Source organism: Stenotrophomonas sp. STEN056 (genome assembly GCF_056759635.1).
This window is the reverse complement of sequence record NZ_JBRRDL010000013.1, coordinates 1-57671: the sequence shown is the minus strand read 5'-3', so window position 1 is coordinate 57671 and position 57671 is coordinate 1. Positions and strand designations below refer to the sequence as shown.

Sequence of the window (57671 nt, the reverse complement as noted above, 5' to 3'; positions counted from 1 at the left end):
TGGTGCTGTACGTGCGCAAGAAGCGCCGTTGAGTCTTGGTGGCGCGGCCTTTGAGCCGTGCACAACGGAGATGGAAAAACACCGGCCTTGGCCGGTGTTTTTTGTTTGTGGGCGTGTGATTTGGCTCCCTCCCTTTCGCTGATGACGAAGGGGAGGGTTTGGGAGGGGACTTTTAGGGCTGGGTTTGATGAGCCCCAAAGCTGCCCTCACCCCAACCCCTCTCCCGTGAACGGGAGAGGGGCTTTAAAGCAAAGCAAAGCCAAGCCACAGTCCGCAGCCCACGGCCACGGCCCGCAGCTGTCTGGCTTCAGGCTTCGGTGAGCAGCTTTCGGGCGGCGGCGCGGGCTTCCTTGCTGACTTCGGCGCCGCCGAGCATGCGGGCTAGCTCTTCTTCGCGGCCCTTGGCGTCGAGCAGTTCCACCGCGCTCTGGGTCATGCCTTCCACCGGCGCCTTGCTGACGCGGTAGTGCGCGTGGCCCTTGGAGGCCACCTGCGGCAGATGGGTGACGCACAGTACCTGTCGGCGGTCGCCCAGGGCGCGCAGTTTCTTGCCGACGATGTCGGCCACGGCGCCGCCGATGCCCGAATCCACTTCGTCGAAGACCATGGTCGGTACGGCGTCCAGCCCGAGGGCCGCCACTTCGATGGCCAGTGAGATGCGTGACAGTTCACCGCCCGAGGCCACCTTGCGCAGGGCGCGGGGGGGCTGGCCGGCGTTGGCCGCCACCAGGAATTCGACGCGTTCGGCGCCGTTGGGGTCCGGGCGCAGTTGCGGCTGGGGCTCCAGTGCAATCAGGAACTGCCCGCCGCCCATGCCCAGTTCACCGATCAGTGCCGTGGTGGTCTGGGAAAGTGCCTTGGCGGCAGTTTCCCGGCTTTGGCTCAACTGGGCGGCAGTGGTCTGCCAGTGGCCGGCGGCCTTGTCGATCTCGCCGGCCAGCTTGGCAAGGCGCTCGTCGGCACCGCGCAGTTGTTCCAGTTCGTTTGCGATGCGCTCGCGGGTAGTGCCGAGCTCTTCCATCGGCACGCGGTGTTTGCGGGCCAGGTCGTGCAGGCGGCTCAGGCGGCGCTCGATTTCCTCGAACGCATCCGGGTCGCTGTCCAGGTCGTCCTGGACGCGGTCCAGCTGCGCCAATGCTTCCTGCAGTTGGATGCCGGCGGCGTCGAGCATGCTGTCCACTTCGCCCAGGCGACTGTCGTGCTGGCTGACGCGGGCGAGCTCATTGCGCACTTGCTGCAGCAGCGACAACAGGGACGGGGATTCATCGTCGCCATTGAGCAGGCCGCCGGCACGTTGGCAGGCCTCGATCAGGGCGGTGGAGTGGGCCTGGCGCCGGTGGCTGCTGGTGAGGTTGGCGATGGCGGCCGGTTCCAGATCCTCACGCTGCAATTCGCCTTGCTGATGTTCCAGGAAGCCGATGCGGTCGGACACATCACCCTGTTGGGACAGCGCGTCGCGCTCGTCCAGCAGGGCCTGCCAGGCGGCGGTGGCGGCGCGCACGGCGGCGCGTTCGGCATCGTTGCGCGCATAGGCGTCCAGCAAGGACAGCTGGCTGGGGCGCGAGAGCAGGGCTTGCTGATCGTGCTGGCCGTGGATTTCGACCAGGAAGGCGGCCAGTTCGGTCAGCTGCGAGACCGGCACCGGGCGGCCGTTGATGAAGGCGCGTGAGCCACCGTCGGCACGAATCACCCGGCGCAGCTGGCATTGGCCGTCATCGACCCGCTCGTTGTCGCGCAGCCATTGGTGGGCCGGCATGTCGGCGTCGATGCTGAATTCGGCCGAGAGTTCGGCACGGCTGGCGCCGTGGCGGACCACGCCCGAGTCGGCACGCAGGCCGGACAGGAAGCCTAGTGCGTCGACCATCAGCGACTTGCCCGCGCCGGTTTCACCGGAAACCACGGTCATGCCCGGCCCAAACTCCAGCTCGGTGGCACGGACGACAGCAAAATCCTTGATCGAAAGATGTTTGAGCATGGCAGGCAGCTGATGGGGCCGGGCAAAGCTAGCATGTGCGCCGGACAGGTCAATGCTGGGGTGCTAGCCGGTGCAACTTAGCGACACACTGTCTCAAAGACTGAGCCGGAACCTTGAAACCCGTGGCAACGCCCACATACGGGGCGGGGTAGGCGGGCAGAACCTCCGCCAGGGAACCGGAAATGAACCAAGATCACCCCGAAACCAATCTTGAAGCCGGTGCGGATGGCGCACTGGCCGATCAGCACGAAGCGCAGCTGCAGGCCCTGCGTGACGAGTTGGAGCAGGTCAAGTCCGACGCGCTGCGTGAGCGCGCTGACCTGGAAAACCAGCGCCGCCGCGTGGCCCGTGACGTTGAACAGGCCCGCAAGTTCGCCAACGAAAAGCTGCTGGGCGAGCTGCTGCCGGTGTTCGACAGCCTGGATGCCGGCCTGGCCGCAGCCGGCGCCGAGGCCAATCCGCTGCGCGAAGGCCTGGAATTGACCTACAAGCAGTTGTTGAAGGTGGCTGCCGACAACGGCCTGGCCCTGCTGAACCCGGTGGGCGAAGCGTTCAACCCGGAGCATCACCAGGCCATCAGCCAGGTCGATCCGGCGGGCGCAGCCCCGGGCAGCGTGGTCCAGGTGTTCCAGAAGGGCTACCTGCTCAACGAGCGCCTGCTGCGGCCGGCGCTGGTGGTCGTGGCACGGGTTGACTGACCCCTTTCGGCTGGCCGCCGGTTAAACGGCGCCGGCCAACCGCAATTCAGCGTTCCGGGGGTGGCTTGAATGTCACCGCGCCATCCCCCACATCCCATTCATCCCCGGCGGCTGCCGGCAAACGAATCCTCAGGAGTCCCCCATGGGCAAGATCATTGGTATCGACCTCGGCACCACCAACTCGTGCGTGGCGATCATGGACGGCGGCAAGGCCCGCGTCATAGAAAACTCGGAAGGCGACCGCACCACGCCCTCCATCGTCGCCTACACCAAGGACGGCGAAGTGCTGGTGGGTGCCTCGGCCAAGCGCCAGGCCGTCACCAACCCGAAGAACACCTTCTATGCGGTGAAGCGCCTGATCGGCCGCAAGTTCACCGACGCCGAAGTGCAGAAGGACATCGCGCACGTTCCGTACAGCATCCTGGCCCATGACAATGGCGACGCCTGGGTGCAGACCAGCGATGCCAAGAAGATGGCGCCGCAGGAAATCTCCGCGCGCGTGCTGGAAAAGATGAAGAAGACCGCCGAAGACTTCCTCGGCGAGAAGGTCACCGAAGCGGTCATCACCGTGCCGGCCTACTTCAACGACAGCCAGCGCCAGGCGACCAAGGATGCCGGTCGCATTGCCGGCCTGGACGTCAAGCGCATCATCAACGAGCCGACCGCGGCAGCCCTGGCCTATGGCCTGGACAAGGGTGATAACAAGGATCGCAAGATCGTTGTGTACGACCTGGGCGGCGGCACCTTCGACGTGTCGATCATCGAGATCGCCAACGTCGACGGCGAGAAGCAGTTTGAAGTGCTGGCCACCAACGGCGACACCTTCCTGGGCGGCGAAGACTTCGACAACCGCGTCATCGAATACCTGGTTGAAGAGTTCCAGAAGGACCAGGGCATCGACCTGCGCAAGGATCCGTTGGCCCTGCAGCGCCTGAAGGACGCCGCCGAGCGCGCCAAGATCGAGCTGTCCTCCGCGCAGCAGACCGAAGTGAACCTGCCGTACGTCACTGCAGACGCTTCCGGCCCGAAGCACCTGAACATCAAGCTGACCCGCGCCAAGCTGGAAAGCCTGGTCGAAGAGCTGATCAAGAAGTCGATCGAGCCGTGCCGCGTGGCGTTGAATGACGCCGGCCTGCGTTCGAGCGACATCAGCGAAGTGATCCTGGTCGGCGGCCAGACCCGCATGCCGAAGGTGCAGCAGGCTGTCACCGAGTTCTTCGGCAAGGAACCGCGCAAGGACGTCAACCCGGACGAAGCCGTGGCACTGGGTGCTGCGATCCAGGGCGGCGTGCTGGGCGGCGACGTCAAGGACGTGCTGCTGCTGGACGTGACCCCGCTGTCGCTGGGCATCGAGACCATGGGCGGCGTGTTCACCAAGATCATCGAGAAGAACACCACCATCCCGACCAAGGCCTCGCAGACCTTCTCCACCGCCGAGGACAACCAGTCGGCCGTGACCGTGCACGTGCTGCAGGGTGAGCGCGAGCAGGCCCGCTACAATAAGTCGCTGGCCAAGTTCGACCTGTCCGGTATCGAGCCGGCGCCGCGTGGCATGCCGCAGGTCGAGGTGTCCTTCGACATCGACGCCAACGGCATCCTGCACGTGTCGGCCAAGGACAAGAAGACCAACAAGGAACAGAAGGTCGAGATCAAGGCCGGTTCGGGTCTGTCCGAGGAAGAGATCGCACGCATGGTTGCCGACGCGGAAGCCAACCGCGAGGAAGACAAGAAGTTCCAGGAACTGGTGCAGGCCCGCAACCAGGCTGACGGTCTGATCCACGCCACCCGCAGCGCCATCACCGAGCATGGCAGCAAGGTTGGCGGCGATGTGATCGGCAAGGTTGAAGCCGCACTGGCCGATCTGGAAACCGCGATGAAGGGCGACGACAAGGCGCAGATCGAAGCCAAGTCGAAGTCGCTGGAAGAAGCCGGCCAGGCCTTGTTTGCTGCTGCTTCGGCCGGTGACCAGGGTGGCGCGGCGCCGGACGCCGCTGCTGGCCAGGCCGCTGATGACGTGGTGGACGCCGAGTTCACCGAGGTCAAGGACGACAAGAAGTAAGGCCTGGAATCGTGAACGGGGATTCGGGGTTCGGAACTGCGGTTCCGTGTTCCGGATCCCCTTCCGGCATCTGCAAGTCAGCTGCTGTCCGTGACCCCCGACAACCCGATTCCGAAACCATGTGCCGATGAAACGCGATTATTACGAAGTACTGGGCGTAGCCCGCACCGCCACCGATGAAGAGCTGAAGAAGGCCTATCGCCGTTGCGCGATGAAGCACCACCCGGACCGCAACCCGGGCGATGCCGCCGCCGAAGCTGCCTTCAAGGAGTGCAAGGAGGCGTACGAAACCCTGTCCGACGGCAATAAGCGGCGCATGTATGACGCCCACGGCCACGCCGCGTTCGAGCACGGCATGGGCGGCGGCGGTGGTCCGGGTGGCCCGGACATGAACGATATCTTTGGCGATATCTTCGGCAATATTTTTGGCGGCGGGGGCGGTGGCCCGCGCCAGCCGCGTCGCGGTGCCGACATCGGCTACGTGATGGAGCTGGACCTGGAAGAAGCGGTGGCCGGCGTCGAGCGCCGCATCGAGATTCCAACCCTGGCCGAATGCGGCGATTGCGACGGCAGCGGTTCGGAAGACGGCAAGGTCGAGACCTGCAACGTCTGCGGTGGTCGCGGCCAGGTACGCGTGCAGCGCGGCATCTTTGCCATGCAGCAGGCCTGCCACAACTGCGACGGCCGTGGTCAGATCATCGCCAAGCCCTGCAAGACCTGCCACGGCAATGGCCGTGTCGAGGAAGACAAGGTGCTGTCGGTCAAGGTGCCGGCGGGCGTGGATACCGGCGACCGCATCCGCCTGCAGGGCGAGGGCGAAGCCGGCCCGGCCGGGACACCGCCGGGGGATCTGTATGTGGAAGTGCGGGTGCGCGACCATGCCATCTTTACCCGCGATGGCGACGACCTGCACTGCGAAGTGCCGATCCGCATCTCGCAGGCGGCGCTGGGTGACGCGATCCGCGTGGCCACGCTGGGCGGCGAGGCGGAAATCCGCATTCCGGCCGAGACCCAGACCGGCAAGCTGTTCCGCCTGCGTGGCAAGGGCGTCAAATCGGTGCGCAGCCGCACCGAAGGCGATCTGTATTGCCGCATCGTCGTGGAAACGCCGGTCAACCTCACCAGCGAGCAGCGCAAGCTGCTGGAGCAGTTCGAGGCGACCTTCAGTGGTGAGGAAGCGCGCAAGCATTCGCCCAAGTCGGCGACCTTCATTGATGGCGTCAAGGGTTTCTGGGAACGCATGAAGTCCTGAGGCATCACCTGCACTGCCGAGCCATGCACGGCAGTGGTTTTCCCGGTAATGCTCTGCCGAGCATGGCCCGGCACTAGCAGACTTCAAAAGCCGCAGCGTGCTGCGGCTTTTGTCGTTATGCCGTCGGCGATTGGTTGCGCACGCAAATGCATGCGGGTGCTGCGCTCCCGGCAGTCGTAGAATGGGGCGATGAACGAAGCTGACCATAGCCATCTTGTGCACGGTCGTCGGCAGCGCCCGGATGGGCCGTTGCCGGTGGACGTGATTTCCGTCCAATCGCAACTGGTATACGGCCATGCCGGCAACAGCGCGGCGGTGCCGCCGTTGCGCGCGCTGGGCCTGCGCGTGGCGGAAATTCCCACCACGCTGTTGAGCAATGCGCCGTTCTACGCGACCTTGCGCGGGCGTGTTCTGCCTGCGGACTGGTTTGCCGACCTGTTGCTTGGCACCCAGGAACGTGGCTTGCCACAGCGCGCGCAGATGCTGGTGTCCGGCTACTTTGGCAGCGTCGGCAATGGCACTGCCTTTGCCGACTGGCTGGACCATGTGTTGCCGCAATCGCCGGGCCTGCGTTACTGCCTGGATCCGGTGATGGGCGATACCCACACCGGCCCCTACGTGGAGCCGGGCCTGGAACGCGTGTTTGCCGAGCGTCTGCTGCCGCACGCCTGGCTGGTGACGCCCAATGCCTTTGAACTGGGCTGCCTCACCGGCATGCCCGCGCTGGAACAGGACGACGCCATCGCGGCATCGCGCAGCTTGCTGGAGCGCGGCCCGGAATGGGTGATCGCGCACTCCGTGTCAGGCGACCCGGGCGAACTGGTGACCTTGGCCATTGGCCGCAATGAAACATGGCGCTGGACCTCGCCACATCTTCCGGTGGACGTGGCCGGCACCGGCGATGTGCTGATGTCGCTGCTGGTGGCGTTCCTGATCAAGGGCCACACCTTCGAGGATGCAGTGGGGCGTGCCATTGCCGGCGTACATGCGGCGCTGGAAGCCACGCTCAGTCACGGCGTGGAGGAGTTCGACGTGCTGGCGGCAGTGCCGGCGGCGCTGGGGACACCGCACCGTTTCCGTGCCGAGCGTCTGGCGTGAGTCAAGACTCCGCGGTGGTAGCGCCGGTCATCGGCATCGTGGGCAGTGGCGGCGCATACGGGCGCTGGCTGCGTGGTTTTTTCCAGGCGCGCATGGGCCTGGAGGTCATCGGCCACGACCCGGTGGACCCAGGCTCGCAGACGCCCGAGCAGTTGCTGGAGCAGGCCGATGTGCTGTTGTTCTCGGCACCGATCCGTTGCACCCCGGCACTGATCCGCGACTATGTGCGGCAATCGGCGGGGCGCGAACGGGGCCGCCTGTGGCTGGATGTCACCTCGATCAAGGCCGAGCCGGTGGCTGCGATGCTGGAGTCACAGGCTTCCGTGGCGGGCCTGCACCCGATGACTGCACCGCCCAAGGCGCCCACGCTCAAAGGCCGGGTGATGGTGGTCTGCGAGGCGCGCCTGGATGCACGTTGGCAGGCCTGGCTGGACGCGTTGTGTGCTGCCCTGCAGGCCGAATGCGTGCGCGGCACGGCCGAGCATCACGACCGGGTGATGGCGCTCGTGCAGGCGATGGTGCATGCCACGCACATGGCGCAGGCCGGCGTATTGCGCGAGTACGCGCCGTTGCTGGGGTCGCTGCAGGAATTGATGCCGTATCGCTCGGCGGCGTTTGAGCTGGACGCGGCCATCATTTCGCGAATCCTGAGCCTGAACCCGGCCATCTACGAAGACATCCAGTTCGGCAATCCGCATGCGGGCGAGGTACTGGATCATCTGTTGGACCAGCTGACGCGTCTGCGCGCCTTGTTGGCCGATGGCGATGACACGGCCCGCGCTGCGTTCCGCCAGCAGTTTCTCGGCGACAACCGCCAGGCGCTGGGCGAACAGGCGCTGGATGACGGCAACTACAGCTTTGAGCGGGTGGGCTATCTGCTGGCCGACTTGACCGATTCACGCGCGATGAGTGTGCACCTGCCGGAAGATCGCGCCGGTTCGCTGCGTGAGCTGCTGCATGTGTTTGAGCGGCATGGCATCAGCCTGGCGTCGATTCATTCCTCACGTACGCCTGCGGGCGAAGTGCATTTCCGCATGGGCTTTGTGCAGGCCTACGCGCCGGACGTGTTGGCCGCCGCAGCGGCGGAAATTGACAGCAGCGGTATTGGTCGAGTGCTGGGCCGCTGAGCGGCTGCACCTGCTTCGGCCTGCAACATGAGCGGGTCGCGCGGGGATGAGGGTGGCGGCCTGGAAGTACCACGGCTCCATGCCGCCTGGTCTCATTCGCAGCCAGTCTCGATCGCTGAGACGGCGGTGTACTAATCCACAGCGGGTGTGGATGAGGTGTTCACAACCATGTGGATAATCGCCGGCAGCCCTTGTGGCGCAAGGCTGTCAAGACAGTTGCCTAAATATTGACCACTTCACGGCCATCTCGGCAAAGCCCATTCAGCATCAAGCGCGATACGGCTGGCTGAGCGACAAGGTCACCTCGCCATCGGAGGTGGAGAGCCGGGCGCCTTCACGAATCAGGGCGCGGCCATCGGCCAGTTCATAGCGCGTTGAATGCGCCGCGCCACCGTCCTCATCCTTGAACTCGATGACGATCCAGCTTTCGCCGTCGTCCGTGGTTGCGGGAAATTGTCGAAACGCCATGGCTGCTGTGCTCCTGTGCCAGAACGCGGTGCCAGGGATGCGGCACCGCCTGCCGAGCTTGCCGCCGGCGGTGTTATGCAGGCGTTACCTGTGCGTTCTCAATCGATGAACTGCAGCCGCGCCAGTTCGGCGTACAGGCCATCCTGTGCCAACAGTTCGGCATGCGTGCCCTGGGCGACGATGCGGCCGTGGTCCATGACCACGATGCGGTCGGCCTTGAGCACGGTGGCCAGGCGGTGCGCGATCACCAGCGTGGTACGGCCGGCCATCAAACGCTCCAGCGCCTGCTGCACCGCGCGTTCGCTCTGGGCATCCAATGCGCTGGTGGCTTCATCCAGCAGCAGCACAGGCGCGTCCTTGAGCAATGCGCGGGCGATGGCCACGCGCTGCTGCTGGCCGCCGGACAGGCGCGCGCCGCGTTCGCCCAGGTCGCTGGCGTAGCCTTCCGGCAACTGGCTGAGGAATTCATCGGCTTCGGCCGACCGTGCCGCAGTGCGTACTTCCTCGTCGCTCGCCTCCAGGCGGCCATAGCGGATGTTGTCTGCGGCGCTGGCGGCGAACAGCGCCGGCTGCTGCGGCACCAGCGCGATGTTCTGGCGCAGTTGCGAGGGGTCAAGTTGACGCAGGTCCACGCCGTCGATGCGGATGCTGCCTTCGTCCGGGTCGTGGAAGCGCAGCAGCAATGACAGCACGGTGCTCTTGCCTGCGCCGGAGGGGCCCACCAGTGCCACTGTTTCGCCCGGCGCGACGGTCAGGCTGAATTCGTGGAGCGCGGGCCGGTCGGGACGCTGCGGGTAGTGGAAGGAGACCTGCTCAAAGCGGATCTCGCCACGCAAAGGCCGTGGCAACGGCTGCGGCTTGGCGGGAGCGGTGATCTGCGGGATTTCGTTCAATAGTTCGGAGATGCGGCCCATGCCGCCCGCCGCCCTCTGCAGTTCGTTCCAGACCTCGGCAAGTGCGCCAACCGAACCGCCGCCGATCAGCGCGTACAGCAGGAACTGCCCCAGCGTACCGGCGCTCATGCGGCCGTCGACCACATCGTGGGCGCCGGACCACAGCACCGCGACGATCGCGCCGAATACCAGCACCATCGCGATTGCGGTGACCAGCGACTGGGTGCCGATGCGGCGGCGCGCGGTGGCGACGGTGACCCGCAGCGCGTCCTGGAAGCGGCCGCGCTCATAGGGCTCGCGCGCATGCGCCTGCACGGTGCGTACCGCGCCCAAGGTTTCGGCCGCCAGTGCGTTGGCGTCGGCGACGCGGTCCTGGCTGGCACGGGCAATCTTCTCCAGCCGACGTGCGCCCAGCACGATGGGCAGCACCGCCAGCGGAATGCCAACGAGCGAGTACAGCGCAAGTCGCGGGCTGGTCACGAACAGCATGGCCATGCTGCCGATCACGGTGACGGTGCTGCGCAGCGCCACGGACATGGTCGAGCCGATCACGCTGCGCAGCAACTCGCTGTCGGCGGACAGGCGCGAGACCAGTTCGCCGCTGCGGTTGCGGTCGTGGAAGCCGGCGTCCAGGCCGATCAGGTGCGCATACAGCTGGTCGCGCAGGTCAGCCACCACCTTCTCGCCGAGCAGCGACACGAAGAAGAACCGCACCGCCGTTGCCAGCGCCAGCACCAGCGCAACCACGAACATCAGCATGAAGGCCTGGTTGATCTGGCCACCGCCGCCGGAGAAACCGTTGTCGATCATCTGCTTGACCGCCACCGGCAGGCTCAGTGTGGCGGTCGAGGACACCGCCAGCGCCAGCAACCAGCCTACGAACAAGCCGGCATGGCGGCGCACGAACGGCCACAGTGTGCCAAGGCTGCCGATCTTTTTGAGGCGGCGAGGGGAGGCGGCTTCTTGCGGGGCGTCAGTCATTGCGGTCGGGCTCACTCAGGCGCAGGCGGTCACGGGTGGCATCACGCAGGCGGGTCGCCAATGCGTCGAGGCGGTCGGCCGGAAGGCGCACATGCAGGCGCAGGCCTTCGGGCAGGAATTGTTCGTCCAGTTTTTCGGCAGCGGCGTTGCCCAGCAGGGTATGCACGATGCCCATGTCTTCGAAGCCGCATTGCAGGATGCGCTCAGCCATCGGCACCAGCGGGCTGCGCGGTGCCAGCCGCAGGCATTCGGCAGCCGTGCCGCCATAGGCACGCACCAGACCACCGGCCCCGAGTTTGATGCCGCCATACCAGCGCGTCACCACCACGGCCACGCGGTCGTAACCCTGGCCGTCGATGGCCGCAAGGATCGGCCGGCCGGCGGTGCCGGAAGGCTCGCCGTCGTCACTGGAGCGGTACTCGTTGCCGTGCCGGTACGCCCAGCAATTGTGGGTGGCATCCGGCACGGACACCGCATCGACGAATGCCAGCGCATCGGCGGCGTTGCCGACCGGGGCGGCGTGCGCGATGAAGCGGCTGTGCTTGATTTCCAGCTCATGGCTGGCAGGTGCGGCAAGGGTGTCGAGCATTGCCGCCATTCTAGTGGCTGGCGGAGAGGCTGTCCGTTGTGTTGGCCGTACCGGGGTGGAACACCACCGGGCTTCGGGGCACGCTTGCCCGCATCACCGCTGAAAGGGGCTGCCCGGCCTGGCGGCTGGGCAAGCGACGCGTTGCCGGCGGTGCTTGCAACACCGCATCGCAACGGGCCCGGCGTCAGTCCTTGAGCAGCGGGCGCAGCTCGCGCGGGATGCGTGCTTCCGGATATTCCTGGACGAAGCGGCGCAGGCTGGCCCGGGCGCCTTCGATGTCGCCGCTGTCGTGGCGTTCGCGGATTCTTTGCAGCCATTTGCGACGGGGCAATGAAGCGTCGTCCGCAATGTCGTGCTGTGGCTGTGTGCGATCAAGCAGCGCGTCATCGTTCACCGCCGGCACCTCCGTGGCCGGCGCCGGCGGTGCGGGCGCACGGAACTGCATCGCGCGTTCGCGTGCTTCCGCCGAGGCGGCTGCCTGTTTGACGGTGGCGGCGCTGCGGCTTTTCTCCAGCAACGGTGCACTGGCCGCTTGTGGCGCGGCAGGTACATGGATGATCGGTGCAGGTTCGGGTGAATGAACCGCAGGCACCGCATTCTGCGACGCCGCTGGCTTGGCAATGGCGTCCATTGCAGGAGCAGGAGCAGGAGCAGGAGTGCTTGGCGCAGGCGCTTCGGTTTTCGCTGCCTGCCCGGCACGGGATGCGGGCGCCGCGGCAGGGGCCGGCGGCACTGCGTCGGGCGGCATGGGGGCTGACGCAGCGGCGGCCGGGGCGCTGGCCGGAGCGCTCATGGCCGCGCTGGAAGCCGCAGACTCAGCGGGGTGTGCATCGTGGGCAGGTGGCGGTGGCGGCGTTACCGGGCGCAACTGCCAGGCAAGGCCGACCACCAGCACCAGTGAGGCAGCAGCGGCCAGCGAGGAGAACACACGCCGGCGGCGCCCCCAGCCCTGCGCCCGTGGGCGTTGCGCAACAGGAGCATTGGTCGCCTGGGCCGGGGAGTGCGCGGCGCGTGCCATCGCCAGAATGTCGGCATCAACCCGTGCGCTGGGGCCGCTATCCGGGCGACCCAGCAGTCGCGCCAGTTCGCGCTCTTCGGGAGTCAGCATGTCGTCGGAGATGTTCATTCGCTCAACCTCGCGCGCAGCTTGTCCATCGCGTAGCGCAGCCGCGACTTGACGGTTTCCCGGCCCACGCCCGTGATCTGCCCGATCTCCTCCAGGCTCAGTTCCTGCTCCAGTCGCAACCGCACCACTTCCTGCTGCTCGGGCGGCAGCTCGGCCAGTGCCTGGTGCAGCTGCAGCCGCTGGGCCTGTTCATCGGCCAGCAGTTCCGGGGTGCAGCTGTCGGCCAAGCGCGCGGTTCTTTCCTCGGCATCCTCCGGGGCTGCCGGGCGATGACGCGCCGCGCGCCAATGGTCGTTCAGGCGGTTGTGGGCGATACGGAACAGCCAGGTCGCAAATGCAGCGTCGGGGGTCCAGCCGGAGCGGGCATGAATCATCTTCTGCCAGACGTCCTGGAACAATTCCTCGGCCAGCGGGCGATCCCGCAGCTGGCCAAGCAGGTAGTGGAAAAGCCGGGCACGGTGCCGGGCGTAAAGCTGGGTGAACGCCTCGGTGTCGCCGCCCGCATAGGCCAGCATCAGTGTTTCGTCGGTCGGGGCGTGCACGGCGGTATCCACGGGAGGGAAGCCTAAGTGCTTGGAGGGGATCTGCCTAGCATCCGTTTCGTGGGCGCGCGGCCTTATTCATCTAGATGAAATGGAAATTCCCTTTGGCAGCGGCCATCCGCCGATCATCCGGGGCGGTATGCTGCAGGGCAGGGGGAGCTCCAAGTGATTGGGGTCCAGAGAGAGTGGATATAGATGTCGTACAGCGAGCTGGATACGCGTTCGGAAACACCATCTGCCGATACACCGATGCCCATCACTGAAGCGGTGGAAACGCTGCAGGGGCTGCTGCCTGCCGGTGCCGCCGTGGCACTGGCATGGAGCGACATCACCTTGGGCGAGGGGAACTGCAGCTTCCCGCCGGGCGAGGAGGTGTTGTGCGCGCAGGCAAGGCATGCGCTGCGCGACGGTGCGGCCCCGGCTGCCACCGGCGTCGAGGCGATGGCCTGGAGTCATGCAAATGGTGCGCGCCTGGTGCTGTTGTCGCGTAGCGAAGACGCGCTTCCACCAGTGCGTCTGCAGGCATGGCAGAACGCTGCGCGGGTGCAGGCCGGTTTTGCACTGGAGTCGATGAGCCAGCGTCTTCAGATCGAGGAACTGCAACGCTCCAAGCAACTGCAAAAGGCTCTGTTCGAGATTGCCGACCTTGCCGGTGCGGACATGGCGATGCCGGAGATGCTGTCCTGCTTCCACGGCATCCTGCGCTCGTTGATGTATGCGGAGAACTGCTACATCGTGGAGTGCGACGAGCAGCAGGCCAGCCTGGAGTTTCTCTATTTCGTCGATACGCAGGACAGTTTCGTTCCCGAGCCCGGGCGTCGTTATCGCTACGAGGAAATGCTGGGCAGCCTGACCTTCGCAGTGTTGCGGCACGGGCGGGTGATCAGCGGGCCGGCGCGGGATCTGGTGCAGTTCCTGGAACACCCGGCCGAGCAGATGGAAGGGCTGGAAAGCGCTGATTGGCTGGGTGTGCCGATGTGGCGCGACAACCGGGTCTGCGGCGCCATCGTGGTGCAGAGTTATGTGGCCGAGGCCAGTTACGGCGCCGAAGAACGCGCGGTGCTGAACTTTGTGGCCAAGCACATCCTGACTGCGATGGACCGCCTGCAGGCGCACTTGCAGCTGGAAGAACGCGTATTGCAGCGCACGCAGGAACTGGAGCGCATCAACGGTCACCTGCAGGCTGAGATCGTCGAGCGCCGCCGTGCCGAACAGCTGCAGGCCGCGTTGTTCAACATTTCCGAACTGGCCATCACCGGGCACGGCCAAGGTGAATTCCACGCGCAGGTGCACGAGATCATTGGTGGCCTGCTGGATGCCAGCAACTTCTACGTGGCATTGGTGACTGCCGATGGGCAGGGAATTGAATTCGTTTATTCGGTGGACCGCTTCAACCGTGAACGCGCGCCACGCGCTTTCAGCAACGGGCTTACCGAGTACACGCTGAAGCGCGGCGAGCCGGTACTGGCGACGCGCGCGGACATCGACATCCTGATCGCAGAAGGTGCCCTGCAGGAGTTTGGCGCCAAGTCGCAGTGCTGGTTGGGCGTTCCGCTGTTCAATGACGACGAAGTGGTCGGTGTGATTGCCGTACAGAGCTACAGCCCCGAGGTTGTCTTCACCACGGACGACCAGCGCCTGCTTGTATTTGTCGCACATACCATCGGCAACGCACTGGCCCGTCAGCGCGACCGGCAGCGTCTGGTGCAGGCACATGCGGACCTGGAACAGCGGGTGAGCGAACGTACCCAGGAGCTGGGTGAGCTCAACCGCAAGTTGCGTGGGCAGATTGGCGAACGCATGCGCGCCGAGCAGCGCCTGACCCACCTTGCCATGCACGACGTGCTGACGGGCCTGCCCAATCGGCTGCACCTGCAGGACCGGCTGGAGCGTGCCATTGCGGATGCGGAGCAGGGTGTCTGCCCGCACTTTGCCTTGATGTTCCTCGACCTGGACCGCTTCAAGTGGGTCAATGACAGTATTGGCCATGCGGCCGGTGACCGGATGCTGGTGGAGGTTGCCCGTCGTCTGGTGGCGCTGGCGGGCACGAACGACGTGGTTGCACGCCTGGGCGGCGACGAATTCGCGTTGCTGGTCAATTGCGAGCGCGGCGCCGACACGGCCATGGAGCTGGGCCGACGACTGTTGAAGGCCCTGGAAGCGCCGATGTGGGTGGACGGCCGCGAGCTGTTTCCATCCGGGAGCATTGGCATCGCCTTGTGGAACCCGCGCTATACCTCCGGCGCCGACCTGCTGCGCGATGCGGATGCGGCGATGTACCGCGCCAAGCTCAAGGGCCAGGATCGTTGCGTGATGTTTGACGGCGCGATGCACGAAGAAGCGATGCGCAGTCTGGAGCTGGAAGCGGACCTTCGGCGGGCGATCAAGAAGCGCGATTTCGTGCCGTTCTACCAGCCCATCGTCTCGCTGCTGGACAACAAGGTGGTTGGGCATGAAGCATTGCTGCGCTGGAAGCACGAACAACGCGGCATGCTGTTGCCCGGTGACTTCCTGGAGCTGGGGGAAGAAAGCGGCCTGATCGAAGACGTCGACTGGCTGGTGTATGAGCAGGTGATGGCAGACCTTGCCACCTCGACGCACGGCTATATCTCGGTGAATGTGTCACCGCGCCATTTTCGATCTGCGGAATTCTCCTCCCGCTTGCTCGGGCTGATGGACGCCGTTGGCGCCGAGCCATCCCGCCTGCGCGTGGAGATCACCGAGATGGCGCTGCTGGATGATGCGCCAAGGACCCTGCGCATCCTGCATCAGCTGCGCGAACGCGGCATCGTTGTGCAGCTGGACGACTTTGGTACCGGGTACTCGGCCTTGTCGTATCTGCACCGCTTCCCGATCAGTGCCTTGAAAGTGGACCGCAGCTTCGTTGCCGGGTTGCATGCCGAAGATGGTAAAAACACCCTGGCGCTGGTGGACGGCGTGCTGTCATTGGCGCGTACCCTGGGTATCGAAACCATCGGCGAAGGTGTGGAGACCGAGCGCCAGCTGCAGACGCTGCTGGACCTGGGCTGCAGCTTCGGCCAGGGCTACCTGCTGGGTTATCCCTCCCCACGCGAAGAAACGTTGCCGCTGTAGGCGGCGCGCTGCGTTCCTTTCGTCGAACCGCGCCGCAGAAGCAACAAGGCGCCGTGTTGCCTGCCGCGTCGCCACGCGCCGCTGTCTTACCGCAGAGCGCTGCTTTTTTTTCGTCGAACCGCGCTGCAGGAGCAGCAAGGCGCCGGGTTGCTTGCCGCGTCGCCACGCGCCGCTGTCTTACCGCAACGCGCTGCGCTTCTTTTCGTCGAACCACTTATCCGCCTGCGCAGGCGAATAGTTCCGCATCCACTCCAGCATCTGCGTCTGGTCATCCCCGTACCACAGGTCATCGCGCTGCTCCGGGTGCAGGAAGCGCTCGCTGACCATGGTGTCGATCATGCTGATCAAGGGCTGGTAGAAGCCGTCGATATCCAGGAAAGCGCAGGGCTTCTTGCCGATGCCCAACTGGCGCCAGGTCAGCATCTCGAAGATCTCCTCGGCAGTGCCGAAGCCGCCGGGCAGGGCGACGAAGGCATCGGACAGGTCGAACATGCGCGACTTGCGCTCATGCATCGAACCGACGATCTCCAGCGTGGTCACGCCCTTGTGCGCCACTTCCATGTCCACCAGGTGCTGTGGGATCACGCCGGTGACTTCGCCGCCAGCGGCCAGCACACCATCGGCGACCGCGCCCATCAGGCCCGTGCGGCCGCCGCCATAGACCAACCGCAGTCCTTCCTCGGCGATGCGTGCGCCCAGCTCGGTGGCGCGTTCGACATAGACGGGTTTGGCGCCGGGATTGGAGCCGCAATAGACGCAGATGGATTTCATTTGGAGGCCAGGATTAGGGAATCGGGATTGGGGATTCGGCAAAGCAAGGGCAAAAGCAGGGCAGAGTTTGGGGCGTGGATTGGCAGCGCTCGCGACTCCCCAATCCCGAGTCTCCAATCCTTGATTCAAGAAAACAGAAACGCCAGCATCGCTGCCGGCGTCCCTTTGGTGGTGAATCGGTAGGCTTCTTGCGAATCCCTAATCCCGATTCTCCAATGCCAGCTGTCAGTTCGCCTTGTGAATGGCGCGCTTGCTGACCGCCATCGCTGCGTCGTGAATCACTTCCGACAGCGACGGATGGGCGTGGCAGATACGGGCCAGGTCGTCGGCCGAGCCGCTGAACTCCATGGTCAGCACACCTTCGTGCACCAGCTCGGAGACATTGGCGCCCACCAGGTGCATACCCAGCACGCGGTCGGTCTCGGCGTGTGCCAGCACCTTGACGAAGCCAGCCGGTTCGACCATTGCCACGGCACGGCCGTTGGCGGCGAACGGGAAGCTGCCAGCCTTGTACGGGATGCCCTCGGCCTTGAGCTGGGCTTCGGTCTTGCCGACCCATGCCAGTTCCGGCTCGGTGTAGATGACCCACGGAATGGTGTCGAAATTGACGTGGCCCGGCAGGCCAGCAATCAGTTCGGCAACGGCGATGCCTTCCTCGAAGCCCTTGTGTGCCAGCATCGGGCCGCGCACGCAGTCACCCACCGCCCAGACGCCATCGACGCCGGTGTGGCAGTGCTCGTCCACTTCGATCTGGCCGCGCTCGTTGACCTTGACGCCGGTGCCTTCGGCCAGCAGGCCCTTGGTGGCGGCGCGACGGCCGACGGCCACCAGCAGCTTGTCCACGGTCAGGGTCTTTTCGCCTTCACCGTCGGTGTAGGTGACAACCACTTCCTTGGCCTTCTTGCCGGTGATTTCGGTCTTGGAGACCTTGGCACCGAGCTTGATGTCCAGGCCCTGCTTCTTGAACTCGCGGGCGGCAACCTTGGCCACTTCGGCGTCGGCGGCGGCCAGGAACTCCGGCAGTGCTTCCAGGATGACCACTTCCGAACCCAGGCGCTTCCACACGCTGCCCAGTTCCAGGCCGATCACGCCGGCACCGATCACGGCCAGGCGCTTGGGCACTTCGGTGAAGTCCAGTGCGCCGACGTTGTCGACGATGGCATCACCATCGAACTTGGCGAACGGCAGTTCGATCGAATCCGAACCGGCGGCGATGATGACGTTGGTGCCCTTGAGCTCGACTTCGCTGCCGTCATGCTGATTGACGGTGACGATGTTGCCGGCCTTGAGCTGGCCGAAGCCGTAGTAGGCGGTGACCTTGTTGGCCTTGAACAGCTGCGCGATGCCGCCGGTGAACTGCTTCACGATGGCGTCCTTGCGGCCGACCATCTTGCTCACGTCCATCTTGGCGTCGTTGAAGCTGATGCCGTGCTGGTCAAAGATGTGGCCCATGTTCCAGTACTGGCGCGAGGAATCCAGCAGCGCCTTGGACGGGATGCAGCCCACGCGCAGGCAGGTGCCGCCCAGTGCCGGCTTGCCATCCTTGCCCAGCGCTGCGTCGATGCAGGCGGTCTTCAGGCCCAGCTGTGCGGCGCGGATGGCGGCGTGGTAGCCGGCCGGACCAGCACCGATGACGACGACGTCGAATTGTTGTTGTTCGCTCATTTCATTCGCTCACGGGATTGGGGAGTAGGGATTGGAGATTGGCAAAAGCACGCGCTTTTCGCTGTCCCCAACCCGATCGGGTCCAAGCAGGAATGAGGAAGGAGTGGCTCGCCAATCTCCAATCCCCATTCCCGATTCCCGGCTATTACAGACCGAACAGCATGCGGCCCGGGTTTTCCAGCTGGTTCTTGATGTCCACCAGGAACTGCACCGAATCCTTGCCGTCGATGATGCGGTGGTCATAGGACATGGCCAGGTACATCATCGGGGCGATCACGACCTGGCCGTTCTCGGCGATCGGACGGTCCTTGATGGCGTGCATGCCGAGGATGGCGCTCTGCGGCGGGTTGACGATCGGGGTCGACATCAGCGAGCCGAAGGTGCCGCCGTTGGTCACGGTGAAGGTGCCGCCCTGCAGTTCTTCCAGCGACAGCTTGCCGTCACGGGCCTTCTTGGCGTAATCGGCGATGGCCTTCTCGATGTCGGCAAACGACATGCGCTCGACGTTGCGCAGCACCGGGGTCACCAGGCCCTTGTCGGTGGACACGGCGATGGAGATGTCCGAGTAGCCGTGATAGATGATGTCGTCACCATCGATCGAGGCATTGACCAGCGGGAAGCGCTGCAGTGCGTTGGCAGCGGCCTTCACGAAGAAGCTCATGAAGCCCAGCTTGATGCCGTGTGCCTTGACGAACTCTTCCTGCAGCTCCTTGCGCGCGGCCGACACCTTGGACAGGTTGACCTCGTTGAAGGTGGTCAGCATGGCGGTCGAGTTCTTCGACTGCATCAGACGCTCGGCAATGCGCTTGCGCATGCGGGTCATCGGCACGCGTTCTTCCGGACGTGCACCGCCGGCCTTGCCGACGCCGCCGTTGCGGGCAAAGTTGACGATGTCTTCCTTGGTCACCGCGCCATGACGGCCGGTGCCGGCCACGTCAGCCGGGTTCACGCCTTCGGTGATGGCCGAGAAGCGGGCGCCCGGGGGCAGGGTGTCGGCAGCGGACTTGGCCGCCGGGGCCGGAGCGGCAGCAGCCGCCGGGGCAGCAGCGGCCGGGGCCGGAGCGGCGGCCTTCGGGGCTTCGGCAGCGGCCGGAGCAGCGGCGGCAACGGCGCCTTCCTCGATGATGGCCAGGATCTGGTTGGAGGTGACCGTGTCGCCTTCCTGGAACTTGATTTCCTTCAGCACGCCATCAACCGGCGCCGGCACTTCCAGCACGACCTTGTCGGTTTCCAGGTCGAGCAGGTTCTCGTCACGCTTGACGGCTTCGCCCGCCTTCTTGTGCCAGGAGGCGATGGTGGCGTCGGAGACGGATTCGGGCAGTACCGGTACTTTGACTTCGGTGGCCATGTGTTGAATTCCTGGTTGCAGATTCGTGTAGGTAGAGGAGGGCTTATTCGGCGTAGTTGTCGTCGATGCTGTTGACCAGCGCATCGGCGAGCAACTGCTGCAGTTCGCGCAGGTGGTCGGCCATGTGGCCTACTGCCGGCGACGGAGAACGCGGACGACCGGCGTAATGCAGGGCCTGGCCAGTGCCCACGCAGGCCTGCAGGTGGTGGCGGATCTGGTACCACGCACCCTGGTTCATCGGTTCTTCCTGGCACCACACCACATCGGTGGCCTTGCCGTACTTCTTCAGCTCGGCAGCCAGTGCCGGGCGCGGGAACGGATACAGCTGCTCCACGCGCACGAGGGCGACATCGTCCTGGCCGCGCTTGGTCATGTCTTCCAGCAGGTCGTAGTAGACCTTGCCCGAGCACAGCACCACGCGCTTGACCTTCTTGGTGTCCGCGTTGGCATCGCCGATCAGGTGCTGGAACTCGCCATTGGCCAGCTCGTCCATGGTCGACACGGCCAGCTTGTGGCGCAGCAGCGACTTGGGCGACATGACCACCAGCGGCTTGCGGGTGTCCATGCGCATCTGGCGGCGCAGCATGTGGAATGCCTGGGCCGGGGTGGACGGCACGCAGACCAGCATGTTCTCCAGCGCGCACAGCTGCAGGAAGCGCTCCAGGCGCGCCGAGCTGTGTTCCGGGCCCTGACCTTCATAGCCGTGCGGCAGCAGCAGGGTCAGGCCGGAGATGCGGCCCCACTTTGCTTCGCCGGAGGCGATGAACTGGTCGATCACCACCTGGGCACCGTTGGCGAAGTCGCCGAACTGGCCTTCCCAGATGCACAGGGTGTTGGGATCGGTGGTCGAGAAACCGTACTCGAAGGCCATCACGGCTTCTTCGCTGAGCAGCGAATCGATGATGGTGGCCTGTTCCGGCGACTCCACCAGCTGGCGCAGCGGCAGGTAGTAGTTGTCGGTCTTCTGGTCGTGCAGGATCGCGTGGCGGTGGGTGAACGTACCGCGGCCGACGTCCTGGCCGACCAGGCGCAGGCCATTGCCTTCGTCCAGCAGCGTGGCGTAGGCCAGGTTTTCGGCAAAGCCCCAGTCGCCCGGGATCTCACCGGCGGCCATCTTGCGACGGTCGTCGTACACCTTGGCAACGCGCGAATGCAGCTCCACGCCTTCCGGGATGGTGTTGATCATCGTGGCCAGCTGGGTCAGCTTGCCCTTCTCGACCTTGGTGCTGACCGGGTCGGACAGCTTGCCGGACAGGTAACGCGGCCAATCCACGTACATCTTGCTGGTGGTCGGGGTCTTTTCGACCACGGCCAGCTCGGTGGTGACTTCGCCCGAATCCAGCTTGTTGCGGTAGGCGTCGACCATTTCCTTGCCGGCGCCGGCGGCGATCACGCCAGCGGCTTCCAACTGCTCGGCATAGAGCTCGCGGGTGGTCTTGTGCTTGCGGATCACCTGGTACATCAGCGGCTGGGTGATGGCCGGTTCATCGGCCTCGTTGTGACCCCAGCGGCGGTAGCAGATCAGGTCGATCACCACGTCCTTGTTGAACTGCTGGCGGAAGTCATAGGCCAGTTTGGCGGCGAACACCACCGCTTCGGGATCGTCGCCGTTCACGTGCAGGACCGGCGCAGCAACCATCTTGGCGATGTCGGTGCAGTACAGGGTCGAGCGCGAGTCGTCGCGGTTGGAGGTGGTGAAGCCCACCTGGTTGTTGATGACGATGTGCACGGTGCCGCCGACGGTGAAACCGCGGGCCTGCGACATCTGGAACAGCTCCATCACCACGCCCTGGCCGGCGAACGCGGCGTCGCCGTGGATCAGGATCGGCATTACCTGCTTGCGCGCGGTGTCGTTGCGGCGTTCCTGGCGCGAACGCACCGAGCCGGCAACCACCGGGTCGGCAATTTCCAGGTGCGACGGGTTGAAGGCCAGTGCCAGGTGCACCGGGCCGCCTTCGCTGGCGACGTCGGCGGAGAAGCCCATGTGGTACTTCACGTCACCGGCGACGGCGCGGTCATCGTGCTCGAACTTGCCTTCAAATTCGTCGAACAGCTTGCGCGGGTTCTTGCCCAGGGTGTTGACCAGCACGTTGAGGCGGCCGCGGTGGGCCATGCCGATCACCACGTCCTTGACGCCATCCTTGCCGGCGTCACGGATGATGGTGTCCATCATCGGGATCAGCGAGTCGCCGCCTTCCAGCGAGAAGCGCTTCTGGCCGACGTACTTGGTGTGCAGGTAACGCTCAAGGCCTTCGGCAGCGGTCAGGCGCTCCAGCGTGCGGCGCTTGGTGTCGGCATCGAGGTTGTAGTTGCCGCCGGCCTGCTCCAGGCGCTTGTACAGCCACTGGCGCTGCTCGACTTCGGCGATGTACATGAACTCTGCACCGATCGAGCCGGTATAGGTCGCCTTCAGGCGCGCCAGCAGGTCACGCAGCTTCATCCGCGGTTGGCCGCCCACGCCGCCGGTGCTGAACTCGTCGTTGAGGTCGGCATCGCTGAGGTGGTGGAAGGGCAGGCCCAGGTCCGGCGTGTTGCTCGGCGGGGTCAGGCCCAGCGGATCGAGGTTGGCGCCGAGGTGGCCGCGCGAACGGTACGCGGTGATCAGGCGGCCAACATTGCGCTCGCGCTCGTCGCCTTCGCCGGCGCTGCTGCCGATGGTCTGCGCGTTCTTTGCGGCTTCGGTGATATGGGCGATGGCGGCCGAATGCGGAACGTCGCCAGCCTCGCGGCCCTTGAAACCGTCAAAGTAGGACTTCCACTTGGGGTCCACACTGTCCGGAGAGACGAGGTACTGCTCGTACAGGTCCTCGACATAGGAGGCGTTGCCGCCGGCGAGTTGCGAGGTCTGCGCAAACTGCTTCAGGAGATTGTCCACGATGGAGTGTTGGATTCGCTTGTGGGGTGTGGCTTTGGGAACCGGCGGAGCCTGAGTCGCAGGACGCCGCGCGGGCGTGATCTAACCCTTGAATTATACCCCTCACGGGACAGGAAGGGGCGTGCACTCTGTCCCCAGTATTAATACATGTCCAAGTCTTGTCCCATGCGGTCAATGGCTCAGATGCCCAGTACACGCAGGGCGCTGCAAGGGCGCGAACGCTGCCATATCCGCTGGAACAGTTCTTCCTGCACATGGGTGCGTGCGGGCGCGTCGAGCCACAGCTCGCCTTCGATGCGTGCACCCATTGGACGAAAGTAGCAGTCGCCGTTGTCGTTGCTGATGGCGGCCGACGTCACCTGACAGTCCACCGGGTCCACCGGCTCACGCAGTTGGAACACGCTGGGCAGGCGTTGCGCCAGTGCGACCAGTGCTTCGGGCAGGGCGGGCAGGTCCGCTTCGTGGACAAGCAGCTGCACGGTTTTTTCATGGCGGGCGGTGGCAAAGCGGCGCAGTGCGCCCAGGACCAATGGCTGGCCCAGCAGGTCGTCGCTGCCGCGGAGCTGCAGCTGCAGTGAGCGCCGGGCACGGTGGATCACCGTGGCTGACGCTGCGATGGCCTGACCCCGGTCTTCAATGCGCATGGCGCCGTCCAGACGCCTGCGCATGGTCTGGTGAGCAATGCCGGCTTCCTCGAATGGCGTGCCTTCGCTCAGGAAACCATGGCGGGCGTAGAAATCGCGTGCATGCAGTTGGGCATGCAGGCTGATCTGGCCCCAGCCGCGTTGTTTGGCTTCGGTGACCAATATCTGCAACAACGCGTCACCGACGCCGCGGCCGCGCCAACTGGCCAGCACCGCCATGCGGCCGATGCGCTGTTCGGGCGTGAGCCGGCCGGCGCCAATGGCCTTGCCCTCCGCATCCACGGCGAGTGCGTGGATGCAGGAAGGATCCAGAGCGTCGATTTCCAGTTCCGCCGGCACCCCTTGTTCGTCCACGAACACGGCGCGGCGGACGCCGTGCAGCAGGTCGCGCTGCACGGCGTAATCGGCGATTTCAACCCGGAAACCGACGGCTGGAATCATGCGGCGGGGCTGTCCTGGTCGTCGTCTTCGCAGATGACCACCACCTCGACGCCTTCCTCGTTCACCTGCACGGTGTCGATCTGGGCGCTGGACGGCTCACCTTCGGCGGCTTCGGTGTACTCGAACACTTCGATTTCCACGTCCGGGGCGTCGTCTTCGTCTTCGAAGTCGATTTCTTCAGCCACCGCGAGCGCGCCTTCTTCAAGCGCGTCCTTGTCGGCCCATGCAGCTTCGGCGGCCAGCATTTCCACGTCCAGCAACTGGAAGAAGCCGCCGGCCATCAGTTCCAGCACGGCGGTGCGGCCCTTGGCCGACAGCTTGCCGTAGGCAGTGGCATCCAGGCGCTCGGTGCCGGCCAGCAACTGGGCATCCTTGATCGACAGGGCGAAGGCGTGGCCTGAGCAGTACAGCGAAGCGCCGCGGGTGGCGCGGCGCCAGGCGGTGCGGGCCCAGGGGTGACGCTCCAGCAGGCCACCATTGGCCAGCTCGGCTTCCACTTCCTCCGGCGCGCGCGGGGCCTGCGAGGGCAGGATGTCGCCGGCCGAACGGTAAGTGGTGATGAAGCGGCCGAACCAGTTGCCAAGGCGATCCGGGTCGTTCATGCGGATGGCATTGAGTGCGCTGACCACGCGGCGCATGGCCGCGTCATCGATCTCATTGGTGTCATCCGGCAGTTTCAGGTCCGGATCCTGGTAGCGGATGGACTCGTCGGCGTCGGCAACCAGGTCGTCCAGGTAATCGCTGATCAATTCGGCCGAGGAGGGCGCACGCATGCCGAAGGAGAAGGTCAGGCAGGGGTTCTCGGCCACGCCGTTGTGCGGCACGTTCGGCGGCAGGTGCAGCATGTCGCCCGGGCCCAGTACCCATTCGTGGGTCTTCTTGAACTTCTTCAGCAGCTTCAGCTCCACGTCCGGGCGGAAGTCCAGCGACGGGCGCTTGCCCTTGGTGGATTCGCTGGCGTCGATCTGCCAGCGGCGCTCGCCGTAGCCCTGCAGCAGAAACACGTCGTACTGGTCGACATGGGCGCCGACCGAGCCGCCGGTGGCGGCGAAGCTGATCATCACGTCGTCCATGCGCCAGCGCGGCAGGAACGAGAAGTTCGGCACCAGCGCGCGTACGTCCGGATCCCACTTGTCCACGTCCTGCACCAGCAGGGTCCAGTCGTGGTCGGGCATGCCGGGGAAGTCTTCTTCCTGGAACGGGCCGGTGCGCAGGGTCCAGCCATCGGTGGCGCGGTCATGGATGACCATGCGTGCCAGTGCGCCTTCCTCGCAGGCCAGGCCGGCAAGGTCTTCGGGCATCAGCGGGGTTTCAAAGTCCGGAAAGGCGCCGCGGATCAGCAGGGGACGTTTTTGCCAGTAATCGCGCAGGAAGGTCGCCGGGGCCATGCCCAGGGGCAGGCCGGGCTTGGCCTGGACTTCGATCGGATAGGTCTTTTGCTTGCGTGCAGCCATGGGGGAGTCCTTGCAGCGGAAAACAGAATCAGGCGCCGGGCGGCGCGAACAGGCGGCCATTGTCCCCTTGTTGGGCGCAAACCGCACGGTGGCTGGCTGATCTGGATCAATTGGTGGTGGAAGTGCGTATGAACCAACCAAAGGCTTCCCCTCACCCCAACCCCTCTCCCGAGAACGGGAGAGGGGCTCAGGTCTGCTTGAGCTGCGGATTGCCCGGCTGCTGCTTAAAGCCCCTCTCCCGCGAGCGGGAGAGGGGTTGGGGTGAGGGGGAAGCTCTTTGCTAGGCCAAAACGCAGAAAAGCCGGCAATGCCGGCTTTTCTGCAGGTACTCGGGTTGCCTGGTGCTTAGATCGCCTTGGCCAGCTCCGCGGCCAGGCCGACGTAACCGCCCGGGGTCAGCTCGCGCAGGCGCTGCTTGGCGTCAGCCGGCAGCTCCAGCGATTCGATGAATTCACGCATCGAATCGGCGGTGATGCCGTGGCCGCGGGTCAGCGCCTTGAGCTGCTCGTACGGGTTGGGCAGGCCGTGGCGGCGCATCACCGTCTGCACGGCTTCGGCCAGCACTTCCCAGGCGGCGTCCAGGTCGGCGTCCAGGCGCTCCGGGTTCACGGTCAGCTTGCCCAGGCCCTTGGCCAGCGATTCCAGGCCGACCTGGCTGTGGCCGAAGGCGGTGCCCACGGCGCGCAGCACGGTGGAGTCGGTGAGATCGCGCTGCCAGCGGCTGATCGGCAGCTTGGCGCTGAAGTGCTCGAACAGGGCGTTGGCAATGCCGAAGTTGCCTTCGGCGTTCTCGAAGTCGATCGGGTTGACCTTGTGCGGCATGGTCGAGGAGCCGACTTCGCCTTCCTTGAGCTTCTGCTTGAAGTAGCCCAGTGAGATGTAGCCCCAGATGTCACGGGCCAGGTCGATCAGGATGGTGTTGGCGCGGCGTGCGGCATCGCCGATTTCGGCCACGTTGTCGTGCGGCTCGATCTGGGTGGTGTACGGGTTGAACACCAGGCCCAGCGAGGTGACGAAGCGCTCGGCGAAGGCCGGCCAGTCCACCGCCGGGTAGGAGACAACGTGGGCGTTGTAGTTGCCGACTGCGCCGTTGATCTTGCCGGTCAGCTCCACCGCGCCGATCTGGCGGATCTGGCGCTCCAGGCGGGCGACCACGTTGGCCAGTTCCTTGCCCAGGGTGGTCGGCGAGGCGGTCTGGCCGTGGGTGCGCGAGAGCATCGGCTGTGCGGCCTGGTCATGGGCCAGCTTGCGCAGCGAGGCGGCGATGCCGCTGTAACCGGGCAGGATCACCTGGTCGCGGGCTTCAGCCAGCATCAGCCCGTAGGACAGGTTGTTGATATCCTCGCTGGTGCAGGCGAAATGCACGAACTCCAGGGCCGGGGCCAGCTCGGCGTCGTCCTTGAGCTGCTCCTTGATGAAGTACTCCACGGCCTTGACGTCGTGGTTGGTGGTGCGCTCGATTTCCTTGACGCGGGCGGCGTTGTCGACCGAGAAGCCATCGGCCAGTGCGCGCAGCTTGGCCTTGCCGGCGGCCGAGAAGTCGGCCAGTTCGGCGATGCCCGGCTCGGCGGCCAGCGCCAGCAGCCATTCGATCTCCACTTTCACGCGGGCCTTGATCAGGCCGTACTCGGAAAAGATCGGTCGCAGCGTGTCGACCTTGCCGGCATAACGGCCATCAAGCGGGGACAGGGCGAGCAGGGCGGCTTCTTGGCGGGACGTATCCGTCATGGCGGCGTGCAGTTGGGCAGTGGCGGGGGCGCACATTCTACGCTGACAGGCAACGCTCGGCCCGTGGACCGCAGAATCCCGTACGCCGCAGGTGCCTTCGCCGGGGCCTGGGCGTATGGTGTCGGCAGCCGCCAGCCGGGGAAGCCTGCCCAAAGCCAGCCGCAGCTTCCCTTTCCCCCAACGAAAGTAGTGCGGAGTTGATGATGAGCAAAGGTTCCAACAAGGGGTTCCGGACGGAACACGACAGCATGGGCGAGCTGCAGGTGCCCGCCGATGCCCTGTGGGGCGCGCAGACCCAGCGCGCGGTACAGAACTTTCCCGTGTCCGGCCAGCGCATGCCGCGGGCCTTCATCCGTGCGCTGGGCCTGATCAAGGGCGCCGCAGCCGAGGTGAACACCGGGCTGGGCCTGCTGCCCAAGGGCGTGGGCAAGGCCATCCAGGCCGCGGCGCAGGACGTGGCCGATGGCGCCTATGACGCGCATTTCCCGATTGACGTCTACCAGACCGGCTCGGGCACCTCGTCCAACATGAATGCCAACGAGGTCATCGCGACCCTGGCAAACCAGGGCGGCAAGGCCGGCAAGACCGCTGTGCATCCCAATGACCACGTCAACCTGGGGCAAAGCTCCAATGATGTGATCCCCACCGCCATCCGCGTCTCGGCGCAATTGGCCACGGTGGAAGACCTGCTGCCGGCGCTCAAGCACCTGCGCAAGACCATCGACAAGCGTGGCCGCACGCTGGGCAAGGTGGTCAAGACCGGCCGGACCCATTTGATGGATGCCATGCCGCTGACTTTTGCGCAGGAGTTTGGCGCGTGGTCGGCGCAGCTGGAGTCCGCGCAGGCGCGTATCGAAGACGCCCTCAAGCGACTGCGCCGGTTGCCGCTGGGCGGCACCGCCATCGGCACCGGCATCAATGCCGACCCGCGCTTCGGCGGCAAGGTGGCCAAGGTGCTTTCCACTTCGACCGGCGTGAAGTTCGACAGCGCCGAGAACAAGTTTGAAGGCCTGGCCGCACAGGACGATGCGGTGGAGTTGTCAGGTCAGTTCAATGCCCTGGCCGTGGCCTTGATCAAGATCGCCAACGACCTGCGCTGGATGAACGCCGGGCCGCTGGCGGGCCTGGGGGAGGTTGAGTTGCCGGCCTTGCAACCGGGCAGCTCGATCATGCCGGGCAAGGTCAACCCGGTGATTCCGGAAGCCACGGTCATGGCGGCGGCGCAGGTGATCGGCCACCACACCGCAATCACCGTGGCCGGGCAGACCGGCAACTTCCAGTTGAATGTGACGTTGCCGCTGATCGCCGCCAACCTGCTGGATTCGATCCAACTGCTGTCCAGCGTGATGAACCTGCTGGCCGACAAGGTGTTCGTTGGGCTGGTGGTCAAGCAGGAGCGCGTCCGTGAAGCATTGGCGCGCAATCCGATCCTGGTGACGGCGCTCAATCCGATCATCGGCTACGAAAAGGCAGCAGCCATTGCCAAGCGTGGCTACAAGGAACAGCGCCCGGTGCTGGACGTGGCGGTGGAGGACAGTGGTCTGTCCGAAGCCGAACTCAAGCGCCTGCTGGACCCGGCAGCATTGACGCTCGGTGGCATTCACGAGCAGTGAGTAGATAGCAAGAGCTTTGGCTTCGCTCTAAAAGCCCCTCTCCCGTTTACGGGAGAGGGGTTGGGGTGAGGGGCGCATCAGAACTCCTTCAAGCCGTAGCCAAGAAGAACGCGTCGCCACGCGCCTTGAGGGCGAACCATGCAGAGCTCCCCTCATCCGCCCCTCCGGGGCACCTTCTCCTCAAGAGGGAGAAGGGAATGCATGCATTGCTAGTCGCCCTGCAATCAATACAACGCGCGCGGATTGGCCAGCGCTTCGTTGTATTCCTTGAACTCGGGGATCCGCTGCGCCAAATCTGCCGGGAACGGCTCCTGGCCTGCAGGAATCACGATCGGCAGGCTGCGCTCTTTTGCCGCGGGCTGCGGGGCTGTGGCGGCGTCGGTCAGCGTGTTCTGGCGCAGGATCTGCAGCTTGACGAAGCTGGTCTGCAGCAGCGCGCGCTGCTCGTCGTTCATCGGGATCTCGATGTCATCCACGCGCAGTTGACCACTGGGCAGGATGTCCAGGTTGGGATACGGCGCGCGGCGGATGGCGACGCGGTCCGTGCCGACTTCGGTTTTCGGCTTGCTGCGCTCGCTGCGATGGGCAGCGTATTTTTCGCGGTCGCAGCCGGTAGCCAGCACGGCGAAGACAACCAGGACGAGCAGAAGCAGTTTTTTCATGGCAGCACAGACATAAACGGCGGAGGCGGCATTCTACCGCCCCCGCCGTGTTGGCTGCTTTTGCGCGCTTGGCCGGGTATCAGCGCGTCGTGACGCGGTTGCTGCGGCAATCGTCAATGTCGCTCTGGTCCATCTTCGCGTACGGCGCAAATTCGGGAATTGCAGCTGCCAACTGCTGTTGAGATGCGAGCAGGGCTGGAAGCTGGTCGCAGATCTTGGTTGCGTTGGCTTCGAGTTTGGCTGCTTCGGCGTTGATGCGCTCCTCGATCTTGTCGGTGTCGCCGGAGAAAATGCCCTTCAGTGCTTCGCCAGCGGCGCGTGCGCCCAGGTTTGCACCCTGTACGCCGACTTCAATGCCTGCGTCGGCCACGCTCACCAACTGTTGCCGGTACTGCATCACCAGTGCGCGCTGGCTATCGTTCAACGGTACCGGCGCATTGTTGATCAGCAGTTCGCCCTTGGGCGATATCTCCACCTTGGTGCCGCCGGTGCTGGAAACGCTGATGTTGCCTTCGGCCAGTTCCTTGCGGGCTTCGTTGGTGGCTTCCCGTACCTTTTGGCCGAGGGTGGTTTCGCCGCTGCTGCCATCGGCCTGCGGGCGTTCACCGCAGGCAATCAATGGCAGGCAGAGCAGGGCGGTCAGTAGCGGTGTGCGCAGGTTCATTGCAGGGATTCCTTTATCGGGTGGGGCTCAGCGCTGGGCAATATCGCGGCGAAGCTCGCTGTCGCAGCTTTCCACATCGTCCTGGTCCAGGTTGGCGTAGGGCTGGAACTGAGGGACGCTCGCTGCCAGCACCTGTTGTGAAGCCAGTACCTCGGGCAGGCGCTGGCAAAGCTGCGTCACCATCGGCTCGATCTGCTGTTTGACCATCTTCTCCACGCGCCGTTCGAGACTGCCGGTCATTCCGCCGACGATCAGGCTGAACAGTGAAACGTCGGTGGCCTGCAACGCCATCATCGCGGCCTGCTCGCCGGCATCGATGCCGGCCTTGGCCAGGTCCAGTACCTGGCCGCGGTAGCCCAGCAACAACACACGCTGCTGCGCCGTGGTTGCCACGGTCTTGCCATCGATGATGAGTTCGCCGGCCGGTGTGATCTGCGCATCCGGCAGCGTGTTGTTCGCCGGCTTGCCGCGCGACTGTTTGCCGATGCGGAGGCTGTTGCCCAGCGAGAGGTTTTCCCGGTCCAGCTTGGCGCGTGCTGCGGCCATTTCAGCGCGCACTTCATCGCGGCTGTTGGCCATCTCACGTTTGATTTCAGCGTTTACCCCCTCTGCCGGAGGGCTGGCCTGTGCGGCCATCGGCAGGCACAGCGCCAGCGCGATCAGTGGAGCCTTGATCCTGTTCATGGGCAGCTACCTCTGTAGTAAACCAAGGAGGAATCAGCGCTTCTTCGGCAGGCTGACGGTACCGCTGATGCCGGAATGGTTGACCGAGCCGCTACCCAGGCGATGCACGCTCAGGCTGCCAGCGTTGCGTACGTCCAGGTCGCCGGAGCCGAGCTCGCCCAGCGTCACCGCGCCGCGTGCATCACTGACGTCAACATCCCCCGAGCCGATGCTTTCGATGCTGACCGCACCCTGCACGCCGCGCAGCTCCACGTCGCCGGAGCCGACGCTGCCGACCCGGGCATCGCCGCGGATATCGCGGACCTTGACGTCGCCCGAGCCGACCGACAGCAGATGCAGTGCGCCGATGTTCTGGAACTGGACATCGCCCGAGCCCACCGCGGCCGTGGCCAGGCCCTGGATGTCACGGGCCACCACGTCACCGGAGCCGACATCGGCGCTCATGGCGCGTGCGCCGGTCAGTGAGGCATCGCCCGAGCCGACCTTGAGCTGCACCAGGATGTCATTGGGCAGCGTGCCGGACAGATCCAGATAGGAGTAGGTGCTGCCGCTGAAGTTGATGTTCAGCCCCTGGTTGTCGCGTGCCAGCTTGACGATGAGCTTGTCGCCCACTTTTTCCTGGGTGACCGTCAGGCGTGCAAGCAAGTCCTGCGTGGAGGCACAGGCGCGGCCGGAAACCGCGGCCTTGGCGCCGGGGCTGGCCTGCAGGCGCAGGTCGTGGCTGTTGACCTCGAACACGACGGCCTTGGCGCCGGTCAGATCCAGGTCCAGCGCGCGTGGCTGGTTGAATTTGCAATGATCTTCGGCGGCGAAGGCGCTGACGGGCAGCAGTGCCAGTGCGAGCAGGAGGGGTTTGATCTTCATCTCGTTTCCTTGCGATTACGGAAGAAAGTCAGATTTCGTCGCGGCGCTTGCGCAGCCAGATGGCGGCAGCGATGAACACTGCGCCGACCACAGCACCAATCCACAGCTGGGGCTCGGCCAGCGAAGCGAATTGGTCGGCCGGAGTAAACCCGCTCAGCACCGATTGCAGCGATTCATCTTGCGGGCGCTCGGCCTTGTAGGCCATCTCGATGCCCGGCACGAAGCCCAGCAGCAGGCGTCCCACCACGTTTGCCCAGAACCAGCTGCTATCGAAGGCAGCGACCTTGGTGAACTGGATCGAGCTGACGACGATGCCGGCGAGCAGCGGCACCATCACCGCCCACAGGAACGGCTTGCTCTTGGCCCAGGCCGAGCACATCAGCAACCAGCCAGCGGTCGGCAGTGCCCACAGGGCATAGATCGGAACCCAGCAGATCATGCCGGCGACGATGGTCAACGGGCTGGCCGGGCCCCAGATCAACTGGATCGGGTTACCGCCATGGGCCAGCAACACCAGGCTGATGAGCGCGGCAAAGATGAACATCGCCACGATGCCGATCACGACAGCGAACAAGGGCGCCACGATCAGGGCGCTGACCACCTTGGACAGCACGGTCTGTGCGTCCGATACCGGCATCGACTTCCAGAACAGCACACTGCGGTCGCGGCGGTCGTCATACAACGCGCCCAGGCAATAGAAGAAGGCGACGAAGCCCAGTACCAGGAACGGCCATGCAGAGCTGACCACCAGCGTGAAATCCATGCCGTTGGCCCACTGCACCATGTCATGCGGCGACATCTGCGCGGTCAGCATCTTCACATCAAGGCCGTTGACGTTGACGCCATTGACGTGGAGGTCGCCGTTGGCTGCGGCGCGGTTGACCGCAAACAGGCCGGCGACGATGGCCAGCAGTGCCAGGGTCAGCGAAATGGCACTGGCAATCACCGGCGCCCAGAAGAAGCCGCCCTTGTTTTCCCAGTACTCGCGTTTGAGCAGCCACTTGAACTTGTTGAGCGGGGAGATGTGATGGGCGGCGTTCATGCGTAGGTTCCCTTCATGATGGCCACGAACATGTCGGCCAGGCCGGGGTTGCGGGTTTCGCCCAGGGCGGCAAGGCGGTGGCGTTCAATGCCGTCGTACAGCAACACGGTCTTGCCGAACGGCAGGCTGCGTTCGTCAATCGGGCCCAGTGCGCGCGCTGCTTCCAGCGTTTCCGCCGGGGCCAGCACTTCGGTATAGCGCTCGGACATGGTTTCCATGTCGGCTGCCAACACGATTTTGCCGTCGCGTATGAACAGCACGTCGGTGAGGATGTGCTCGATCTCTTCCACCTGGTGGGTGGTGACGATGATGGTCTTCTGCTCGTCGAAGTAGTCCTCCAGCAGGCGCTGGTAGAATTCCTTGCGGTACAGGATGTCCAGGCCCAGGGTCGGTTCGTCCAGCACCAGCACCTTGGCGTCGATGGCCATCACCAGCGCCAGATGCAACTGCACCACCATGCCCTTGGACATCTCGCGCACGCGCTGCTTCGGGTGCAGCTTGGTGTTGGCCAGGAAGCGCTCGCAACGGGCGCGGTCAAAGCGCGGATGCACACCGGCGACGAAGTCGATGACCTCCTTCACACGGATCCAGCGCGGCAGCACCGCCACGTCGGCGATGAAGCAGACGTCATTCATCAATGCATTGCGCTGGCTGCGTGGGTCCATGCCCAGCACCTGCAGGTCGCCTTCAAATTCGGTCAGGCCGAGCAGGGCCTTGAGCGCGGTGGTCTTGCCGGCGCCGTTGGGGCCGATCAGGCCAACAATGCGGCCGGGCTCGATGGTGAAGTGGGCGTTGTCCAGTGCCGGCTTCTGCTTGTAGACCTTGCGCAGGCCCTTGGCGGAAATAACGGCTTCGACGGCGGCATTCATAGCGTGGTCCCCGGTGGCAGCAGATCTTTCATGGTCAAGCCCAGGCGCTGTATGCGTTCCAGCACGCCGGGCCACTCGTCATTGAGAAAACGTTCGCGTTCGTTGCCACGCAGCTTCAGCGCGGCCTCCTCGGTCATGAACATGCCCAGGCCACGGCGCTTCTCGACCAGGTTCTCGTCGGCCAGTTCCTGGTAGGCGCGCGAGACGGTGATCGGATTGAGCTGGTAGTCGGCGGCAACCTGCCGGACCGAGGGCAGGGCATCGCCCGGCTTGAGAACGCCGTCCAGCATCATCGCGATCACGCGATCCTTCAGCTGGCGGTAGATGGGAGCGCCATCGCTCCACTGGATATCGCTCATGGGTCAGCTCCGCGGGTTCAGCGACTGTGCAAACGAGAAGTACGGCATGGACAGACTTGTCCGCATCCGTCGTGCCGGTCGTTTCGCATGGGGTTGGGCGGTAGCATCCTGCTCGGTACCAGCCACCTCGGCGGCATAATTCCGCTCGCCGGCAGCACCGAGCTGCGGTGAGCCCGCGCAACCGAGCAGAAGCAGGGCGCCGGAGGCGACCATTGCCTGGAAAGCGTGTTTGCCATGCTGTGTGCTCATCGCGGCTCCCTGTGCAGGGTGGCTGGTGTTGTATGCAACTATAACACCGACACGCCGGCACGCAACTCCCAAGTTACCCAACTGATGGCCTATGTCGTATTTACCCGCCGGGCCGATCTGGAGAAAAAAGATGAACGTACGCAAGTTGCTGATTGGAATGATGTTTGTGGCAGGCATGGGGGCGGCGGCAGGCGTGCTCGCCGGGCCGTTGCTGGACCGTGAGTTCCGGCCGCTGGCCGGCGCAGGTGAGGTCAACCTGAACCAGGCCTACGGCGGCAAGGTGCTGCTGATCGTCAATACCGCTTCCAAATGCGGGTTCACGCCGCAGTACGAAGGCCTGGAAGCGCTGAACCAGGAACTGTCCGGCCGTGGTTTCGCGGTGCTGGGCTTCCCCTCCAATGACTTCAAGGGCCAGGAGCCGGGCAGTGAGGCGCAGATCCAGGAGTTCTGCACGCTGACTTATGGCGTGAAGTTCCCGATGTTCCAGAAGGTGCATGTGATCGGCCCGGACACCACGCCGCTGTACCGCGACCTGACCAGTGCCACCGGCGTTGCGCCAGCCTGGAACTTCCACAAATACCTGGTCTCCCGCGACGGCCGGGTGGTGGCGCAGTTCCCCAGCCGGGTGCGTCCGGATGACCCGGCACTGCGCGCGGCCATTGAACGTGAGCTGGCGGCACCTGCTCCGCGGCGCTGATCGCCTCGACATATGCGGTACGCGTGCGACAATGGCGCCCCTCACGCCGACGGCGGCGTTTGTTCACTTCCAGGAATGCAGCGAATGAAGATGGGAACGCGCGGCGCAGCAGCGTCGCTTCTGATTCTGGCGATGGCGGCCCCCGGGGTCGTGTTTTCGCAACAACCTGCCACGCCGGCAGCCAGCAAGGAGAAGTCTGTTTTGACCTCGGATCGTGAAAAGATTGGTTACGCCATCGGCGTCGATGTCGCCAGTTCGTTTGAGCCCATCGCTTCGGAAGTGGATGTGGCCGAACTGCGCCGCGCCGTTGAAAACGCATTTGCCGGCGGCCAGCCGCTGATGTCGCAGGAAGAAGCACAGCAGACCGACCAGGCGCTGCGCACTGTGATGATGGCCCGTTCGGGCCAGCAGGTGCCGGGCATGGCACCGGGCAGCCAGCCGCCTGCGGTTGACCGCAAGAAGGTCGGCCTGATGCTGGGCAGCTATGCCGTGGGCCCGTCGCTGGCGCCGATCCAGAAGGACATCGACCTGAACTCGGTGTTCCAGGCCATCTCCACCGTGTTCGCCAAGGGCACGCCGGTGATGAACCGCGAGGAAGCACAGGCTGTGCTGCAGGCGTTCAGCGCCACCAAGCAGGCCGAGATGCAGGCCCAGCAGGGCCAGGCTGCCCAGGCCAACCGCGAGCAGGGCAATGCCTTCCTGGCCAAGAACAAGACCCAGCCGGGCGTGGTGACCACCGCGTCGGGCCTGCAGTACCAGGTGCTGCGTGCCGGCTCGGGCGAGCGCCCGACCGAGACCAGCCGCGTGCGCGTGAACTACGAAGGCAAGCTGCTGGACGGCACCGTGTTCGACAGCAGCTACGAGCGCGGCCAGCCGGTTGATTTCGGCCTGAACCAGGTGATCAAGGGCTGGACCGAAGGCGTGGGCCTGATGCCGGTCGGCGCCAAGTACCGCTTCTGGATTCCGGGCGAGCTGGCGTATGGCGAATCCGGCACCCCGGGTGGTCCGATCGGCCCGAACGCCACGCTCACCTTTGATGTCGAGCTGTTGAGCGTCCTGCCGTAACGCAACGGAGCAACCGCAGTCATGCGTGTAGCGATTTTCGGTACCGGCTATGTGGGTCTCGTCACCGGGACCTGCCTGGCCGAAGTCGGTCACGATGTGATCTGCATTGATATCGACCAGGCCAAGGTCGATGGCCTTGGGCGCGGGGTCATTCCGATCTACGAGCCCGGGCTGGAACCGATGGTGAAGGCCAACCACGCCGCAGGGCGTCTGGCCTTCACCACCGATGCGGCTGCCGGAATTGCGCACAGCCAGGTGATCTTCATTGCCGTCGGTACGCCGCCGGATGAAGACGGCAGTGCCGACCTGCAGTACGTGCTGGCGGTCGCCCGCAGCATTGGCCAGCACATGACGCAGCCGACGGTGGTGGTCAACAAGTCGACCGTGCCCGTGGGCACGGCGGGCCCGGTCCGCGCCGCCATTGCCGAAACGCTGGCCGCGCGCGGCGTGGAGGTCGCGTTTGACGTGGTCTCCAACCCCGAATTCCTCAAGGAAGGCGATGCCGTGGCTGACTGCATGCGCCCGGATCGCATCGTCATTGGTGCGTCCAACGCCGAAGCGGTGACGGTGCTGCGCCGCCTGTATGCCCCGTTCAACCGCAACCGCGACCGCGTGGTGGAAATGGACGTGCGCTCGGCCGAGCTGACCAAGTACGCCGCCAACGCGATGCTTGCCACCAAGATCAGCTTCATGAACGAGATGGCCAACATCGCCGAGCGCGTGGGGGCTGACATCGAACAGGTGCGCCAGGGCATTGGCTCGGACCCACGCATTGGCTGGCATTTCATCTATCCCGGCGCCGGTTATGGCGGCTCGTGCTTCCCCAAGGATGTGCAGGCGCTGGCCCGCACCTCGCTGCAGCATGGCCACCAGCCGCAGTTGCTGGAGGCGGTGGAAGCCGTCAACAACGTGCAGAAGGGCCATTTGTTTGCCTTGATCCAGCGGCACTACGACCGCGGTGAAGACGAGGGCGTGCGTGGCAAGACCTTTGCCGTGTGGGGGCTGGCGTTCAAGCCCAACACCGACGACATGCGCGCCGCACCAAGCCGGCGTCTGCTTGAACAACTCTGGGAAGGCGGCGCCATCGTGCGCGTGTACGACCCGGAAGCCATGGCTGAAGCACGCCGCATTTTTGGCGAGCGGCAGGACCTGGTGTTCTGCGACTCGGCCTACGAAGCGCTGGACGGCGCCGATGCGTTGGCCGTGGTCACCGAATGGAAGCAATTCCGCAGCCCGGACTTCGAGCGCATGCGCAAGGCGCTGGGCGACGCGGTCGTCTTTGACGGCCGCAATATCTACGAGCCGCAGGAAATTGAAGCGGCAGGTCTGGCTTATTACGGCATTGGCCGGGGACGTTCCCTGCATGCATGATTTACTCCCGAGCGAACGCGAACAGGCGCTGGAAGCGCGCCTGGTCGAGTTGGAAATGCGCGTTTCCTTCCAGGAACAGGCCTTGGCCGAACTGAGCGAGGCGCTGGCCGACGCGCGCATGGAAGGAACGCGCAACAGCAACGTGCTGCGGCACCTGCTGGATGACCTGGGCAAGGTGCGTTCGGCGTTGTACGCCGCTGACCCGACCACCGAACCGCCACCCCCGCACTACTGATACAGAAGCACTGCACGCCATGAGTGACACTCTCCGCGACCAGCTCCTTGGGCTGGGTTTCAAGACATTGCCCAAGCCCGAGCGCAAGCCTGACGCCCGACGTGACAACCGCCCGCAGGGCAAGCACACCCCCGCTGCCACCAAGCAGGGCCCGGGTGGCAAACCAGGGCACGGCAAGCCGCACGGCGCTCGCCCGCAACAGGGCAAGCCGCAGCACAACCAGGGCCCGCGCAAGCCGCGCTCGCAGGAAGATATCGACCTGGCCAAGGCCTATGCCATCCGCGCCCAGCGCGAGAAGGACGAACGCCTGGAAGCGGAACGCCTGAAGCAGGAAGAAGCACGCCTGCGTCGTGAAGCGCGTGCCAAGGTGGACGAGTTGATCAAGGACAAGGGTTTGAACGACCCCGGTGCCGACATCGCGCGCCACTTCGAGTATGGCGGCAAGATCAAGCGCATCTACGTCAACGCAGAGCAGCTCAAGGGGCTCAATGCCGGTGAGCTGGGCGTGCTGCAGCAGAACGGCCGCTACATCCTGGTGAGCGCGGCGCTGTTGGCCGAAGCCGAAGCGGTGTTCGCACCGAGCGTGGCCTTGAAGGTGGATCCGAATGCGCCGGTCGCCGACGATCCCTATGCCGATCCGCAGTACCAGGTGCCGGACGACCTGGTCTGGTAAGCCTGAAACGCCACTGAGCGGGCTGGCTGAAAAAAGCGACGGGCCGGAAAGCCTGTCGCTTTTTTATTGGCGGGCCGCCCGTCGCGACGGTGGCAGCCAGTACCAGGCAATCAGCGAGCCGGCCAGGGCGAAGAAGCCGCCGACGATGAAAGCCACCTTGCCATCGCCGAACTGCCACAGCTGGCCGGCGATCAGTGCGCCGAGCACGCCGCCCAGCCCCGACGAGAAGCCGTAGAACAGCCCCTGCCCGTGGCCATTGAGGTTGCCCGGGAAGTAGCGCGCCAGCAGTTGCATGGCCGAGGCAAAGAACGCCGCAAAGCCAAGGCAATGGGTGGTCTGCGCGACCAGCATCACCGGCAGGTTCTCCGGCCACATTGCCGTTGCCCACCAGCGCAGCGCGGCGCTGGCCATGGAGATGATCAGCAGCCAGCTTGCATCCCAGCGGCGGAAGAAGCGGGCAATGAAGAAGAACACCGCCACCTCGAAGATCACCCCGACCGTCCACATCAGGCCGAGCAGCGAGGTGCTGTAGCCGCGCTGGTCCATGTACAGCGAAAAGAACGTGTAATACGGGCCGAAGGACAACTGCTCCAGGAAGGCGGCGATGAAGAAGGCGATGACATGCTTCTGCCGGACGATGGCCCAGAAGCCGCCTTCGTGATGGCTGTGGCTGCCGATGTTGCGCGCATAGCGGTTGGCAAGGGACGAGCCGATCATCAGCACGAACAACGGCAGCATCAGCCACGGCAACAGGCCGGCGCCGTGGTGCTCGATCAGCCAGCCGAACAAAGTGACCACGATGATGAAGCCGAACGAGCCCCAGACCCGGATCATGCCGTAGCGGTGGCTGTCGCTGCCCAGGTGGGTGAGTGTGATCGACTCGAACTGGGGCATCACCGCGTTGTAGAAGAAGCAGAACGTGATCATCACCGCATACAGCACCCACTGCGGTGCCGGCACCAGGAAGCCGCAGAAGCTGACGAGGGTGAGCACGCAGCCGATGCGCAGCCAGCGGATGGGCTTGGGCGACACTGCCGCCAGCGAGGTCCAGGTGCTGGGCGCGACCACACGCGTGGCATACCACAGGCTCATCATCACGCTGATGGCGGTGACGGTCATGCCGCGCGACTGCAGGTACAGGCTCCAGTACGGCGTGAATGCGCCCAGCGCGGCGTAGTAGAAGAAATAAAAGCTGGACAGCCGTGCGCTGGGCACGACAGCCGGTTGCGGGTTTGGCGTGTTCATGGAATCAGAAGAGATCGTCGACCGGCGTGGTCAGCAGCTCGACCGTGCTGTGCTTGAGCCGACGCAGGCTGGAGATGCCCAGATCGCGGATGATGGAATGGTTGCGATGCGGCAGCGCTGAATCGTACAGATCGTGCGGGGCGACGTTCTTGCCGTGTACGCCGGGCATCAGGTCGATGCCGGCGGCGCTGTAGCAGTGCTGCACCATTGCCGAGCAATACAACGCGCCTTCCTTGGACAACAGGTTGCCGCGCCGGCGCAGGCGGGTGCTGTGCATCGCGAACAAGGTGCCGACCAGCTCGCTCAGTGAGTAGCTGGACAGCCCGGCCAGCAGCTCCAGTGCGGCAACCTGCACCTTGCGGGTCTGCTCGGCATCCAGGCCGAAGTCGAGGATGGCCAGGTTGGGGAAGGCTTCGTCGTCGAAATAGCGGTCGGCGCGGTTTTCCTGCGCACCGAGCCGCAGCTGACGGTTGCGCAGGTCCAGGTCCGATTCCAGCACCCACCAGTGGCCATCCAGGCGTTGTTCGCTGAACAGGAACGCATGCGACCACAGGCTGCGATGACCGTCGTCGGTCAGCGGCGCCTGTGCCTTGCGGATGGCCTTGCCGATCCAGTCCGAGGTGCCGCACAGGCCGATGCAGCCCGGTTTGGCATGCTTGCGGATCAGTTCGGCGTTGCGGCTTTCCATGTCAGGTCGCAGTACGAGGGAAGTGGGGAGGTGGATCGGGCCGGTCTTACTCCGGATCGTAGTCCAGATTGGAGGCCAGCCAACGTTCCACCTGCGCCCGGTCCACGCCCTTGCGCTTTGCATAGTCGGTGACCTGCTCGCGCGAGACACGGCCGACCACGAAATACTGGCTCTGCGGGTGGCTGAAGTAATAGCCGGACACGGCTGCGGTAGGCAGCATCGCGAAACTCTCGGTCAGCGACATGCCAATGCCGTCGGCACCGAGCATCGCGAACAGGGTCTGTTTTTCGCTGTGTTCCGGGCAGGCCGGGTAGCCGGGCGCCGGGCGGATGCCGCTGTATTTCTCGGCGATCAACGCCTCGTTGTCGAGCTGTTCGTCCCTGGCGTAGCCCCAGAACTCGGTGCGTACGCGCTGGTGCAGGCGCTCGGCCATGGCTTCGGCCAGGCGGTCGGCCAGGGCCTTGAGCAGGATGGCGTTGTAGTCATCATGATCAGCCTCGAAACGCGCGACATGCGGCTCGATGCCGATACCGGCGGTCACCGCGAAAGCCCCTATCCAATCCTGCCTGCCGCTGTCTTCCGGCGCGATGAAATCGGCCAGGCAGAAGTCCGGACGCTCGGCAGGCTTGTCGACCTGCTGGCGCAGGAAGTGCAGAGTTTGTGGAGTAAGCCCCTCTCCCTCTGGGAGAGGGGTTGGGGTGAGGGCACGGGGCACAAGCGACGAAGCTGAAAGCTCGCCCTCATCCGCCCTTCGGGCACCTGCATTCGGCACATCCATGTGCCGCACCCTTTGGGCGGCTTCGCCGTGCGCCCCGGCTCCTGCCGGGTCGTCCCCCGCAAGCGGGAGAAGGGAAAGCACGACGTCGTCTCCTCGGCTATTCGCCGGCCAGATCCCAAACACCGCACGTGCGGTCAGCCACTTCTCGTCCACGATGCGCTTGAGCATCGCCTGCGCGTCCTTGAACAGGTCGCTGGCCTGGGGGCCGACAATTTCATCCGTCAGGATCGCAGGGAACTTGCCGGCCAGCTCCCAGGCCTGGAAGAACGGCGTCCAGTCGATGACCGGCAGCAGGTCTTCCAGCGGATAGTCGTCGAACACATGCACACCCGGCGAGGCCGGCGTTGGCGGGGTGTACTGGCTCCAGTCACAGGTGAAACGCTGGCCGCGTGCGTGTTCCAGCGATACCAGTCGCTTGGCATCGCCGCGGTTCCGGTGGCGGTGGCGGATGTCGGCGTAGTCGGCATCGTTGGCGGCGACAAAGGCTGCCCGCAGATCGCGTGAAATCAGTGACTGCGCCACGCCCACGGCGCGCGAAGCATCCTTCACCCAGACCGTCGGTGCGTTGTAGAACGGGTCGATCTTCAACGCGGTATGCGCGCGCGAGGTGGTGGCGCCACCAATCATCAGCGGCATCTCGAAACCTTGCCGCTGCATTTCCCTGGCGACGTGGCTCATTTCCTCCAGGGACGGTGTGATCAAGCCGGACAGGCCGATGATGTCGGCATTCTCGGCGCGGGCGGCATCCAGAATCTTCTGCGCCGGCACCATCACGCCCAGATCCACGACCTCGAAATTGTTGCAGGCAAGCACCACACCGACGATGTTCTTGCCGATGTCGTGCACGTCACCCTTGACCGTGGCCATGATGATCTTGCCGTTGGACTTGCCGACATCGCCGGTGCGCGATTTTTCTTCCTCGATGAAGGGCAGCAGATAGGCCACGGCCTTCTTCATCACACGCGCGGACTTGACCACCTGTGGCAGGAACATCTTGCCGGCGCCGAACAGGTCGCCGACCACGTTCATGCCGTCCATCAGGGCGCCTTCGATCACATCCAGCGGCCGGGCGGCCTGCTGGCGTGCTTCTTCGGTGTCTTCTTCCACCCAGCTGTCGAGCCCCTGCACCAGCGCGTGGGCCAGGCGCTCGCGCACCGGGCGCTGGCGCCAGGCCAGGTCTTCGACCTTCTTCTCGCCCTTCTTGCCCTTGTAGCGCTCGGCCAGTTCCAGCAGGCGCTCGGTACTGTCGCGGCGGCGGTTGAGGATCACATCCTCCACCGCCTCGCGCAGCTCCGGGTCGAGCTGGTCATAGATGGGCATGGCGCCGGCGTTGACGATGCCCATGTCCATGCCGGCGGCGATGGCGTGGTACAGGAACACCGAGTGGATGGCCTGGCGCACGGTTTCGTTGCCACGGAACGAGAACGACACGTTCGACACGCCGCCGGACACATGGCAGTGCGGCAGGGTGCGCTTGATGATGCGCGTGGCTTCGATGAAGTCCACCGCGTAGTTGTCGTGTTCCTCGATGCCGGTGGCCACGGCAAAGATGTTGGGGTCGAAGATGATGTCTTCCGGCGGGAAACCCACCTGCTCGGTGAGGATGCGGTAGGCACGGGTACAAATTTCGACCTTGCGCTCGCAGGTGTCGGCCTGGCCAACCTCGTCAAAGGCCATCACCACGGCGGCGGCACCGTAGCGGCGCACCAGCCGGGCGTGTTCGATGAAGGCTGCTTCGCCTTCCTTGAGCGAGATCGAGTTGACCACGCTCTTGCCCTGCAGGCATTTCAAACCCGCTTCGATCACCGTCCACTTGGACGAATCGACCATCACCGGAATGCGCGCGATGTCCGGCTCGGACATGATCAGGTTGAGGAAGCGGGTCATCGCTTTCTCGGAGTCGATCAGGCCCTCGTCCATGTTGACGTCGAGGATCTGTGCGCCGTTGGCGACCTGCTGGCGGGCCACGTCCACGGCTTCCTCGTAGCGTTCTTCCTTGATGAGCTTGCGGAACTGCGCGCTGCCGGTGACGTTGGTGCGCTCGCCGACGTTGATGAACAACAGGTCCGGCGTGATGACCAGCGGTTCCAGGCCGGACAGGCGGGTGTAGCGGATTTCAGTAGTGGATTCGTTGCTCATCACCAGACCTTGAACACCTGACCATTGGCGATGCCGTCGATGCTGCGCTGGTAGGCCAGCGCGGCGCGTGCGGCGGTTACCGCTTCAAAGCCGGGAAAGAAATCAGCGTAGCTGTCCCACGCTTCCCGCAATACGCTGGGGCTGACTGCGTTGATGCGCAGGCCGCGCGGAAGTTCCAGCGCAGCAGCGCGGACAAAGCCTTCGATGGCGGCATTGACCGCCGTGGCATTGGCGCCCTGCGCGATGGGCTGCTCGGTGAGGATGCCGGTGGTCAGGGTGATGGAACCGCCTTCATTGAGGTGGTGCTGGCCCAGCAACGCCAGCCGTATCTGGCCGAGCAGTTTGTCCTGCAGCCCGGCGCTGAATTGTGCGGGCGTCATTTCGACAAGTGGGCCAAAATGCACGGCGCCGGTGGCGGCGACAATCGCGTCCACCGGGCCCACGGCCTGCAGCAGCGTGCTCACACTGTCATCGCTGCCCAGGTCGACCGGGTGCGCAGGATCCGAGCGCGAAGCGGTGATCACTTCATGCTGTTGTCGCAGATGCGTGGCGACGGCCGAGCCCAGGGTGCCACCGGCGCCCACCAGCAGAATCTTTTTCATGGTGCGTTCCTCAGGCAGCGTTGGCGGCGGGTAGCGGCAGGGCACGCGGCGGCAGCCCGGCAACCGCTTCGGCGATGGCGCGAATGTGGTCCGGCGACGTGCCGCAGCAGCCACCGACCAGGTTGAGCAGGCCGGACTGTGCGAATTCCTTCAACGTGGTGGCCATTTCCTCGGGCGTTTCGTCGTACTCGCCGAAGGCATTGGGCAGGCCGGCATTCGGGTGAGCGCTGACATAGCCGGTGGACACCTGCGACAGGGTTTCCACGTGTGGGCGCATGTCGGTGGCGCCAAGCGCGCAGTTGAAGCCAATCGACAACGGCTGGGTATGCGAAACCGATGCATGGAAGGCCTCGGCGGTCTGCCCGGACAGGGTGCGGCCGGACGCATCGGTGATGGTGCCGGAGATCATCACCGGCAGGCGTCCGCCACGCGCGTCAAACACCTCTTCGATGGCGAACAATGCCGCCTTGGCATTGAGCGTGTCGAAGATGGTTTCCACCATCAGCGTGTCGGCGCCGCCATCGATCAGGCCTTCGATGGCCTCGCGGTAAGTACCGCGCAGCGCGTCGAAGCTGGTGTTGCGGAAGCCGGGGTCATTCACGTCGGGGCTGATCGAGGCTGTACGGCTGGTCGGGCCGAGTACGCCGATCACGAAGCGCGGCTTGTCCGGCGTCGTGGCTTCGACCGCATCACAACACTGCCGCGCCACCTGCGCACCGGCCTTGTTGAGTTCGTAGACCAGGTGTTCGAGGTGGTAATCGGCCTGGCTTACCGAGGTGGCGTTGAAGGTGTTGGTTTCCAGCAGGTCCGCGCCGGCTTCCAGGTAGGCGGTGTGGATGCCGGCAATCACTTCCGGGCGGGTCAGCAGCAGCAGATCGTTGTTGCCCTTGAGGTCATGTTCACAGGTCGGGCCGTGGACATGCTGGCTGTCGAAGCCCCCGGCGAAACGCTCACCGCGGTAATCGCCTTCTTCCAGGCGATGACGCTGGATCATCGTGCCCATGGCGCCGTCGATGATCAGGATGCGGTGGTCAAGCGCGTGCAACAGCTTGGCGACGCGTTCGGGGTGGAGCCAGGGCAGGGCTTGCATAAGGCGGGCCGGTCCTCGTGGATCAGGGGCGGTGAGCGATCAGCGAGATCACTTCAAAATGGGGGGGGCGCTTTTCGCGGGTCACGGTTTCCAGGCTGGACACCTCCAGCCCGGCTTTTTCCACGAACTTGCGCAGTTCCTTGCCGGTGAAACCCAGGTTGACGTGGCCGTAGGCTTCGACCGCGGCCTTGTGCTCATGCCGGGCCAGGCTGCACAGCATCAACCGGCCGCCGGGGCGCACCACGCGGGCGCACTCGGCCACGGCCTTGGCCGGGTGGCTGGCATAAGTGAGTGCGTGCATCAGCACCACCAGGTCGAAGCTGCCGTCATCGAAGGGCAGCTTGTGCATGTCGCCTTCGCGCACTTCCACATTGGGCAGCTTGCGCAGGCGTTCGCTGGCGGCGGCCACCACGCGGGCGCTGGTGTCGATGCAGATGTAACGCTGCGCGTGCGGCGCCAGCAGCTCGGCAAGCACGCCATCGCCGGACGCGATGTCCAGCACGTCGCCGGTTTCCAGCAGGGGCAGGGCACTGCGCGCCAGGGCTTCCCAGGTGCGGCCGGGGGAGTAATGGCGCTCCATGTCGCCGGCCACGCTGTCAGCCCAGTTCTGGTCGGCCGCGCGCATGGCCAGCACGGCGGGGACGCGCTCGGCGTCCTGGCGCAGCAGCGGATCGTCGCTGCCGGTGCTCAGTGCATGCCACAATGCGCGCTGTGCCGGGTCCAGCGCAGCCTCGTCAAAGCGGTAATAGGCCGAGACGCCTGCGCGGCGGTCGCGCACCAGCCCGGCTTCTTTCAGCCGGGCAAGATGGGTGGACACGCGCGGCTGGGCCAGCGTGGTGATGGCCGACAGCTCGGCCACGGTGAGTTCTTCCTGTTCCAGCAGCGTCAGCAGGCGGACCCGCGTGGCGTCGGCGAACACTTTCAGACGGGTTGACCAGTCTTCCAGATCCATAAATATCTACCTATCTCGATAGAGAGATATTTTCCTCCTGCCGCCATGCATGGTCAAGGCGGGACATAGGCTGAATCGGGCTGCGATGGTTACAATCGCAACTTGATAAACCCTGGGAGGGGTGCAGTGGATTTCAGTTTTTCAGACGAGCAGCTGATGCTGCAGGATGTCGCCCGTCGTATCGCCAAAGAGAAGATCGCAACCAGCGCCGAGCATTTCGACGCCACGGGTGAGTACCCGCTGGAGAACATCCGCCTGCTGGGTGAAAACGGCTTGATGGGCATCGAGGTGCCGGTTGAATACGGTGGCTCGGGCATGGACCCGGTTTCCAGCGTGCTGGCCATCATCGAGGTCTCCGCGGCCGATGCCGCGCACGCGACCATCATGTCGGTCAACAATTCGCTGTTCTGCAATGCGCTGTTGAGCTACGGCACCGAGGCGCAGAAGCAGGCCTACGTGCGGGCGATCGCCGAAGGCCACGAGATTGGCGCCTTCGCGTTGACCGAATCCCAATCAGGCTCCGACGCGACGGCGATGCGCTGCCGTGCGGTGAAGCGCGACGATGGTTCGTATGTGATCAATGGCCAGAAGAGCTGGATCACCTCCGGCCCGGTCGCGCGCTATGTGGTGCTGTTTGCCATGACCGACCCCGACAAGGGCGCGCGTGGCATCACCGCGTTCATGATCGACGCCAACAAGCCGGGCTATGGCCGCGGCAAGACCGAGCCCAAGCTGGGCGTGCGTGCTTCGGCCACCTGTGAGATTGAATTCCAGGATTACGTGGCCAGTGCCGAGGATGTGATCGGCAAGGAAGGCGAGGGCTTCAAGATTGCGATGAGCCTGCTGGACTCAGGCCGCATCGGCATTGCTTCGCAGGCGGTGGGGATTGCCCGCGCTGCGTATGAAGCGTCGGTGGCCTATGTGCAGGAGCGCAAGTCGTTCGGTGCACCGATCGGCACGTTCCAGATGATCCAGGCCAAGGTCGCCGACATGAAGTGCAAGTTGGACGCAGCGATGCTGCTGACCTTGCGCGCGGCGTGGTTGAAGTCACAGGGCAGGAAGTTCTCGACCGAAGCCGCCGTTGCCAAGTTGACCGCTTCGGAAGCGGCGATGTGGATCGCACACCAGGCGGTGCAGATTCACGGTGGCATGGGCTATTCGAAGGAGATGCCGCTGGAGCGTTACTTCCGTGATGCCAAGATCACCGAGATCTACGAAGGCACCTCGGAGATCCAGCGCATGGTGATTGCGCGCAATGAGACCGGGCTGCGCTGAGTTCCGTGCTTGGTGATGGATGCAAGAGCCCCGGCAGTGCCGGGGTTTTTGTTTTTTTGATAGCCCCTCTCCCCGTGCGGGAGAGGGGTTGGGGAGAGGGCAACGAAGTCGGATGGGATGAATGCGCTGCGGGTGGCGCCCAGAGGTGGACTTCAATCCCCAAAACACCGATAGCGCCCTCATCCACCCCTTAGGGGCACCTCGCTCCGCGCCCCGGCCTCGCACAGCGTGCGAGGCGTTCAGTCATGCACGAGCCGGTGGCTCGTAAGCCGCATGCCTTCACCCCGGCAGTTTGGCTGAGATTCGACGCTAATCAGGAATGGGAGAGGGGTTGGGGTGAGGGTAGGTGCGGAGGTTGAGCGGATCTGCTGCGCGGAAAGCACCCTCTCCCAACCCCTCTCCCGTGAAGGGAGAGGGGCTTTGGGCAGAAGCAAAAAAGCCCCGGCATTGCCGGGGCTTTTCCTTTGCAGCAACGGCGGGCACTGCTGCCCGCCGATGCTTGATCAGCGATCCTGCTGTGCCGTGCGTACCTGGTGCTGTGCCAGGTATTCCTTCGACGGCTCGTCCAGCTTGTCGCCCAGTACGCGGCGCACGCAGACGAAGAACAGCGGGATCAGCAGCACGCCGATCACGGTGGCGAACAACATGCCGCCGATCACGCCTGTACCCAGCGAGTGACGGGCATTGGCGCCGGCACCCGTGGAAATCGCCATCGGCAGCACGCCGAGGATGAAGGCGAAGGAGGTCATCAGGATCGGGCGGAAACGCAGATGCGCCGCTTCGATCGTGGCCTCGCGCAGGGTCTTGCCCATCGCACGCTGCTCGACCGCGAACTCCACGATCAGGATCGCGTTCTTGGCCGCCAGGCCAATCACCGTCACCATGCCGATCTTGAAGTACAGATCGTTCGGCAGGCCGCGCATCAGCGAGAACACCACCGCGCCGAGGATGCCGATCGGCACCACCAGCAGCACCGAGACCGGGATCGACCAGCTTTCGTACAGCGCTGCCAGGCACAGGAACACCACCACGATCGACAACACCATCAGCAGCGTTGCCGCGTTGCCGGCGAGGATTTCCTGGTAGGACATGCCGCTCCAGTCGAAGCCGAAGCCGGCCGGCAGGTCGTCATGCACCAGCCGTTCCATGGTGGACATGGCCTGGCCCGAACTGCCGCCCGGTGCCGGTGAACCGACGATGTTGACCGCCGAATAGCCGTTGTAGCGGCTCAGTGCCGGCGGCGCGTAGATCCACTCGGACTTGACCACGGTGCTGAGCGGGATCATCGAGGCCTGGCCATCGGCGTCCTTGCTCAGCGCGCTGGGCACGTAATAGCTGCGCAGCGATTCCGGGCCGGTGCGGTAGGCCGCATCGGCCTGCATGTTCACCCGCTTGATGCGGCCGGCGTAGAAGAAGTCGTTGATGTACACCGGCGCCAGCATCATCTGGATCGACGAATAGACATCATTGACCGACACGCCCATGGTCTGGGCCTGCACGCGGTCCACATGCAGCTGCAACTGCGGTGAGTTTTCCAGCGTGTTGGGGCGCACCGCCGTCAGCGAGGCATCCTGCGAGGCAGCACCCAGCAGGGTGTTGCGGGCATCCATCAGGGCATCCTGGCCGGCACCGGCACGGTCCTGCAGCCACATGTCGAAGCCGCCGAACTGGCCCAGGCCCTGCACGGTGGGCAGGTTGACGAAGAAGATCTGGGCGTCCTTGATGCCATAGGCCTTCTTGTTCATTTTCTGGATGAACTCAGGCGCCGTTTCCTTGCGCTCGTCCCAGTCCTTCAGGCGGACGAAGGCCATGCCCACGTTTTCGCCCGAACCGATGAAGCTGAAGCCGGTGATCTGCATCAGGCCTTCAAAGGCTTCTTCCTTCTGCAGGGTGCCCAGCAACTGGTCGAACACGGCGCTGGTGCGGCTCTTGGTGGCGCCCGGCGGCAACTGCACGATGGCCAGCGCGTAGCCCTGGTCTTCTTCCGGCAGGAAGCTGCCCGGCAGGCGGGTGAACAGGAAGCCGCACAGCACCACCAGCAGGGCGAACACCATCAGCCAGCGCGGGCTGTGCTTGATGACGCCGCCCACGGTGCCGACATAGCTCTTTTCCAGCTTGCCGTAGTACTTGTTGAAGGTGCGGTAGACCCAGTTCGGCTTGTCGTTGTGGGTTGGCTTGAGGAAGGCCGCACACAATGCCGGGGTGAAGGTCAGCGCCAGCAGCGCCGAGAAGCCCATCGACATGGCGATGGTCAGCGCGAACTGCTTGTAGATCTCACCCGAAGCGCCGGGCTGCATGGCGCTGGGAATGAACACCGCCGCCAGCACCACGGTGATGGCCACCACCGCGCCGGTGATCTGACCCATGGCCTTCTGCGTGGCCGGCTTCGGGTCGAGGTGCTCCTCGCTCATGATGCGTTCGACGTTTTCGATGACGACGATGGCGTCATCGACCACGATGCCGATGGCCAGCACCATCGCAAACAGGGTCAGCTGGTTGATGGTGAAGCCGATCGCCAGCATGCCCATGAAGGTGCCGAGCAGGGCCACCGGGATGACCAGGGTGGGGATGATCGTCGCGCGGAAGTTCTGCAGGAAGATCAGCATCACCAGGAACACCAGGATGATCGCCTCGATCAGGGTGTGGATCACTTCCTCGATCGAAATGGTGACGAACGTGGTGCTGTCATACGGGGTGAACCAGCTCACGCCCTGCGGGAAGCTGGGGGCCAGTTCGTCCATCTTCGAGCGCACGGCCTTGGACACGTCCAGGGCGTTGGCGCCGGGCAGCAGCTGGATGGCGAACACCGCCACCGGCTTGCCGTTGTACTTGGTGTCGAAACCGTAGTTGGTGGCGCCGAAGGCGACGCGGGCGACATCCTTCAGCTTGACCACGCTGCCATCGGCGTTGGCGCGCAGGATGACGTTCTCGAAATCCTCCGGCGAACTGAAGCGGCCTTCGGCGGCGACGGTGGCGGTGAAGGCCTGGCCGTCCGGGGTCGGGTCGCCACCCACCGAGCCGGCAGCGAACTGCAGGTTCTGGGTGCCGATGGCGGTGTACACATCACGGGCGGAGAGGTGGTAGCCCTGCAGCTTTTCCGGGTTCAGCCAGATGCGCATGGCGTATTCGGAACCGAACTGCTGGGTGCTGCCGACGCCGGGGACGCGGGAAACCTGTTCCAGCACGCGCGCGCCGACGATGTCGTTCAGGGCATCACGGTCAACGCTGCCGTCATCGGAGCGCACGCCGATGGCCATCAGGAAGCCGGCATTGGCCTTGGCCACCACCACGCCCTGCTGCGTTACCTCCGAGGGCAGGCGCGGTGTGGCCAGCGAGACCTTGTTCTGCACCTGCACCTGGGCGATATCCGCATCGGTGCCGCTGTCGAAGGTCAAGGTGATGGTGACACGGCCGCTGGACGAGGACGACGAACTGAAATACATCAGGTTGTCGATGCCGGTCAGCTGCTGCTCGATCACCTGGGTGACCGACTTTTCAGCCGTGGAGGCGCTTGCGCCCGGATAGTTGGCGGTGACGGTGACCTGTGGCGGCGCCACGCTGGGGTAGGACTCCACGCCCAGGTTGAGGATCGAGATCACGCCGCCAAGCGAGATCAGGATGGCCACCACCCAGGCGAATACCGGGTGATCAATAAAGAATTTAGGCATGACGGAGTTCCGTTATTCCTTCTTTTCCGGCGCCGGTGCGGCAGCACCGGGCTGGGCAGCGGCCTGCGGCTGCCACGGCTTGGGTGTGGCCGGCGCGCCGGCCTTGACCTTCTGGATGCCGGACACGATGACCTTGTCACCCCCAGCCAGGCCGGAGGAGATCAGCCAGTCGCTGCCCTGCTGGCTGTCGAGCACGACGTTCTTGCGCACGACATTGCCGTCGGTACCGACGACCAGCACGTAGCCGCCCTGGGTATCACGCTGCACCGCCTGCTGCGGCACCAGGAAAGCATTGTGGCGCTCGCCCAGGTTGGCCTTGAAGCTGACGAAGCTGCCAGGCAGCAGCAGGTGGTCCGGGTTGGGCAGCTGTGCGCGCAGCGAGACTGCGCCGGTGGCCGGGTCAACAGTGGGGGCGGAGAAGTCCAGCGTGCCGGCGTGGGCATACGGGGTGCCGTCGGGCAGGTTGACCTGCACGGTGGTCTTGCCGTCACCGGCCAGTGCCAGCGCGCCCTTGTCCTGTGCCGCACGCAGCCCGCTCAGCTCGTCGGCGGTCATCGAGAAGTTCACATACAGCGGGTTGATCTGGTCGATGGTGGTCAGCAGGGTTACATCGCCCTGGCCAACCAGCGCGCCTTCGGTCACCTGCTGCTTGCCGGCCAGGCCGGCGATGGGCGCGGTCACACGGGCATAGCCCAGGTTGATGCGGGCATTGGCGACGGCAGCCTCGGCCTGCTGGACGGCGGCAGCGCCACTGCGTTCGGCAGCCACGGCGTTGTCCAGGTCCGACTGCGACACATATTTCTGCGGTGCCAGCGAGCGGGCGCGGGTGGCCGTGGCGCGGGCGTTGGCATAGGTGGCGCGGGCCGAGGCCAGGGCACCTTCGGCCTGGTTGAGGGCGGCCTGCAACTGTGCCGGGTCGATCAGGAACAACACCTGGCCTTCCTTGACGTTGCTGCCTTCCTCATACACGCGCTTCTGCAGCACACCGGCCACGCGGGCCCGGACGTCAGCGGAGCGGTACGGCGACAGGCGGCCGACCAGTTCGCGCTGCAGGGGCAGTGTCTGTGGCTTGGCATCGACCACGCCTACTTCTGGCGGAGGCGGAGCGGCCTGTTCCTGCGGTTTTTTGCAGGCAACCAAGGTGAGTGTCGCTGCGCAGGTAAGTGCAAGGAGACGGAGCGGGGCGGTCATCAGGAGAAACTCCGGGGGTTGTTTTCATCTTCTGGGGCCATGGCGTTTTCCGGCGCGTTGGCAAAAGCGCGCAGGAAGGCATCAATGGCGAATTCGGCCCACCGCTGACGCTGTTGTGCATCATCGCGGTGGGGAGCGTGAAAGCGCTGTCGTTCAAAATCCTGCCCGGCGATCATGCTCAGCAGCAGTTCGGCCATGAAATGCGGGTCGTCATGGGTGACGCGCCCGCGGGCAATCTCAGTCTGCATCCATTCAGCTACGTGGTCGCGGAGCGCTTCGGCGCTGCCGCGATACATGAAGCGTGCCTCGTCGCGGAATTCGTGGGCACTGGCGCCCAGCAACTGCGCGGCTTGCCGCACCTTGGGTTTGTTGCGGTGTTCCAGGTAGCCGATGGCGAAATCCACCAGCGCCTGCCGCAGCGGCTTGCTGTCGCAGGTGGACAGCCCGGAGGTTGCGTTGCTCACGTGCAGGCGCATGGCCTGGCGAAGCAGTTCCCGCTTGCAGCCGTAGCGGCTGTAGAGGGTCTGCTTGGAGCAGCCGGCCAGTACCGCCACCGCATCCATGCTCAGGCGCATGCCCTGCGTTGCCAGCAATTCGCGCACTGCTTCGAACACGCGTTCGTCACGCGCGTCCCGGGGGGCGGAGTTGGAGGGGAGGGTTTGCACAGGGGGTGGACTATACCGTCCAGTTCAGAATCACTGCAACGTAATTTGTATTTCAGTGATGCCAATGGATTCAGCCCCGGGGCTGTCCGGAAACGAAGCAATACACATATGCAGGTGCTGGCAAGCCGCCGATGGCACAGGTTGCGAAACCGGGGCTGATGGAGGGAGAGCGTTCGAGATTCAGGTGGCAGACATCCTGGGTGGATGCTCTGTGCTGCTTTCAGCGCAATAGCGTGGTTTTTCTGTCGGCCTGCAGTGGCGATATTGCGGCCCTGCAGCAAGGCACTTTTTGTTGCGAGGGATACAATCGCCGTTTCTCCAACGAGCAGCACCCAAGCTCTGTCATGAAATCGCAAAACAACGCTCCCAAGTCTGCAAAAACCAAACCCAAACCGGCTGTAAGGAAGCAGAACATCGTGGAGGCCGGCCTCTCGCTTGATCCGGTTTTTGCAGCTCTGCGGAGGCGTTATTCCGCCGCGGCGGCGCAGTCGCTGGCGGTTGCATTCGCCACGGCGTTCTACAAGCGCATGGAGGCCGATGAGTTCACCCAGCATTCGGCCGATGAGTGGGCTGTGCTGGCAGCTGGCATGTTGGAGTTCGCCCGCGTCCGCAAGCCGGGCAAGGCGAACGTGCGGGTGTTCAACCCGAGCCTGAAGACCGATGGCTGGGAGTCCGGCCACACCGTGCTGCAGATCGTCAATGACGACATGCCGTTCCTGGTGGACACGGTGACGCTGGCCCTGGCCGAGCAGGGCATTGGTGTGCATGTGCTGGGCCACCCGGTCATCAGCATCACGCGTGACAAGGCTGGCAAGTTGTCGGCGGTGGGCGAGGGCACGCTGGAATCGGTGATGCTGCTGGAGATCGACCGCCAGCCGGCCGCCGGGCTGGACGTGGTGGCCAAGCGCGTGAGCGAAGCACTGGATGACGTGCGCGCCATCGTCAAGGACTGGCAGCCGATGGCCAACAAGGCATCGGCGCTGGCCGAAGACCTGGGCAAGCGCACCCTGCCGGTGAGCAAGGCCTCGCGCGCGGAGGCACAGGAATTCCTGCGCTGGGCCGCCGACAACCATTTCACCTTCTTCGGCTACCGCGAATACAAGGTGGAGAAGAAGGGCAAGGAAGAAGTGCTGGTCGCCCAGAACGGCACCGGCCTGGGCCTGATGCGCGGCAAGGACACCATGGTCGCACGCCCGGTCAAGGGCCTTGCGGCCGAAGGCCTGAACGCTGCCAATGGCCTGACCGATGCGCTGATCCTGACCAAGACCAATGCCCGCTCGCGCATCCATCGCAGCGGCTACATGGACTACATCGGCGTGCTGGAATTCGACGCCAAGGGCAAGATCATCGGCGAGCAGCGCTTCCTGGGCCTGTTTACCTCCAGCGCCTACAACCGTCGCCCGTGGGAAATCCCACTGGTGCGCCAGCGCTACGAAAACGTGATGCAGCGTTCGGGCCTGAGCCTGTCCAGCCACAGTGGCAAGGCATTGCGCCACATTCTGGAATCGCTGCCGCGCGAGGAACTGTTCCAGTCCAGTGAGGACGAACTGTTCCGCACCGCCATGGGCGTGCTGGGTCTGCAGGAGCGCGTGCGCAGCCGCCTGTTCCTGCGCCGCGACAAGTTCAGCCGTTTCATTTCCGCGCTGGTGTTCCTGCCGCGCGAACGTTTCAACACCGACGTGCGTCTGCGCATTGAAAGCATGCTCAAGGACGCGCTGTTGGGCGAGTATGTGGATTCCAGCGTGGTGCTGGGGGATTCGCCTTTGGCCCAGGTGCACCTGATCGTGCGCCCGAAGGCGGGGCAGAGTCTGGAACTTGATACTGAAGGATTGGAGAAACGCTTGGCTCACGTATTGCGAAACTGGCAGGACGACCTGCGCGAAGCACTGGTTGCCAGCCACGGTGAAACCGAAGGCCTGCGCATTGCCTCGCGCATCGGCAAGGCACTGCCGGCCGGCTACATTGAAGATTCCAGCGCCGAGATTGCCGCGGCCGACGTCGCCCAGTTGGACGCGCTGACCGGCCCGGACGATCTGCGTCTGAGCCTGCAGTCGATCAATCGCGAAGGCACCGAAGGCCTGCGCCTGAAGCTGTACCGTCAGCTGGACGACATTCCGTTGTCCGACGTGCTGCCGATGATGGAGAACATGGGCCTGCGCGTGGTCGCCGAGCGCCCCTACCGCCTGATGGTGGACGATGCGCCGGTGTACGTGCAGGACTTTGAAGTCGAGTCGGCCATCGGCGCGATCGACCCGGCCAGCGCCAATGCCGGTTTCAGCGAAGCCTTTGCCCACATCTGGCACGGTGATGCCGAGAACGACGGCTTCAACCGCCTGGTGCTCGGTGCCGGCCTGGACTGGCGCCAGGTGTCGATGCTGCGTGGCTACTGCAAGTACCTGCTGCAGATCGGAGTGCCGTTCTCGCAGGCCTATGTGGAAGGCACCGTCAACCGTTACCCGCTGTTGGCCCGCTTGATCGTGGAGCTGTTTGAAGCCCGCTTCGACCCGAAGCCGGCTGCCGACAAGGCGGTGCTGGACGCACAGCTGGCCCAGTTCAAGCAGCTGGCCGGCGATGATGCCGCCACCCTCAAGCTGCTCGACGGCGTGGTCAAGGCGCGCAAGAGTGCCCGTGACGCGCGCATGGCCGTGGTCCATGAGGCCCTGCTCAAGCTGCTGGACGGGGTTTCCAGCCTGGACGAAGACCGCATCCTGCGCAGCTTCATCGGCGTGATCGAAGCCACCCTGCGTACCAGCTATTACATGGTCCGCAAGGACGGCGTGCGTGCCGACGGCGGCCCGGCCGACTACATCAGCTTCAAGTTCGACGCCGCCAAGGTGCCGGACCTGCCCAAGCCGCGTCCGTACCGCGAAATCTTCGTGTGTGGCCCGCGTGTGGAAGGCACCCACCTGCGCTTCGGCCCGGTCGCCCGTGGCGGCCTGCGTTGGTCGGATCGTCGCGAAGACTTCCGCACGGAGGTGCTGGGCCTGGTCAAGGCGCAGATGGTGAAGAACACCGTAATCGTGCCGGTCGGCTCCAAGGGCGGTTTCGTCGCCAAGCAGCTGCCGGACCCGTCGGTGGATCGCGATGCGTGGTTTGCCGAAGGCGTGGCCTGCTACAAGCGCTTCATCAACGGCCTGCTCGACATCACCGACAACATCGTCAACGACAAGATCGTGCCGCCGCAGGGCGTGGTGCGTCATGACATGGACGATCCGTACCTGGTCGTGGCCGCCGACAAGGGCACCGCGACGTTCTCCGATACCGCCAACGGCATCGCCCGTGCGCACGGTTTCTGGCTGGACGACGCCTTCGCTTCCGGTGGCTCGGTGGGTTACGACCACAAGGGCATGGGCATCACCGCGCGTGGTGCGTGGGAGTCGGTCAAGCGCCACTTCCGCGCGCTGGGCCGTGACAGCCAGAAGCAGGACTTCACCGTGGTCGGCATTGGCGACATGTCCGGCGACGTGTTCGGCAACGGCATGCTGCTGTCCGAGCACATCCGCCTGGTCTGCGCGTTCGACCACCGCCACATCTTCCTTGACCCGACGCCGGTGGCTGCCACCTCGTTCAAGGAACGCGCGCGCATGTTCAAGGTGCCGCGCTCAAGCTGGGCCGACTACGACGCCAAACTGATCAGCAAGGGCGGCGGCATCTATGCGCGTTCGCTCAAGTCCATCGAGATCACCCCGCAGGTGCGCGAAGCCCTGGGCATCGACGCCAGCATCAAGGCGATGACCCCGACCGACCTGATCAATGCCGCGCTGAAGGCGCCGGTGGACCTGCTGTGGAACGGCGGCATCGGCACCTACGTCAAGTCGGCTGCCGAGACCAATGCCGATGTCGGCGACCGCGCCAACAACGGCCTGCGTGTCAACGGTGGCGAACTGCGTTGCAAGATCGTGGGCGAGGGCGGCAACCTGGGCATGACCCAGCTGGGCCGCATCGAAGCGGCGCAGGTCGGTGTGCTGCTCAACACCGACTTCATCGACAATTCGGCCGGTGTGGATACCTCCGACCACGAAGTCAACATCAAGATCCTGCTCAACGACGTAGTGCGCGCCAAGAAGCTCACCGTGGACCAGCGCAACAAGCTGCTGGCCTCGATGACCGACGAGGTGGGTGGTCTGGTGCTGATGGACAACTACCGCCAGAACCAGGCACTGAGCCTGATGGAGCGCATGAGCAGCGCTCGCCTGGGTTCCAAGCAGCACTTCATCCGTACCTTGGAAAAGCAGGGCCTGCTGGATCGCCAGATCGAGTTCCTGCCGTCCGACGCCGAGCTGTCGGCACGCAAGCTGCGCGGCCAGGGCCTGACCCGTCCGGAGCTGGCGGTGCTGCTGTCGTACTCCAAGATCGTGGCCTTCCAACAACTGCTGGAATCGGACATCCCGGAAGACCCGTACCTGTCCAAGGAGTTGCTGCGTTACTTCCCGCAGCCGCTGCAGAAGAAGTACGCCGACGCGATGGATCGCCACCGCCTGAAGCGCGAAATCATCGCCACGGCCGTGACCAACCAGACCATCAACCGCATGGGCGCAACCTTCCTGATGCGCATGCAGGAAGACACCGGCCGCACTGTGGCCGAGGTCGCCAAGGCCTATACCATCAGCCGTGAAACGCTGGACGCACGCGCGCTGTGGACGCAGATCGACGCGCTGGACGGCACCCTGCCGGAAGCCGTGCAGGTGGACGCGCTGGAAGTGATCTGGAAGTTGCAGCGTTCGTTCGTACGTTGGCTGTTGAACCGCCCGGGCGCGATGCCGGGCATCACCGCCGCGGTCGAGCGTTACCAGGGGCCGTTCAACGACATCCGTGTCGCCTCGGGCGTGCTGCCGGATTCGCAGCGCCCGGCCTACGAGGCCAGCGTCAAGGCGTGGAAGGAAAAGGGCCTGCCGGCGGCATTGGCACAGCAGCTGTCCGAGCTGCAGTTCCTGGAGCCGGCGTTCGACATCATCGAGCTGGCCCGTACCCGCAAGCTCAAGCCGGTGGACGTGTCCAAGGTCCACTTCCGCCTGGGCGAAGCCCTGCAGATGCCGTGGCTGTTCGAGCAGATCGACGCACTGGAGGTCAACGGCCGCTGGCACGCGGTTGCCCGTGGCGTGCTGCGCGACGAACTGGCGGCGCACCAGCGCAATCTGGCAGGGCAGGTGCTGTCGATGCGCGGCACCACGGCCGAGGCCAAGGTGGCTGCCTGGTTGAAGCGTGATGACAGCGGCCTGCGCTTCACGCTGGCGATGCTGGCCGAACTGGCCGAGCAGAAGACGCTGGACTACCCGACCGTGTCAGTGGCAGTGCAGCGCCTGGGTCAGCTGGCCGCGCACGGCGTTTAAGCGTCCACGTAAGTAGTTTCAGGAAGCCGGGCCTGCATTGCAGGCCCGGTTTTTTTTTGTGAGGCGGGGGGCTTTCTCCCCCTCTCCCCAACCCCTCTCCCGCCAGGGGAGAGGGGCTTTAAGCTGCAGTTCCAAGCAATCTTTCAACTTGCGAGATATCGAGCCCCTCTCCCC

General features: G+C 64.7%; 43 protein-coding genes and 1 pseudogene (1 of these 44 running past the window's edge). 15 read left to right on the top strand and 29 right to left on the bottom strand.

Annotated features, from left to right (window positions below):
* Window positions 1-32, top strand: partial view of a ferric iron uptake transcriptional regulator gene (fur, locus tag ACVOLO_RS09195; RefSeq protein ID WP_481569945.1) — the 3' portion only. It extends 376 nt beyond the left edge of the window; only the last 32 of its 408 coding nucleotides appear in the window; its start codon lies off the left edge, out of view; its stop codon occupies window positions 30-32.
* Between the two features lie 275 nt (window positions 33-307).
* Here fur and recN read toward each other — a convergent pair whose 3' ends face one another.
* A complete protein-coding gene (recN, locus tag ACVOLO_RS09190; RefSeq protein WP_481569944.1) occupies window positions 308-1975 on the bottom strand; it encodes a DNA repair protein RecN in 1668 nt (555 codons plus the stop codon).
* 182 nt (window positions 1976-2157) lie between these two features.
* Here recN and grpE point away from each other — a divergent pair, with 182 nt between their 5' ends.
* From grpE to ACVOLO_RS09165, 5 genes are all read left to right on the top strand, one after another.
* The gene (grpE, locus tag ACVOLO_RS09185) at window positions 2158-2673 is read left to right on the top strand and encodes a nucleotide exchange factor GrpE (RefSeq protein ID WP_481569943.1); all 516 of its coding nucleotides are present in this window, start codon (window positions 2158-2160) and stop codon (window positions 2671-2673) included.
* 142 nt (window positions 2674-2815) lie between these two features.
* Complete coding sequence (gene dnaK / locus ACVOLO_RS09180; protein WP_481569942.1) at window positions 2816-4732, top strand: molecular chaperone DnaK; 1917 nt, start codon at window positions 2816-2818, stop codon at window positions 4730-4732.
* A 127-nt stretch (window positions 4733-4859) separates the two neighbouring features.
* A complete protein-coding gene (gene dnaJ / locus ACVOLO_RS09175) occupies window positions 4860-5984 on the top strand; it encodes a molecular chaperone DnaJ (RefSeq protein ID WP_481569941.1) in 1125 nt (374 codons plus the stop codon).
* A gap of 189 nt (window positions 5985-6173) precedes the next feature.
* Window positions 6174-7082, top strand: coding sequence for a pyridoxal kinase (gene pdxY / locus ACVOLO_RS09170; RefSeq protein WP_481569940.1), 909 nt, complete (start codon window positions 6174-6176; stop codon window positions 7080-7082).
* Complete coding sequence (locus ACVOLO_RS09165) at window positions 7079-8209, top strand: prephenate dehydrogenase (protein WP_481569939.1); 1131 nt, start codon at window positions 7079-7081, stop codon at window positions 8207-8209. The genes pdxY and ACVOLO_RS09165 overlap by 4 nt, the downstream gene beginning before the upstream one ends.
* Before the next feature lie 267 nt (window positions 8210-8476).
* On the opposite strand, the gene ACVOLO_RS09160 is transcribed toward ACVOLO_RS09165, so the two are convergent.
* The 5 genes from ACVOLO_RS09160 to ACVOLO_RS09140 form a co-directional block, all read right to left on the bottom strand.
* Window positions 8477-8677, bottom strand: coding sequence for a hypothetical protein (locus ACVOLO_RS09160; RefSeq protein ID WP_481569938.1), 201 nt, complete (start codon window positions 8675-8677; stop codon window positions 8477-8479).
* Window positions 8678-8775: 98 nt separating this feature from the next.
* On the bottom strand, window positions 8776-10551 hold the full coding sequence (locus ACVOLO_RS09155) for an ABC transporter transmembrane domain-containing protein (protein ID WP_481569937.1): 1776 nt from the start codon (window positions 10549-10551) through the stop codon (window positions 8776-8778).
* A complete protein-coding gene (locus tag ACVOLO_RS09150) occupies window positions 10544-11140 on the bottom strand; it encodes an IMPACT family protein (RefSeq protein WP_481569936.1) in 597 nt (198 codons plus the stop codon). Before ACVOLO_RS09150 ends, ACVOLO_RS09155 begins: the two co-directional genes overlap by 8 nt.
* A gap of 184 nt (window positions 11141-11324) precedes the next feature.
* A complete protein-coding gene (locus ACVOLO_RS09145) occupies window positions 11325-12266 on the bottom strand; it encodes a hypothetical protein (RefSeq protein ID WP_481569935.1) in 942 nt (313 codons plus the stop codon).
* Complete coding sequence (locus tag ACVOLO_RS09140) at window positions 12263-12781, bottom strand: RNA polymerase sigma factor (RefSeq protein WP_481569976.1); 519 nt, start codon at window positions 12779-12781, stop codon at window positions 12263-12265. Before ACVOLO_RS09140 ends, ACVOLO_RS09145 begins: the two co-directional genes overlap by 4 nt.
* A gap of 276 nt (window positions 12782-13057) precedes the next feature.
* Between ACVOLO_RS09140 and ACVOLO_RS09135 the strand changes: the two genes are divergently transcribed.
* Complete coding sequence (locus tag ACVOLO_RS09135) at window positions 13058-15901, top strand: bifunctional diguanylate cyclase/phosphodiesterase (protein ID WP_481569975.1); 2844 nt, start codon at window positions 13058-13060, stop codon at window positions 15899-15901.
* 177 nt (window positions 15902-16078) lie between these two features.
* Here ACVOLO_RS09135 and ACVOLO_RS09130 read toward each other — a convergent pair whose 3' ends face one another.
* The 7 genes from ACVOLO_RS09130 to purB all read right to left on the bottom strand — a co-directional run bounded on the left by ACVOLO_RS09130 (window position 16079) and on the right by purB (window position 26827).
* Complete coding sequence (locus ACVOLO_RS09130; protein WP_481569934.1) at window positions 16079-16672, bottom strand: LOG family protein; 594 nt, start codon at window positions 16670-16672, stop codon at window positions 16079-16081.
* 225 nt (window positions 16673-16897) lie between these two features.
* Window positions 16898-18337, bottom strand: coding sequence for a dihydrolipoyl dehydrogenase (lpdA, locus tag ACVOLO_RS09125; RefSeq protein WP_481569933.1), 1440 nt, complete (start codon window positions 18335-18337; stop codon window positions 16898-16900).
* 145 nt (window positions 18338-18482) lie between these two features.
* Window positions 18483-19685, bottom strand: coding sequence for a dihydrolipoyllysine-residue succinyltransferase (sucB, locus tag ACVOLO_RS09120; protein WP_481569932.1), 1203 nt, complete (start codon window positions 19683-19685; stop codon window positions 18483-18485).
* A 43-nt stretch (window positions 19686-19728) separates the two neighbouring features.
* Window positions 19729-22560 carry a 2-oxoglutarate dehydrogenase E1 component gene (locus tag ACVOLO_RS09115; RefSeq protein WP_481569931.1) on the bottom strand — a complete coding sequence of 944 codons (2832 nt, stop codon included), beginning with the start codon at window positions 22558-22560 and terminating at the stop codon, window positions 19729-19731.
* A gap of 179 nt (window positions 22561-22739) precedes the next feature.
* Entirely contained in the window at window positions 22740-23645 is a 906-nt protein-coding gene (locus ACVOLO_RS09110; RefSeq protein WP_481569930.1) for a GNAT family N-acetyltransferase, read from the bottom strand.
* The gene (locus ACVOLO_RS09105; RefSeq protein WP_481569929.1) at window positions 23642-25099 is read right to left on the bottom strand and encodes a ribosomal protein uL16 3-hydroxylase; all 1458 of its coding nucleotides are present in this window, start codon (window positions 25097-25099) and stop codon (window positions 23642-23644) included. The genes ACVOLO_RS09110 and ACVOLO_RS09105 overlap by 4 nt, the downstream gene beginning before the upstream one ends.
* Window positions 25100-25444: 345 nt before the next feature.
* Entirely contained in the window at window positions 25445-26827 is a 1383-nt protein-coding gene (purB, locus tag ACVOLO_RS09100) for an adenylosuccinate lyase (protein WP_481569928.1), read from the bottom strand.
* A 203-nt stretch (window positions 26828-27030) separates the two neighbouring features.
* On the opposite strand from purB, the gene ACVOLO_RS09095 reads away from it, so the two are divergent.
* Entirely contained in the window at window positions 27031-28440 is a 1410-nt protein-coding gene (locus ACVOLO_RS09095; RefSeq protein ID WP_481569927.1) for a class II fumarate hydratase, read from the top strand.
* Between the two features lie 224 nt (window positions 28441-28664).
* On the opposite strand, the gene ACVOLO_RS09090 is transcribed toward ACVOLO_RS09095, so the two are convergent.
* The 7 genes from ACVOLO_RS09090 to ACVOLO_RS09060 form a co-directional block, all read right to left on the bottom strand.
* Entirely contained in the window at window positions 28665-29102 is a 438-nt protein-coding gene (locus tag ACVOLO_RS09090) for a hypothetical protein (RefSeq protein ID WP_481569926.1), read from the bottom strand.
* Between the two features lie 79 nt (window positions 29103-29181).
* Window positions 29182-29766 carry a DUF2884 family protein gene (locus tag ACVOLO_RS09085; protein WP_481569925.1) on the bottom strand — a complete coding sequence of 195 codons (585 nt, stop codon included), beginning with the start codon at window positions 29764-29766 and terminating at the stop codon, window positions 29182-29184.
* Window positions 29767-29793: 27 nt separating this feature from the next.
* Window positions 29794-30450 carry a hypothetical protein gene (locus ACVOLO_RS09080; RefSeq protein ID WP_481569924.1) on the bottom strand — a complete coding sequence of 219 codons (657 nt, stop codon included), beginning with the start codon at window positions 30448-30450 and terminating at the stop codon, window positions 29794-29796.
* A 33-nt stretch (window positions 30451-30483) separates the two neighbouring features.
* Complete coding sequence (locus ACVOLO_RS09075; protein WP_481569923.1) at window positions 30484-31314, bottom strand: DUF4097 family beta strand repeat-containing protein; 831 nt, start codon at window positions 31312-31314, stop codon at window positions 30484-30486.
* 28 nt (window positions 31315-31342) lie between these two features.
* Entirely contained in the window at window positions 31343-32356 is a 1014-nt protein-coding gene (locus ACVOLO_RS09070) for a hypothetical protein (protein ID WP_481569922.1), read from the bottom strand.
* A complete protein-coding gene (locus ACVOLO_RS09065) occupies window positions 32353-33225 on the bottom strand; it encodes an ABC transporter ATP-binding protein (RefSeq protein ID WP_481569921.1) in 873 nt (290 codons plus the stop codon). Before ACVOLO_RS09065 ends, ACVOLO_RS09070 begins: the two co-directional genes overlap by 4 nt.
* A complete protein-coding gene (locus ACVOLO_RS09060; RefSeq protein ID WP_481569920.1) occupies window positions 33222-33584 on the bottom strand; it encodes a GntR family transcriptional regulator in 363 nt (120 codons plus the stop codon). The genes ACVOLO_RS09065 and ACVOLO_RS09060 overlap by 4 nt, the downstream gene beginning before the upstream one ends.
* Before the next feature lie 406 nt (window positions 33585-33990).
* On the opposite strand from ACVOLO_RS09060, the gene ACVOLO_RS09055 reads away from it, so the two are divergent.
* The 5 genes from ACVOLO_RS09055 to ACVOLO_RS09035 all read left to right on the top strand — a co-directional run bounded on the left by ACVOLO_RS09055 (window position 33991) and on the right by ACVOLO_RS09035 (window position 37874).
* Window positions 33991-34530, top strand: coding sequence for a glutathione peroxidase (locus ACVOLO_RS09055; RefSeq protein WP_481569974.1), 540 nt, complete (start codon window positions 33991-33993; stop codon window positions 34528-34530).
* Between the two features lie 84 nt (window positions 34531-34614).
* Window positions 34615-35595 (top strand): FKBP-type peptidyl-prolyl cis-trans isomerase N-terminal domain-containing protein, encoded by a 981-nt coding sequence (locus ACVOLO_RS09050; RefSeq protein WP_481569919.1) that lies wholly within the window; start codon window positions 34615-34617, stop codon window positions 35593-35595.
* 21 nt (window positions 35596-35616) lie between these two features.
* Window positions 35617-36966, top strand: coding sequence for a UDP-glucose dehydrogenase family protein (locus ACVOLO_RS09045; RefSeq protein WP_481569918.1), 1350 nt, complete (start codon window positions 35617-35619; stop codon window positions 36964-36966).
* Entirely contained in the window at window positions 36959-37201 is a 243-nt protein-coding gene (locus tag ACVOLO_RS09040) for a SlyX family protein (protein WP_481569917.1), read from the top strand. The genes ACVOLO_RS09045 and ACVOLO_RS09040 overlap by 8 nt, the downstream gene beginning before the upstream one ends.
* A 19-nt stretch (window positions 37202-37220) precedes the next feature.
* Window positions 37221-37874, top strand: a complete 654-nt coding sequence (locus ACVOLO_RS09035) for a DUF2058 domain-containing protein (protein ID WP_481569916.1) — start codon at window positions 37221-37223, stop codon at window positions 37872-37874.
* 63 nt (window positions 37875-37937) lie between these two features.
* Here ACVOLO_RS09035 and ACVOLO_RS09030 read toward each other — a convergent pair whose 3' ends face one another.
* Genes ACVOLO_RS09030 through ACVOLO_RS09005 form a run of 6 tightly spaced genes read right to left on the bottom strand, consistent with a single transcriptional unit; the run spans window position 37938 to window position 45368 of the window.
* The gene (locus ACVOLO_RS09030) at window positions 37938-39119 is read right to left on the bottom strand and encodes an MFS transporter (protein WP_481569915.1); all 1182 of its coding nucleotides are present in this window, start codon (window positions 39117-39119) and stop codon (window positions 37938-37940) included.
* Between the two features lie 4 nt (window positions 39120-39123).
* On the bottom strand, window positions 39124-39807 hold the full coding sequence (locus ACVOLO_RS09025) for a hypothetical protein (protein ID WP_481569914.1): 684 nt from the start codon (window positions 39805-39807) through the stop codon (window positions 39124-39126).
* A gap of 46 nt (window positions 39808-39853) precedes the next feature.
* Window positions 39854-42724: a methionine synthase gene (gene metH / locus ACVOLO_RS09020; RefSeq protein ID WP_481569913.1), complete on the bottom strand. Its 2871-nt coding sequence runs from the start codon at window positions 42722-42724 to the stop codon at window positions 39854-39856.
* Entirely contained in the window at window positions 42724-43326 is a 603-nt protein-coding gene (locus tag ACVOLO_RS09015; protein WP_481569912.1) for a short chain dehydrogenase, read from the bottom strand. Before ACVOLO_RS09015 ends, metH begins: the two co-directional genes overlap by 1 nt.
* A 10-nt stretch (window positions 43327-43336) precedes the next feature.
* Window positions 43337-44416, bottom strand: coding sequence for a homocysteine S-methyltransferase family protein (locus ACVOLO_RS09010; protein WP_481569911.1), 1080 nt, complete (start codon window positions 44414-44416; stop codon window positions 43337-43339).
* A 22-nt stretch (window positions 44417-44438) separates the two neighbouring features.
* Window positions 44439-45368, bottom strand: coding sequence for an ArsR/SmtB family transcription factor (locus ACVOLO_RS09005; RefSeq protein WP_481569910.1), 930 nt, complete (start codon window positions 45366-45368; stop codon window positions 44439-44441).
* Between the two features lie 102 nt (window positions 45369-45470).
* Here ACVOLO_RS09005 and ACVOLO_RS09000 point away from each other — a divergent pair, with 102 nt between their 5' ends.
* The gene (locus ACVOLO_RS09000; protein ID WP_481569909.1) at window positions 45471-46643 is read left to right on the top strand and encodes an acyl-CoA dehydrogenase family protein; all 1173 of its coding nucleotides are present in this window, start codon (window positions 45471-45473) and stop codon (window positions 46641-46643) included.
* A 503-nt stretch (window positions 46644-47146) separates the two neighbouring features.
* Here ACVOLO_RS09000 and ACVOLO_RS08995 read toward each other — a convergent pair.
* The 3 genes and pseudogenes from ACVOLO_RS08995 to ACVOLO_RS08985 form a co-directional block, all read right to left on the bottom strand.
* Window positions 47147-50311, bottom strand: coding sequence for a multidrug efflux RND transporter permease subunit (locus tag ACVOLO_RS08995; RefSeq protein WP_481569908.1), 3165 nt, complete (start codon window positions 50309-50311; stop codon window positions 47147-47149).
* Between the two features lie 27 nt (window positions 50312-50338).
* Window positions 50339-51502: pseudogene (locus ACVOLO_RS08990) on the bottom strand (efflux RND transporter periplasmic adaptor subunit); the annotation flags it as partial.
* Entirely contained in the window at window positions 51502-52077 is a 576-nt protein-coding gene (locus ACVOLO_RS08985) for a TetR/AcrR family transcriptional regulator C-terminal domain-containing protein (RefSeq protein WP_481569973.1), read from the bottom strand. The pseudogene ACVOLO_RS08990 and the gene ACVOLO_RS08985, both read right to left, overlap by 1 nt.
* A 434-nt stretch (window positions 52078-52511) precedes the next feature.
* Between ACVOLO_RS08985 and ACVOLO_RS08980 the strand changes: the two genes are divergently transcribed.
* A complete protein-coding gene (locus tag ACVOLO_RS08980) occupies window positions 52512-57497 on the top strand; it encodes an NAD-glutamate dehydrogenase (RefSeq protein ID WP_481569907.1) in 4986 nt (1661 codons plus the stop codon).
* Window positions 57498-57671: the final 174 nt, after the last annotated feature.

What these genes read in the sequence shown, in the direction of transcription:
- recN (WP_481569944.1), bottom strand. Translation starts at nt 1,975, where the DNA reads ATGCTCAAACATCTTTCGATCAAGGATTTTGCTGTCGTCCGTGCCACC.
- grpE (WP_481569943.1), top strand. Translation starts at nt 2,158, where the DNA reads ATGAACCAAGATCACCCCGAAACCAATCTTGAAGCCGGTGCGGATGGC.
- dnaK (WP_481569942.1), top strand. Translation starts at nt 2,816, where the DNA reads ATGGGCAAGATCATTGGTATCGACCTCGGCACCACCAACTCGTGCGTG.
- dnaJ (WP_481569941.1), top strand. Translation starts at nt 4,860, where the DNA reads ATGAAACGCGATTATTACGAAGTACTGGGCGTAGCCCGCACCGCCACC.
- pdxY (WP_481569940.1), top strand. Translation starts at nt 6,174, where the DNA reads ATGAACGAAGCTGACCATAGCCATCTTGTGCACGGTCGTCGGCAGCGC.
- ACVOLO_RS09160 (WP_481569938.1), bottom strand. Translation starts at nt 8,677, where the DNA reads ATGGCGTTTCGACAATTTCCCGCAACCACGGACGACGGCGAAAGCTGG.
- ACVOLO_RS09155 (WP_481569937.1), bottom strand. Translation starts at nt 10,551, where the DNA reads ATGACTGACGCCCCGCAAGAAGCCGCCTCCCCTCGCCGCCTCAAAAAG.
- ACVOLO_RS09150 (WP_481569936.1), bottom strand. Translation starts at nt 11,140, where the DNA reads ATGCTCGACACCCTTGCCGCACCTGCCAGCCATGAGCTGGAAATCAAG.
- ACVOLO_RS09145 (WP_481569935.1), bottom strand. Translation starts at nt 12,266, where the DNA reads ATGAACATCTCCGACGACATGCTGACTCCCGAAGAGCGCGAACTGGCG.
- ACVOLO_RS09140 (WP_481569976.1), bottom strand. Translation starts at nt 12,781, where the DNA reads ATGCTGGCCTATGCGGGCGGCGACACCGAGGCGTTCACCCAGCTTTAC.
- ACVOLO_RS09135 (WP_481569975.1), top strand. Translation starts at nt 13,058, where the DNA reads ATGCCCATCACTGAAGCGGTGGAAACGCTGCAGGGGCTGCTGCCTGCC.
- ACVOLO_RS09130 (WP_481569934.1), bottom strand. Translation starts at nt 16,672, where the DNA reads ATGAAATCCATCTGCGTCTATTGCGGCTCCAATCCCGGCGCCAAACCC.
- lpdA (WP_481569933.1), bottom strand. Translation starts at nt 18,337, where the DNA reads ATGAGCGAACAACAACAATTCGACGTCGTCGTCATCGGTGCTGGTCCG.
- sucB (WP_481569932.1), bottom strand. Translation starts at nt 19,685, where the DNA reads ATGGCCACCGAAGTCAAAGTACCGGTACTGCCCGAATCCGTCTCCGAC.
- ACVOLO_RS09110 (WP_481569930.1), bottom strand. Translation starts at nt 23,645, where the DNA reads ATGATTCCAGCCGTCGGTTTCCGGGTTGAAATCGCCGATTACGCCGTG.
- ACVOLO_RS09105 (WP_481569929.1), bottom strand. Translation starts at nt 25,099, where the DNA reads ATGGCTGCACGCAAGCAAAAGACCTATCCGATCGAAGTCCAGGCCAAG.
- purB (WP_481569928.1), bottom strand. Translation starts at nt 26,827, where the DNA reads ATGACGGATACGTCCCGCCAAGAAGCCGCCCTGCTCGCCCTGTCCCCG.
- ACVOLO_RS09095 (WP_481569927.1), top strand. Translation starts at nt 27,031, where the DNA reads ATGAGCAAAGGTTCCAACAAGGGGTTCCGGACGGAACACGACAGCATG.
- ACVOLO_RS09090 (WP_481569926.1), bottom strand. Translation starts at nt 29,102, where the DNA reads ATGAAAAAACTGCTTCTGCTCGTCCTGGTTGTCTTCGCCGTGCTGGCT.
- ACVOLO_RS09085 (WP_481569925.1), bottom strand. Translation starts at nt 29,766, where the DNA reads ATGAACCTGCGCACACCGCTACTGACCGCCCTGCTCTGCCTGCCATTG.
- ACVOLO_RS09080 (WP_481569924.1), bottom strand. Translation starts at nt 30,450, where the DNA reads ATGAACAGGATCAAGGCTCCACTGATCGCGCTGGCGCTGTGCCTGCCG.
- ACVOLO_RS09075 (WP_481569923.1), bottom strand. Translation starts at nt 31,314, where the DNA reads ATGAAGATCAAACCCCTCCTGCTCGCACTGGCACTGCTGCCCGTCAGC.
- ACVOLO_RS09070 (WP_481569922.1), bottom strand. Translation starts at nt 32,356, where the DNA reads ATGAACGCCGCCCATCACATCTCCCCGCTCAACAAGTTCAAGTGGCTG.
- ACVOLO_RS09065 (WP_481569921.1), bottom strand. Translation starts at nt 33,225, where the DNA reads ATGAATGCCGCCGTCGAAGCCGTTATTTCCGCCAAGGGCCTGCGCAAG.
- ACVOLO_RS09060 (WP_481569920.1), bottom strand. Translation starts at nt 33,584, where the DNA reads ATGAGCGATATCCAGTGGAGCGATGGCGCTCCCATCTACCGCCAGCTG.
- ACVOLO_RS09055 (WP_481569974.1), top strand. Translation starts at nt 33,991, where the DNA reads ATGATGTTTGTGGCAGGCATGGGGGCGGCGGCAGGCGTGCTCGCCGGG.
- ACVOLO_RS09050 (WP_481569919.1), top strand. Translation starts at nt 34,615, where the DNA reads ATGAAGATGGGAACGCGCGGCGCAGCAGCGTCGCTTCTGATTCTGGCG.
- ACVOLO_RS09045 (WP_481569918.1), top strand. Translation starts at nt 35,617, where the DNA reads ATGCGTGTAGCGATTTTCGGTACCGGCTATGTGGGTCTCGTCACCGGG.
- ACVOLO_RS09040 (WP_481569917.1), top strand. Translation starts at nt 36,959, where the DNA reads ATGCATGATTTACTCCCGAGCGAACGCGAACAGGCGCTGGAAGCGCGC.
- ACVOLO_RS09035 (WP_481569916.1), top strand. Translation starts at nt 37,221, where the DNA reads ATGAGTGACACTCTCCGCGACCAGCTCCTTGGGCTGGGTTTCAAGACA.
- ACVOLO_RS09030 (WP_481569915.1), bottom strand. Translation starts at nt 39,119, where the DNA reads ATGAACACGCCAAACCCGCAACCGGCTGTCGTGCCCAGCGCACGGCTG.
- ACVOLO_RS09025 (WP_481569914.1), bottom strand. Translation starts at nt 39,807, where the DNA reads ATGGAAAGCCGCAACGCCGAACTGATCCGCAAGCATGCCAAACCGGGC.
- metH (WP_481569913.1), bottom strand. Translation starts at nt 42,724, where the DNA reads ATGAGCAACGAATCCACTACTGAAATCCGCTACACCCGCCTGTCCGGC.
- ACVOLO_RS09015 (WP_481569912.1), bottom strand. Translation starts at nt 43,326, where the DNA reads ATGAAAAAGATTCTGCTGGTGGGCGCCGGTGGCACCCTGGGCTCGGCC.
- ACVOLO_RS09010 (WP_481569911.1), bottom strand. Translation starts at nt 44,416, where the DNA reads ATGCAAGCCCTGCCCTGGCTCCACCCCGAACGCGTCGCCAAGCTGTTG.
- ACVOLO_RS09005 (WP_481569910.1), bottom strand. Translation starts at nt 45,368, where the DNA reads ATGGATCTGGAAGACTGGTCAACCCGTCTGAAAGTGTTCGCCGACGCC.
- ACVOLO_RS08995 (WP_481569908.1), bottom strand. Translation starts at nt 50,311, where the DNA reads ATGCCTAAATTCTTTATTGATCACCCGGTATTCGCCTGGGTGGTGGCC.
- ACVOLO_RS08985 (WP_481569973.1), bottom strand. Translation starts at nt 52,077, where the DNA reads ATGCGCCTGAGCATGGATGCGGTGGCGGTACTGGCCGGCTGCTCCAAG.
- ACVOLO_RS08980 (WP_481569907.1), top strand. Translation starts at nt 52,512, where the DNA reads ATGAAATCGCAAAACAACGCTCCCAAGTCTGCAAAAACCAAACCCAAA.